Origin of the sequence: Pantoea sp. ANP04 (assembly GCF_041982285.1) — a bacterium.
Taxonomy (GTDB): Bacteria; Pseudomonadota; Gammaproteobacteria; order Enterobacterales; family Enterobacteriaceae; genus Pantoea; species Pantoea eucalypti.
Genome location: NZ_JAUTYS010000003.1, coordinates 57,672 through 114,960 on the forward strand (window position 1 = coordinate 57,672; position 57,289 = coordinate 114,960).

Here is a 57,289-nt window from a genome sequence, read left to right on the forward strand (position 1 = left end):
AACGTCTCAGGATCCGCATGCACTTCTCTCCTCCTCTTAAACCCGCCCGCCTGATTGCCCGTTACAAACGTTTCCTTGCCGATGTTATGACGCCGGACGGTGAGGTTCTGACGATCCACTGTGCCAACACCGGCGCCATGACGGGCTGTGCTACGCCGGGCGATCGGGTCTGGTATTCAACGTCCGACAGCCTGACCCGCAAATACCCTCACAGCTGGGAGCTGACCGAAACGCAGCAGGGCCACTGGATTTGTGTCAATACTCTGCGCGCTAACCAGCTGGTGGCTGAAGCGCTGGATCAAAACAGGCTGCCCGCGCTGGCGGGGTATTCCCAGCGTCAGGCGGAAGTAAAATATGGCAGTGAAAAAAGCAGAATTGATTTCCTGCTCAAGGCAGATGCCCGGCGCAACTGCTATATTGAGGTGAAATCCGTAACCCTTCTCCATGAAGGAAAAGGTTATTTTCCGGATGCGGTGACGATTCGAGGACAGAAGCACCTGCGTGAACTGGCGACAGTTGCAGCAGAGGGTCATCGGGCCGTTTTGTTGTTTGCCGTTTTGCACTCGGGGATTGAGGACGTTTCCCCGGCACGCCACATTGATGCGGTGTATGCAGAACAACTGGCTCAGGCGCAACAGGAAGGCGTAGAGATTTTAGCGTATCAGGCAGACTTATCGGCGGAGGGAATGTTTCTTAAATCGCCGATCAACGTAACCTTGTAATATCTTTTGCAATTTTATGTGTTAAGAATGTTCTGAGCTAAGGGCTGAATACGCTGTTCCTCACAGGCTTGTCAAGGTGTGTTCATGAAGAATTGCCAACCCTGACTGCTTCTGTTATTTATAGCGGCCTGTTTTTTTCCCCAATGGGGGATCGATGTACCCCGCAGACGTTAAATGCAGGCTGGCAGCAACGCCACTGCGAGACGGAAGTCAGAGGGTATAGTGCGTGTTATCCAGGAGAAGCAACATGCAAGAAGGTCAAAACCGTAAAACATCGTCCCTGAGTATTCTCGCTATCGCTGGTGTTGAACCTTATCAGGTGAAGCCAGGCGAAGAGTATATGAACGACGCGCAGCTGACCCATTTTCGCAAGATTCTGGAAGCCTGGCGTAATCAATTGCGGGACGAAGTCGATCGTACTGTATCGCATATGCAGGATGAAGCCGCTAACTTCCCGGACCCGGTTGACCGTGCCGCGCAGGAAGAGGAATTCAGTCTGGAGCTGCGTAACCGCGATCGCGAACGTAAACTGATCAAAAAGATCGAGAAGACGCTGAAGAAAGTCGAAGATGACGACTTCGGTTATTGCGATTCCTGTGGCGTTGAGATTGGTATTCGCCGTCTCGAAGCGCGTCCTACTGCCGATCTCTGCATCGACTGTAAGACGTTAGCAGAAATTCGTGAGAAACAAATGGCCGGCTAATGCCGCGTCCAGCCTGTTACCACGCAGCGGAACAAATGTTTGTTTGTCCGCTGCGTGGTCACTTCTGAATCCTATGCCATCCTCCTGTATCGGTCGCTTCGCCCCTTCTCCCTCTGGTGAACTCCATTTTGGCTCGCTTATTGCTGCCCTGGGCAGTTACCTGAGCGCACGCGCGCAAAACGGCATCTGGCGGGTAAGAATTGAAGATATCGATCCGCCACGGGAAGTATCCGGTGCCGCCAGCCGTATCCTGCATCAGCTGGAACACTACGGCTTAACCTGGGATGGCGATGTGTTGTGGCAGTCCCAGCGTCATGAAGCCTACCGGGAGGCGCTGGCCTGGCTGCAGCAGCATCGCCAGAGCTATTTCTGCACCTGCCCGAGGCGTCGCATCCAGGAGATTGGCGGTTTCTATGATGGTTACTGCCGGGAACGACAACGCGGACCCGCAAACGCCGCGCTACGTTTGCGACAGCATGCGCCGGTCTTTGCGTTTGAGGATCGACTGCGCGGCCATGTGGAGGCGGACCGACGCCTGGCACAGGAAGACTTTATCATTCACCGTCGTGATGGCCTGTTTGCCTATAACCTGGCGGTGGTTGTCGATGATCATTTTCAGGGTATTACCGAAGTGGTTCGCGGCGCAGATCTTATTGAGCCGACGGTACGACAGATTGCGCTCTATCAGCAATTTGGCTGGCCGGAGCCTGCCTGGTTACATCTGCCGCTGGCGCTTAACCATGATGGCAATAAGTTATCAAAGCAGAATCATGCACCTTCGCTGCCGGATGGCGATGCCAGACCGCTGCTGGTGGCAGCATTGCGTTTCCTTGGACAGCCTGTTTCAGACGGCTGGCAGGACTTAACGCAGGACAAACTGCTGTCTGATGCGGTGTCGCAGTGGAATATCGCTTTGATGCCGCAACAGAACGCCCTGAAACCGGATGCATAGACAACAGCATTCTCAAACGGTTCTCAACAGGCTATGATTAGCCGCTGATTTTACCTACACCCTAATTGCCACTGTCGAGGTGTCCCATTTTTACCCGAGTAGCTAATTTTTGCCGGAAAGTCCTGAAGCGTGATGAAGAGGAAGCCCCAGCAGAGGTTGAACCAGAGCGTCTGATGACCATCATCCCTCGTGAAAGCCATACCATCTCACGTAAAGACATCAGCGAAAATGCCCTCAAAGTGCTCTATCGCCTGAACAAAGCCGGTTATGAAGCCTATCTGGTAGGCGGTGGCGTGCGCGATTTGCTACTGGGGCAAAAACCCAAAGATTTCGACGTGACCACCAACGCCACGCCAGAGCAAATGCGTAAGCTGTTCCGCAACTGTCGCCTGGTCGGTCGTCGTTTCCGTCTGGCACACGTCATGTTTGGCCCGGAAGTGATCGAAGTCGCAACGTTCCGTGGCCATCATCAGGTGGAAGAGATTGCAGAAGATCGTAACAGTTCGCAGCGCGCCCAGAGTGGCATGCTGCTGCGCGATAATATCTTTGGTTCTATCGAAGATGATGCCCAGCGTCGCGATCTCACCATCAACAGCCTCTACTACAGCGTGGCTGATTTCAGCGTGCGCGACTATGTCGGCGGCATCAGCGATCTCGAACAGGGCATTATCCGCCTGATTGGCGATCCGGAAACCCGCTACCGTGAAGATCCGGTGCGGATGCTGCGCGTTGCGCGTTTTGCCGCCAAGCTCAATATGCGTATTGCGCCGGAGACCGCCGAGCCGATTCCGCGTCTCGCCTCACTGCTACGTGATATCCCGCCTGCACGCCTGTTTGAAGAGTCACTGAAACTGCTACAGGCCGGATACGGTTACAGCACCTATCTTAAACTGTGTGAATATCAGCTGTTCCAGCCGCTGTTCCCGACGCTGGCACGCAACTTCACGGAAAACAGCGACAGTCACATGGAGCGGATGCTGGCTCAGGTGCTGAAAAATACCGATAACCGCATTCACAACGATATGCGCGTTAATCCGGCATTTCTGTTTGCCGCGATGTTCTGGTATCCGCAGCTTGAAGCGGCCGAACGCATCGCGCAGGAAAGTGGCCTGACCTACTTCGAAGCTTTTGCGATGGCGATGAACGATACGCTGGATGAAGCCTGCCGTGCGCTGGCGATTCCGAAGCGTATTACTTCGCTTATCCGCGATATCTGGCTGTTGCAGTTACGCATGTCACGCCGTCACGGTAAACGTGCCTGGAAACTGATGGAGCATCCGAAATTCCGCGCCGCTTACGATCTGCTGGCGCTGCGGGCAGAAGTGGAAAATAACCCTGAACTGCTGCGCCTGAGCCAGTGGTGGGGTGAATTCCAGGTGGCTGCGCCGCCGCATCAGAAAAACATGCTGAATAACCTGGGTGATGATCCGGTGCCACGCAATAAATCGCGTCGTCCGCGCCGCCGTCCTTCCGCGCCGCGTCGTGACAATCAAAACGCCTCATGACACGGGTTTATCTCGCGTTAGGCAGTAACCTGGCCGATCCGCTGCATCAGGTTGATGCAGCGCTGACCGCACTGGATGCGTTGCCGCAGACGCAACGCATCGCCACCTCTCCGTTCTACCGCACGCCGCCCTATGGCCCACCCGATCAGCCCGATTTTCTCAATGCCGCAGTGGCACTTGAAACCGATCTCAGCGCAGACGCGCTGCTTGACCATACCCAGCGGATTGAGCTGGAGCATGGCCGGGTGCGCAAGGCAGAACGCTGGGGCCCCCGCACGCTCGACATCGATCTGATGCTGTTTGGCGAAGCGGTGATCAACACGGAGCGGTTGATTGTGCCGCATTATGATCTGCAGAACCGCGCATTTATGCTGGTGCCGCTGCTGGCGATTGCCCCGGATGCCCACCTGCCCGACGGCCGCGCACTCAGCACTCTTCTTGCCGCCCTCGACAGCAGCAGCATCGCGCTGTGGCACGGCTGATCAGACAAACGCAACTCTCTGATTCCGCTCTTTCACGCTATCCAGTAAACTGCGCCCATCAGAATTCCTGAGTTGAGAGCGCCATGAAACCCACCACGATTTCACATCTGCGTCAGGCGAAAGCCAGCGGTAAAAAGTTCGCGACGCTGACCGCCTACGATTTCAGTTTTGCCCGTCTGTTTGCCGATGAAGGTATTCAGGTGTTGCTTGTTGGTGATTCACTGGGAATGACGGTGCAGGGGCACGACTCCACGCTGCCGGTCACGGTCAGCGATATCGCTTATCACACCACCGCCGTACGCCGGGGTGCGCCGCAGGCACTGCTGCTCGCCGATCTGCCATTTATGAGTTATGCCACGCCACAGCAGACCTTTGAGAGTGCCGCACAGCTGATGCGTGCCGGCGCCAATATGGTGAAACTGGAAGGCGGCAGCTGGCTGGCTGAGACCGTGCAGATGCTGACCGAACGGGCCGTGCCGGTGTGTGGTCATCTTGGCCTGACGCCACAGTCGGTGAATATCTTTGGCGGCTATAAAGTACAGGGGCGTGATGAAGCAGGCGCAGAGCAGCTGCTGGCCGATGCGCTGGCACTGGAAGCCGCTGGCGCGCAGTTGATGGTACTGGAGTGCGTGCCGGTGTCGGTGGCGCAGCAGATTACCGACGCACTCACGATACCGGTGATTGGCATCGGTGCCGGTAACGTCACCGATGGTCAGATTCTGGTCATGCATGACGCGCTGGGCGTGACTGGCGGTCACATTCCCAAATTTGCTAAAAATTTCCTGGCGGAGACCGGCGATGTTCGCGCGGCGATTCGCCACTATATCGCCGAAGTCGAGGCCGGTACCTACCCGGCGGCAGAGCACAGTTTCCAGTAATCCAGGAGAGTCACCGTGTTGATCATTGAAACGCTGTTGATGCTGCGCCAGGAAGTCCGTCGCTGGCGTCAGCAGGGTAAACGCATTGCGCTGGTGCCGACCATGGGCAACCTGCATGAAGGCCATCTGACACTGGTGGATGAAGCGCGCGCCCGCGGCGACATCGTCATTGTCTCGATCTTTGTCAATCCCATGCAGTTCGATCGCGAAGATGACCTCGCGCGCTATCCGCGCACGCTGCAGGAAGATTGTGAAAAGCTGAACCGTCACCAGGTGGATGTGGTTTTTGCGCCTTCACCGGTTGAAGTCTATCCGCAGGGTACCCAGAATCAGACCTTTGTTGAGGTGCCGGTGCTCTCTTCCCTGCTGGAAGGCGCGATGCGACCAGGCCATTTTCGCGGCGTGGCGACCATCGTCAGCAAACTGTTTAATCTGGTGCAGCCCGATATTGCCTGTTTCGGTGAAAAGGATTTTCAGCAACTGGCTATCATTCGTAAGATGGTGGCCGATATGGGCTTTGACATTGAGATTGTGGGTGTGCCCACCGTGCGGGCTAAAGATGGCCTGGCGCTGAGTTCACGCAACGGCTACCTGACAGCCGATGAGCGTAAGCTGGCACCGTTGCTGAGCCAGGTAATGCGTCAGATGGCGACACGGCTGGAGAATGGCGAGCGTCAGATTGACGAGATCATCGAGGCCGCCAGCGAGGCACTGCTGGCGCAGGGATTGCGTCCTGATGGCCTGGCGATTTGTGATGCGGACACACTGCAGCCGCTGACGGTGGACAGTCAGCGCGCGGTGGTACTGATGGCCGCCTGGCTGGGTAAAGCCCGCCTGATTGATAATCAAACTGTTGACCTGACGCTGTAACTCTTTCTGCGGCAGGTTGTTTTATTTCTCTGACAAGGTTTCTGGCTATGATTCGCACTGTTCTGCAAGGCAAATTGCACCGCGTCAAGGTGACGCAGGCGGACCTCAACTATGAAGGTTCCTGCGCTATCGATCAGGATTTCCTGGATGCTTCCGGCATTCTGCAATATGAAGCGATTGATATTTATAATGTAACCAATGGCCAGCGCTTTTCCACCTACGCTATCGCGGCTGAGCGCGGATCGAAAATCATTTCAGTCAACGGTGCAGCAGCCCGCTGCGCCTGCGAGGGCGATATATTAATTATCTGCTCCTATGTGCAGGTTGAGGATGCCGAAGCGCGTCAGTGGCTGCCTAAAGTCGCCTATTTTGAAGGTGACAACCAGATGAAACGTCTGGCGAAAGCACTGCCAGTACAGATCGCCTGATTAATCGTTTATCTAAAAAAAGGGCCGCCGATAAAACGGTGGCCCTTTTCAATTCTGCTCCAGCAATTAAACCGGTTTGGTTGTCATCGGCTTTGATGACTTTTTCATCGTAAAGAGGAAATTAAACCAGCCGTGTTTTCTCATCAGACATAATGTCCACGGCAATGCCAGCGCTACCAGAAACGCTGAAATAAACTTCAGGTCATTTACCCAGGCTGACGGGCTTTCAAACTTCACAATCTTACTGAAGAACTGAATCGCCAGATAATGCGACAGGTAGAAGACAATAGAGTTGACGCCAATGTAGTAAACCAGGTCAGATTTCAGCTTAAGCGCAATCCAGACAAAAAACGGAACCGACAATAGTGCCAGCGGTGATAATAACGCCTGGGAATGACGTTCCAGTATAAAGATATTCAGGCAGGAAAGAAGTACAAAACTCACTACTGAAATCAGCAGCGTCGGACCATGCTGCACTTTCTCTGCAATATCCACCTGCTTTCTCACTACGTAATCGCCGAGATAGAAGAAGACAAACAGATAAAGCGATTTGTTGATGTGCGTATTGTCGAAGCTGGCAAACACGCCATCCGCTTCAATCGCCGGCAGCGCCCAGCTCAGCGTCATACAGACGGCAAACACCAGCAGGAATGGCAGGTGACGCGCAAAGATAATCACAATAAAGAAAATAAACAGTGAATGCAGGAACCAGGTCATATCACCGCCACCGGTCAGGTGGGAGAGAATAATATTCATCGGTGATTGCGGCGTATTAGCCATTGAGCTGAACAGGATTTTTAATCCGCCGTAGACGGCTACCCAGACCACAAAAGGATAGAGAATACTGCGTACTTTGTTATTAAAAAAAGGCCCCAGGCCTTTTCTCAACCCTGCATCGACAAATAAACCCGAAACAAAGAACATCAGCCCCAGTCTTACCGGTGCCAGCATCTCGTTCAACAGGCTGCTAAAGGCGGTAAAATGTCCGGCGTTATTATGTACGGCGATAGTGCTGTGCAAAAAAATGATTGCGAGAATACTTAATCCCCGCAGATTATCGATCCACGTTATACGATTCATCTTTTCCTGCCTTTTATTAAAAACTGGCCCTGAATTCGATGCCATTTTTCTTATTGAGAACATCCCAAGCCCACCCTTTCATCCCTGAGCAGAGGAATAACCTTATTCCGGCGGTATTTTGATAATTCGTAATAAAATAAACAACAGTCAGAACTTAAGGCTATTCTTAAAAAAAATTTAACAGTTAAGAATCATTAAGATAGAGAAAGGTGTCAGATTATTATCAGATAATACTTAGGGTTATTTTTTGTGAGAAAGGATGTAAGCGAGGCGCCAGGCGGCTTCAGTGGCATAACAGAAACGTCAGGGTGGGTTTCAGGGGGAATTTTAAGGCCAGCCAGAACCGCAGGTATGGATGTTTTTTACTCAGCAAAAAAAAGCCACGCCCTTATCGAAGCGTGGCCCTTATGATTCAGGTTAACGTCAGGTGCGTAATCCGCGCCCGCGCTGTATCAGCGCATAGACCAGCCAGTAGAACACCAGAATAAAGGCCACCAGTACCGTGAGCGTAAACACCAGCGGCACATCGTTAATGCCCAGGAAGCCATAACGGAATCCGCTAATCATATAAACGATTGGATTCAGTTTAGAGACCGCCTGCCAGATTGGCGGGAGCAGACTCAGTGAATAGAATACGCCGCCCAGATAAGTCAGTGGCGTAAGCACAAAGGTCGGGATCAGGCTGATATCGTCAAAGGTGCGGGCAAACACGGCGTTCAGCAGGCCGGCCAGTGAAAACAGAATGGCGGTCAGCAGCAGCGTGATCGCGACCATCGACCAGGAGTGCACCTGAAACGGCACAAAGAACAGCGAGATCGCCGTCACCAGAATGCCCACGCAGACACCACGCGCTACGCCACCGCCAACATAACCGGCAATAATAATGTGGGTCGGCACCGGTGCAACCAACAGCTCTTCAATGTTGCGCTGGAACTTGGCGCTGAAGAACGACGACGCCACGTTGGCATAGGCGTTGGTGATCACCGCCATCATGATTAATCCCGGCACGATGAACTGCATATAGCTGAAGCCATGCATCTCACCAATACGCGAACCAATCAGGTTGCCGAAGATGATGAAATAGAGCGTCATGGTGATGACCGGCGGCACCAGCGTCTGGATCCAGATGCGGGCGAAACGGTTAACCTCTTTGGCCCAGATACTTTTCAGCGCCACCCAGTACAAATGTGTCATGCTTTTGCTCCTGTTTTTCCCTGCGTCGTCAGGCCAACGAACAGCTCTTCCAGACGGTTGGCTTTATTGCGCATACTCAGCACATGCACTCCCTGCGCGCTCAGCTGACTAAAGACGCTGTTGAGGCCCTGCTCACGCAGCACTTCCACTTCAAGCGTTGAGGTGTCAGTCAGCCGGTACTGAAACCCTTCCAGCGAGGGCAGCGGACTGCGCGGTGCCAGATCCAGGATAAAGGTTTCTGATTTGAGCTTGGACAGCAGCCCTTTCATCGAGGTGTTCTCCACCAGCTCACCGCTCTGGATAATGCCGATGTTGCGACACAGCATCTCCGCTTCTTCCAGATAATGGGTGGTGAGAATGATGGTGGTGCCTTTGGCATTAAGATCTTTCAGGAACACCCACATGGAGCGGCGCAGTTCGATATCCACGCCAGCGGTCGGCTCATCCAGAATCAGCAGTTTAGGCTCATGCATCAGCGCGCGGGCGATCATCAGACGACGTTTCATGCCGCCGGAGAGCATGCGCGCACGTTCGGTGCGTTTGCCCCACAGATCAAGCTGCTTCAGATACTTCTCCGCACGCTCATTGGCTTCACGACGCTCAACGCCGTAGTAGCCCGCCTGACTCACGACAATCTGCATCACCGTCTCAAACGGGTTGAAGTTAAACTCCTGCGGCACCAGGCCGAGCTGGCGTTTGGCATTCACCACATCTTTTTCCAGATCGTAGCCAAACACCCGCACGCTGCCTTCGGATTTATTAACCAGCGAGCTGATAATGCCGATGGTGGTGGATTTGCCGGCACCGTTTGGCCCCAGCAGTGCATAAAAGTCACCCGCTTCAACGTTAAGATCGATGCCCTTCAGCGCCTGCACGCCGCCGGGATAGGTCTTGGTCAGCCGGGAAAGTTCCAGTGCATAAGTCATTCTGCATCCATACCCTGTTTTGGTGGCATTGCAATGCCGTTTAAATTTATCAGACCCTGGCATATAGTACGCGCGCGCACTTTGCGCAGTAACCGGTCGCTCAACGCCATGACAGACATTAATACCCTGATCAGAAACAACCGCGAATGGTCAAAATTACTGGTTGAAGAAGATCCCAGCTTTTTTGAGCGTCTCGCCCAGGCACAAAAACCGCGCTTTCTGTGGATTGGCTGCTCTGATAGCCGTGTCCCTGCCGAACGCCTGACCGGACTGGAACCTGGCGAACTTTTTGTTCACCGCAACGTTGCCAATCTGGTGATCCACACTGACCTGAACTGTCTGTCCGTGGTGCAGTACGCTATTGAAGTGCTGGAAGTGGAACACGTTATCGTGTGCGGCCACTACGGCTGCGGCGGTGTGCAGGCGGCAATGGATAACCCGGAGCTGGGATTAATCGACAACTGGCTGCTGCACATCCGCGACCTCTGGTACAAGCATAGCGTGTTGCTGGGGGAACTCCCGCCGGATAAGCGCCTGGACAAACTGTGCGAAATCAACGTTATTGAACAAGTCTATAACCTGGGTCACTCGACCGTGCTGCAATCTGCCTGGAAACGCGGCAAAGATGTCTCCCTGCACGGCTGGGTCTATGGCATTCAGGACGGCTGCCTGCGTAACCTTAATGTCACGGCAAACAGCCGGGAGATCCTCGAACAGCGCTACCGTAATGGCATTGCTAATCTGCGGATGAACGGCGAATCCTGAGCCGATCGCGGCGTAAAGCGCGACATAGCCTACACCAGCTAACCGGTGCAGGCCTTGGAAGAATGTGCGGTCAGAGCGGGATCAGGATTCCAGCGGCACCACTTTGCCGATATAAGGCAGATGGCGATAGTGCTGAGCATAGTCGATACCAAAGCCCACCACGAACTCGTCCGGAATCGCAAAGCCGACATACTCAACGTTTACATCGACTTCACGGCGCTCTGGCTTATCCAGCAGGGTACAGATCGCCAGTGATTTTGGCTGACGCAGCTGCAGAATCTCACGTACTTTGCTCAGGGTGTTACCCGAGTCGATGATATCTTCGACGATCAGCACATCCTTGCCACGAATGTCTTCATCCAGATCTTTCAGGATTTTCACATCACGTGTGCTGGACATGCCGCTGCCGTAACTGGAAGCCGTCATAAAGTCGACTTCATGCGGCACATCAATGGCGCGGCAGAGATCAGCCATGAACATGAATGAGCCGCGCAGCAGCCCTACCAGCACCATATCGCTGCCGCTGTCGCGGTAGTGCTCGTTAATCTCTTTGCCCAGTTCAGCGATGCGCGTGGCGATTGCCTGTTCAGGGATCATCACTTCAACAGTGTGTTTCATTGCGTTCAGCCCGGTTACGTCAGAAAGCCCCGAAGTCTATCACAGACGCAGCCGCGACGGCTGTGCGGCACCCGAAGCAAACGATTACGTCGCGAAATTTATCACTCAGGGTCTGCAGGTCACAGAATTGCGCATTACCTTAGAACATTCTGGCATTTACCAGCATGATTCGCTGCATGGTAGCCTTTATCCAACAGATCGTTACTCTACTCGCGCCGCTGGCCGGAGATCACAATGACTTCATATTCAGGCAAAAAAACGCATATTGGCGACCGGCCACTTCACCCTGAAACTCAGATGCTGAACTATGGCTATGATCCCCGCCTCTCTGAAGGTGCGGTGAAGCCGCCCGTGTTTCTGACGTCGACATTTGTCTTCGACAGCGCCGAAGAGGGGCGGGACTTCTTTGACTACGTTTCTGGCCGACGTGAGCCACCGGAAGGCAAATCTGGTGGTCTGGTCTATTCCCGCTTTAATCACCCTAACAGCGAAATTGTTGAAGATCGGCTGGCGGTTTATGAGCAGGCAGAAAGCTGTTCGCTTTTCTCTTCCGGCATGGCCGCCATCTCCACTGCTCTGCTGACGTTTGCCCGTCCAGGCGAGGTGATCCTGCACTCCCAGCCGCTCTATGGCGGCACCGAAACGCTGCTCAGCAAAACGCTTCACAATCTGGATATTCAGGCCGTGGGTTTCAGCGACGGTAATGATGAAGTCAAAGTGCGGGATGCCGCTCAGCAGGCGATGGCGCAGGGCCGGGTGGCGGTGATCCTGATTGAAACGCCGGCGAATCCCACCAACAGCCTGGTCAATATCCGCCTGATGGCGCGTATTGCCGATGAGATTGACCAGCAGCAGGGTTCACGACCCATTATCGCCTGTGACAACACCCTGCTCGGCCCGCTGTTCCAGCAGCCGCTGACGCTGGGCGCTGACCTGTCGCTTTATTCGTTAACCAAATATGTAGGCGGTCACTCTGACCTTATTGCGGGTGCCGCAATGGGCAGTAAGGCGCTGATGGCGAAAGTGCGCGCCCTGCGCAGCGCCATCGGCACGCAGCTGGATCCGCACTCAAGCTGGATGCTTAGCCGCTCGCTGGAAACCCTGTCGCTGCGGATGGAGAAAGCTTTTCAAAATGCGGAAGCGGTCGCGGCGTTTCTGCGCGATCACCCGAAAGTGGCGAAGCTGCACTGGCTACCTTATCTGGATGCGGAGAGCGCCGAAGGGAAGACTTATCGTGAACAGTGCAGCGGCGCGGGTTCAACCTTCTCATTTGATATCACCGGCGGCCAGGCTGCGGCGTTCCGTTTTCTCAATGCGCTGTCACTGTTTAAGCAGGCGGTGAGCCTGGGCGGTACCGAGTCGCTGGCCAGCCATCCTGGCAGTACCACCCACTCCGGCGTGCCGCAGGCGGTGCGTCAGCGTATTGGTATCACTGACGCCACGGTGCGGCTGTCGATTGGCATCGAGAACGCCGGCGACCTGATTGAAGACATCAAACTGGCGCTCGATCAGGTGTAATCAGCTCACGGTAAAGCCCAGCATCATGCCGGTATCTTCATGCTCCAGCAGATGGCAATGGGCCATGTAAGCGTGTTCGGCGGCGGCGACATAATTGAAGCGTACCAGCACTTCACTGCGCCAGCCGTCGACATTCACCATATCTTTCCAGCCCTGCCGATGCGGAGCGGGCGGTTTGCCATTTTCAGAGAGAATACGGAACTGAGTGCCATGAATGTGGAACGGATGCAGCATGGCATCGCCCTCCCCTGAAATCGTCCATTTTTCATAATCACCCAGTTTCACCGCAAACGACGGTTTTTTCATGTCAAAGGCCTGGCCGTTGATCTTGTTGCCGTTGTGGAAATCGTAACCGGCGGGCGGCGCATTGCCGTGCATGCTGTGATCCATACCTTCCATGTTTTCCATACCTTCCATACCGTCCATCGGCTCTGCCGCCTTTTTCTTCGGCGTCTGCGGCATCGAATGATGACCGCCCTTGCCCATCGCTTTCTCGCCGTAGCGCTGCATCAATGCCTGCATGCCCTGCTGGTCCAGTTGCGGATCCATCATCAGTTGCAGCCAGCGTGTCGTCAGTCCGTCGGTGGCGGGCAGCGCGGGCAGCGTCGCCAGCCGATCCGGCAGCGTGGCGCTGGCCATCACCCGCAGCGGCAGGATCTGCACCAGTGGCAGCGGCTGGTCAAACGGCGGCAGCGTCATGCCCATCTGCTCTGTTGGCAGCGTGACCAGATCAAAGGCCTTGCCATCAGAGGTATCAATCATCACCTCAAAACGTTCGCCCGGCAGGAGCGGTAACGCGTCGAGCTTCACGGGCTCAGCCAGCAGACCGCCATCGCTGGCGATGATATAAAGAGGACGTTTATCACTGGCGGCAATGTTCAGCGAACGGGCGTTACAGCCGTTGAGTAGCCTCAGACGCATCCAGCCCCGCGGCACCGCATGCTGCGGATACTGCACGCCGTTGGTCAGCATCATGTCGCCAAACCAGCCCACCGCGGCGCGCATCACGTCGAGCTGATAATCAATATGGCTGCCATCTTTGGTCAGCTGCTTATCCTGGAAAATCAGCGGCACATCATCCACGCCCCACTGCGAAGGCAAGCGCAGCGTTCCGCTCTCTTTGTCTTCCAGCAGGATCAGGCCCGCCAGCCCCTGTGCCACCTGATGCCCGGTCTTACCGTGCAAATGCGGGTGATACCAGCAGGTGGCGGCGGGTTGATCGGGCGTAAAAGAGACCTGACGCGAACCACCAGGCGCAATCACCGCTTGCGGGCCGCCATCGACGGCGCCGGGGATTTCCAGACCGTGCCAGTGCAGGGTGGTCGCCTCATTGAGGCGGTTATAGATGTTGACCGTAACCGGTTTACCACTCTGCATCTTCAGCACCGGTCCCAGCAGGCTGCCGTTATAGCCCCAGGTCGGCACCGCTTTGCCGTTCCACTGGGTGGTGCCCTGCATCGCGGTGAGGCTGTAGCTTCCCCTGGCATCAGGTTCCAGCAGCGACGGGATCGGCAACAGTGGACGGGTGGCCGCCATCAGCGAACGGCTCCAGAGCGGCAAAGCTCCGGCTGCACTCAGTGTGGCGGTGAGTTTCAGGAAATGGCGACGTTGCATGGTGATCATCCTTGTGGCATCAGTGCAGACAGCCTAAACCCTGACCTTATGGGAAGGTCAAGTCTTACCCGTGAGAATCTGACGAAAAAAGGCGGTACAGCGCCCTGCAGCGCCAAATTAATCGAAAATCTGAGAATAACTGTGCTAACGTCATGAGCAATATCCATTGAAGAGAAAGACTATGAAGCAAAGTATCAGGATCCTGCTGTTGACGGGACTCCTTGGCTTCTCCTCCACCAGTTTTGCCCTGAGTGAATCCGAAGCGGAAGATCTGGCTGATCTCACGGCGGTTTTCGTCTATCTGAAAAATGATTGTGGCTATCAGGATTTACCGGACGCGCAGATTCGCAAAGCGCTGGTCTTTTTTGCTCAGCAGAACCGCTGGGATTTAAGTAATTACAGCAACTACAACATGAAGGCGCTGGGCGAAGATAGCTATCGCGATCTCAGCGGCATCGCCATCACCAACGATAAAAAATGTAAGTCACTGGCCCGCGATTCCCTGAGCCTGCTGGCCTACGTCAGGTAACAGCTCTGCCCTCTGCAGCCGGACATTGACCGTGCAACGGCGGTCAGTGTTAGCTATCATGTGCCGCCCATCTTCATGGCGATGTCATCAGAGGAGAGCACCATGGCCCAAAATGAAACGTGGTATGAAACCCTTCATGCTGGTTTTGGCCAGTATTTCACGGTAGACAAAGAGCTTTACCGTGAAAAGACTGCGCATCAGGATTTAATCATTTTCGAAAATGCCGCAATGGGCCGTGTTATGGCGCTGGACGGCGTTGTGCAGACCACCGAACGCGACGAATTTATCTATCATGAAATGATGACTCACGTTCCACTGCTGGCGCATGGCGCGGCGAAGAGCGTCCTGATTATCGGCGGCGGCGATGGCGCAATGCTGCGTGAAGTATCACGTCATCCGGAAGTCGAAAAGATTACTATGGTGGAGATCGATGCGGGCGTCGTAACCTTCTGTCGCCAGTATCTGCCAAACCACAGTGCAGGCGCCTATGACGACCCACGCTTTACGCTGGTGATTGATGACGGCGTTAATTTCGTCAATCAGACCCAGGAAAAATTCGATGTCATCATCTCTGACTGTACGGATCCAATTGGTCCGGGCGAGAGTCTGTTTACCTCCGAATTTTATGCGGGTTGCAAAGCGTCCCTTAATGAAAATGGCATCTTCGTGGCGCAGAATGGCGTCTGCTTCCTTCAGCAGGATGAAGCCGTCAACAGCCATCGCAAGCTGAGCCACTATTTTGGCGATGTCAGTTTCTATCAGGCGGCGATTCCGACCTACTACGGCGGTATTATGACCTTTGCCTGGGCGAGTGATAATCCGGCGCTGCGCCAGCTTGATACCGCCACTCTGCAGACACGTTTCAAGGCTGCTGGCCTGACCTGCCGTTATTACACACCAGCGATTCATACCGGCAGCTTCGCTCTGCCTCAATATCTGTTAAATGCTTTATCTGCCGCGTGCTGATCGGGCATTTTTAAGGGGTTAACAAAATTGCAAAAGCTAAAACTACATGGCTTCAATAACCTGACGAAAAGCCTGAGTTTTTGTATTTACGATATCTGTTACGCGAATACTGAAGCTGAACGCGATGGTTACATCGCCTACATTGATGAACAATATAACGCTAACCGGTTGACGGAAATCCTGACGGAGACCTGCTCAATTATCGGGGCTAACGTGCTCAACATTGCACGCCAGGATTATGAACCGCAGGGAGCCAGCGTCACGATTCTGGTCAGTGAAGAGCCGATCGATCCCAAAGATATCGATAACTCCGAGCATCCAGGCCCGCTGCCAAACTCGGTAGTGGCGCATCTCGATAAAAGCCATATCTGCGTGCATACCTATCCGGAGAGCCACCCGGAAGGCGGACTTTGCACTTTCCGCGCCGATATCGAAGTCTCAACCTGTGGCGTGATTTCACCGCTTAAGGCGCTGAACTATCTGATCCACCAGCTGGAGTCAGATATTGTCACCGTCGATTACCGGGTGCGCGGTTTTACCCGTGACGTGAAGGGCATGAAGCACTTTATCGATCATGAGATCAATTCGATCCAGAACTTCATGTCAGAAGATATGAAAGCGATGTACGACATGGTGGATGTGAATGTCTATCAGGAAAATATCTTCCATACGAAGATGTTACTGAAAGAGTTCGACCTGAAACACTACCTGTTTAACACCCGTCCGGAAGATCTCAGCCCGCAGGAGCACAAGCGCATTACTGACCTGCTATGGAAAGAGATGCGGGAGATCTACTACGGCAGAAACATTCCCTCAGTGGGCCTGAAAACCCTCTGATGATCCGGCGCGCAGCGTGACACCCCATAACCTGCGCGTCTCTTCCCACTTATCCCTCCGACTTTTCATCACGGCAACCGCCGTAATTCCCTGATCGCCAGCAATAATTTGCCTGCCAGAGCGTGCTACTTTCAGCGCTGAACGCTCATTTCTCAACCACTACAGGCAAAAAAAATGGCAAGAATTAACATTATTGATTTCGCTGCCGTCCCGGACGCCACCTCACTTTCCACTCAGGCGATACAGCGCGCGATTGATAGCGCATCAGCAGGCGACACGGTGCTGATCCCGGCTGGCCGCTTTCTGACCGGTGCGCTGTTTCTGAAAAGTGAGATGACGCTGGAGCTGGCGAAAGATGCCATGCTGCTCGGCAGCCAGCGGCTGGAGGACTACCCGGACATCCCTACGCGCGTGGCGGGAATTGATATGGTCTGGCCCGCGGCGATGCTTAACATTAATCACTGCCGCAACGTCACCGTCTGCGGCAGCGGCACGTTCGACGGACAGGGTGCCGTCTGGTGGCATAAATTCTGGGGCGACGACGAGAACAGCGGGATGCTGGCGGACTATACCCGTCGCGGCCTGCGCTGGGTGGTGGATTACGACTGCAGGCGTCCACGTAACGTAGTGGTTTACGAGAGCGAATGCGTGACGCTGGAGGACTTCACCTCACAGGATTCCGGCTTCTGGAACCTGCACGTCTGCTATTCGAAACAGGTGAATCTGCAGAGGCTACGTGTCATGAACGCCACCGGCCCCAGCACCGACGGCATTGATATTGATTCCAGCCAGTTAGTGCGTGTGGAGAGCTGTACGGTCTCCTGCAATGACGACAATATCTGCGTGAAATCGGGTCGCGGCGCGGAAGCACAGCAGCTCGGCAGAACCGCACGCGATATCATTATTCGCGACTGCACTCTGCTGAAAGGTTCGGGCATTACCCTGGGCAGCGAAACCTCTGGCGGTATCGAAAATGTCATCATCGAACACAACCGTTTTTCCGGCACTGGCGTCGGCTTTCGCATCAAGTCCGCCCGAAATCGCGGCGGCTGGATCAAAAACATCGTGGTTCGCCATCTGAAGATGGAGGATGTCTGTTATCCGTTTATGCTGCAGCTGAACTGGTTCCCGCAGTACAGCTACAGCGAACAGCCCGCCGACACCAAACAGCCGCCACACTGGCGTAAGCTGGCATCAGGCGTCACGGGTGATGCTGGCCTGACGCGGGTTGAGAATATCAGTATCAGTCATATCAGCAGCAGCCTGACTCAGCCAGCGGCGTTTTCCCGCGCCTTTTTTGTTGAAGGCACGCCGGAAAACCCAATCGAACAGCTGAGTTTCAGCGATATTACGCTGCAGGCGCAGGAGTTTGGCAAAATAGCGGGCGTAACGAATCTGAGGTTTGAGCGGGTTACGGTAGACGCGCCGGCAATGACGCGCGAAGAGCATGACGCCTACGCGCGTTAACGGCGACTGCAGAAGATAAACGCGCAGTGCTGCTCTCACTCTGCTTTACGATGAGGTCAGAGAAGCACGGCGCGTTCAGTTCAGGCAGAGGTCAGCGCCAGCGTAATACCGCGCTCGCGCAGCGTGCGGCAGACATCCTCGTCTAACCGGCTGTCGGTCACTACATCGGTCAGATCATCTACCGGTGAGGCGCAGAACAGCGACCAGGAGCCATATTTACTGCTGTCCGCCAGCAGAACCCGACGCGCCGCATTGGCCAGCAGGTCATGTTTCAGCCCCGCTTTCTCTTCAGTCGGCGTGGTAATACCGCGCTCAAGGCTCCAGGAGTTACAGCTGACAAACGCAATATCGGGATTGATGCTGCGCAGCAACCGCCGTCCATGTTCACCCACACAGGACTGACTGGAGTCGTCGATCCGGCCGCCAATAATCGTCACTTCGATCTGCTTAAACTCAGACAGAAACAGTGCAATGTGCAGGTCGGCCGTAATGACCCGCAGCGGCAGATGGGTGAGCTGTCGCGCCAGCTCCAGCATGGTGGTTCCTGCATCCAGCACCACCGCATCGCCCGCCCGGACAAAACTGGCGGCGCATGCGGCGATCGCCTGCTTCTCGGCCAGGTTCCGCTGCATTTTCTCCAGCGTAGTCGGCTGGGCAGGAATAAAACGATTCAGGGTGACGCCGCCATGACTGCGGCTGATCACGCCCTCTTTATCCAGCTTAATTAAATCACGTCGAATCGTGGCGGGTGAGGCGGAAATCGCACTGACCAGTTGCTCAACAGTCACCAGATTATGGCTTTTCAGGTAATCCATAATCTGGTCAAGACGGCTCTGTCCCTTCATATTTCCCTATGCGAGCTGCATCGCGAGTTTAATCGAGATCGCCATGCTGTCAGACTTCGCTTTACCTGTCCAGGCGATATCAAATGCCGTGCCGTGGTCAGCAGAGGTGCGGATAAACGGCAGGCCTGCGGTAATGTTCACGCCATCATAGAAGCCCAGCAGTTTAAGCGGGATGTGCCCCTGATCATGGTACATCGCCACCACCATGTCATAGCGTCCATCCTGGCACTGCAGAAACACCGTGTCCGGCGGGCAAGGCCCGGAGACATCAATCCCCTGCGCTTTCATCGCCTCAATCGCGGGGGCAACGGTGGTGATCTCCTCATCGCCAAACAGCCCGTTCTCGCCAGCGTGCGGATTAACACCTGCCACGGCGATACGCGGGGCGCTGTAGCCGACACGACGCAGGAAGGTGTCCGCCATACCAATTACCGTTTTGATGCGCGTCTGATTGAGCGTGTCGAGGAACTTACGCAGTGCAATGTGGGTTGTGACATGAATGACTTTCAGCTTATCGGTGTAGAGCACCATGGCGTAATCTTTGGTGTCAGTCAGGTGCGCCAGCAGTTCGGTATGACCCGGATAGAGATGGCCCGCCGCATGCATCGCCTCTTTGTTCAGCGGCGCGGTGGCTATGGCATGCACCTCACCGGCCAATGCCAGTTCGGTGGCACGCTTTACGCAGCGCCATGCCAGATCCCCCGCCTCTTTCTGCACCACGCCAGGTTTCAGCGCATTGGGGTCGGCCAGCGGCTCATCGATCACATTGATAATGCCGGGCGCAAACCGTGCATCCTGTACCCGATCCAGCACCCGCAGCTCGGCCTGTGGCGTGATGTTCATCGCCATAATGCGGCGCAGCGTACTGGCACAGCCAATCACCACGGCAGGAATGCCATTCAGCTCACCTTCAGAGAGCGCTTTAATGATGATTTCCGGGCTGATGCCCGCCGGATCGCCCATGGTGATCGCAATAATTTTACTCACTCGACTTCTCCTCAATAAAACCAATGGCTGCTACCAGGGTATTTTCATCACCAAAGCCACCCGCTTTGGTCATCACCGGCAGAGTAAATTCACTGTTAAGCAGAACCCCGTGCGGCACACAGCCCGCCACCAGACCCTGAATTTTAAAGCCGCTGGCCCCCAGCGCCTGAGCAACGGCTATCGCCACGTCGCCGCCCGACAGATAGAGCGCATGCGGCAGCTGTGCCCGGCACAGACTCAGGGTCATTTCGCCCAGCAGCTGACAGATCGCCTCACCCAGCTGCTGGCGCGTCACGCTGTGCTGCTGGCAGAGATCCTCGATCGCGTGTCGCTGGGATTCATGCTGGCAGGTACGGATCACCGTGTGGCGACCGGCACGCAGTGCGGCAGCCGCCTGTTCAATCCAGCTATCCCGGCCACACCAGGCGGGCTGCTGAAACAGCTGACGAATATCAACATCCACGATTTCCACTGCCTGCTGGTTAAGCAGCGTGGCGATCTGCTGCTCTGCCTGACGACTCATCGATCCCACCACCGCCAGCACAGGCCGCGAAGGACAAGAAGGACGAACTGAGAGCGCAGCACCCAGCGCATCGCTTAATCCGGCGGCCCCGACCAGCAGAGGCTTCTCTGCCAGCCGCGCCGCAGCGGTAATGAGTCGCGCCAGGTCGCCTTCCGTTTCAGCATCCACCACCACCACGCCCTGCGACGCCGCTAATACCGCATCAAGCCGATCGCTGCGCAGCGTCGCGAGATCGATCTCCGTGCCGTCGATCTGCATCTGATCGAGGATGCGGGCACTCAGGATCGGGGTTTTGGGATCGCTGGCAAATTCGGTGTCCGTCAGTAAACGCTGATCGACCCACACCTTGCCGTCGCGTGTGGTGCGGCCCAGTCGCGGTACGGCCGGTGCCACCAGCGCCATTTTTTTGCCGCTGGCGCGTAGCGCAGCCACCGTTTCAGCGCCGACGTTGCCACGCAGCGTGGAGTCGATCTTTTTAAACAGCCAGCCCTGCTGAAGCTGTTTCGCATAGTGCTGCACCACCTGATTGACGCGCTCTGCGGCCTGGATGGTGCTGATGGCCCGGCTGTCGGTGCTGATCACCAACACATCTGCCGCCGTATCTGACAGCGATGCTCCGGTGCCAAACAGCACATGTAAACGGGCTCCGGCCTGTGCCAGTCCGCTACCTGCATCGTTGGCACCGGTAAAGTCGTCAGCGATGACGAGCACCGGTGTTTTCCATATTGATGAGCCCATCCTCACTCCTGTCAGGCTATTGCCGCTGCATTTGATTATATTCAATCATGATTGATTATATGTGAGCAAGTTCAAATTAATCGAAATCGATATGCCTTATAAAATTAGCCACAGAGAGTGACTGACTTCGCATTGCGCTGAGCAAAATTAATCATTTACTCAGACATGACAGAGATAAGGGTATGAAATGAATATTAACAGCACGGTGATTAGCGGTTATCAGGCGTTAAACGACATGCGCTATCTGCTGAATGGCGTAACGACAGCGATAGTGGTGACAGACCGGAACATTGAAGCGATTCCGGCGGTTCAGGCGCTGATGGGGCAACTCCGGGATCAGATTCCGCGTATCAGCGTGGTCAACAGCGTGCCGCCCGAGCCGAGCCAGCATGATGTGGCCGCGATTATAGAAACGCTCGCGCAGCGCCAGGCCGACATGGTGATTGGCATCGGCGGTGGCAGCGTGCTGGATGTGGCGAAGCTGCTCTCGGTGCTGTGCATCGACGGAGCACCGTCGCTGGACGCTCTGCTGGCAGGCGAAAAACCGCAGCGCCGCACCCGTTCAATGCTCATCCCGACCACTGCCGGCACCGGTTCTGAAGCGACGCCGAATGCGATTCTGGCGATCCCGGAGAAAGAGACCAAAGTCGGCATTATTTCACCAGTGATGCTGCCCGATGTGGTGGCGCTGGTGCCGGAACTCACCACCAGCATGCCACCGCACATCGCCTCGTCTACCGGCATTGATGCCCTGTGTCACCTGATCGAGTGCTTCACCGCCAACGTGGCCAATCCGGTCAGCGACAACTATGCGCTGATTGGGATGAAGAAGCTGTTCGCGAATCTCGAAACCACGCTGCGCGAGCCGGAGAATCTGCAGGCACGGCTGGAGATGCTCTGGGCCTCTTATTATGGCGGCGCATCGATTGCCCATGCCGGGACGCATCTGGTGCATGCGATGTCCTATCCGCTTGGCGGCAAATATCACCTGCCTCACGGCGTTGCCAACGCCATTCTGCTGGCCCCCTGCATGCGCTTTGTCCGTCCGGCCGCGGTGAGCAAATTCGCTCAGGCCTATGACCTGCTGCCCGACGCCGACGTCCGTTTAAGCGATGAAGAGAAATCACACGCGCTGGTCGACTACTTCACCGCGCTGGTTGCACGGCTGCAGTTGCCTGCCAGCCTGGAAGCACTGGGCATCGGCCCGAATCACCTGCCTTATTTAGTGGAAGCGGCGCTCGACGTGCAGCGCCTGATGAAAAACGTGCCGATGGCGGTCACCGCCGACGATGTGCGCGCCGTCTACCTGACGCTGTTCCCTTCCTGCCAGGCGTAATGAGGATTGTCATGAATAAGAAAATCAACGGCGTACTGACCGCCATCGTCACCACCTTTGACCGTGAAGGTGCCTTTGATCCGATGAAACAGCGTGAGCAGGTCAGACGCCAGATCAACGCCGGAAACGGCATCTTCTGTGGCGGCACCAATGGCGAGTTCTTTGTGCTGAACGAGCAGGAGAAGATCGCCGTCACCACCACCTGCGTCGATGAGATCAACGGCCGCGCGCCTGTCGTGGCGCACATCGGCGAAATTTCGACCCGCGAAACGATCCGGCTCGGCAAACAGATTGCACGCCTGGGCGTGGATGCCGTCTCGGCGATCACCCCATGGTTTGTGCCGCTGAAACAGCAGGAGCTGATCGACCACTATCAGCGCGTAGCGGACGCGCTGATAGTGCCGCTGTTCCTCTACAACATCCCGGCGCGAACCGGCAATACCCTGCAGCCAGAGACCGTTCGCACGCTGGCCGTGCACCCGAACATCATCGGTATTAAAGACTCCGCAGGCAGCTATGAAAGTCTGAGCGGATTTCTGCAGGCCACCGCCGACTGTGAGGGCTTTGATGTGCTGAACGGCCCTGACTCGCTGATTCATCAGGGATTCGTTGATGGCTGCTCCGCCTCCATTTCCGGGCTGGCAAACGTGGCACCGGAGGCGATTAACGCCATCTGGGCGCGCTTCCGTGCCGGCGATATTGCCGGTTCGCATCAGGCACAGGAGAACGTCACCGGCCTGCGCACCGCGCTGTACAGCATCGGTTTCTCACCGGCCGCCGTGAAAAAAGCGGTCAGCCTGCAGGGCTTTGAGGTGGGTGAAAGCCGCTATGCGGTGCAGTTCAGCGCCGACGAGCAGCAGCAGATCCGTCAAATCGTGAACCACTACCTGCAATAACGTCCATCGCCTTTGTACCCTATCGGTCAGATGAGAACGAACCTGATGGTCGTCATCTGCCAGAACAATCGAGGTCATGATGAAAGCATTTTCAACTGAGAGCACCTTACTGATCGTCGGCATGGTGGTCGCCTATATCCTGTTCACCACCTGGCTGACCTGGCGGCTGCGCAGTAAAACCAGCGGCGACTTCATGGAAGGCTCCCGCGCCATGCCCGCCTTTATCGTTGGCATTATGCTGATGTCAGAGTATATCGGGGCAAAATCGACCATTGGCACGGCGCAGGCAGCCTTTGAGGATGGCTTCGCCGCATCGTGGTCAGTGATTGGCGCGGCGATTGGGTTCCCGCTGTTTGGCCTGATTCTGGTCAAACGCATCTACAACACCGGAAAAATCACGATCTCCGGTGCCATCGCCGAGAAATATGGCAGCTCAACCAAGAACATTATCTCGCTGATTATGATCTATGCGCTGCTGCTGGTGAACGTCGGGAACTACATCAGCGGTGCGGCGGCGATCTCCACCGTGCTGAAGATCGACCTGACGCAGGCGGCCTTTATCACCGCGGTGGTCAGTACCTTCTACTTTGCGTTTGGCGGCATGAAAGGCGTCGCCTGGGTTACGCTGCTGCACAGCGCCATCAAGTACATCGGGATTCTGATTATTCTCTATGTGGCGCTGAAAATGACCGGCGGCGTGGCCCCGATGATCGAGAAAATGCCGGCGTTCTACTGGACGTGGGATGGTCACGTCGGTGCCAGTACCATTGTGGCCTGGCTGATCGGGACCGTGGGTTCGATCTTCTGTACGCAGTTTGTGATCCAGGCGATCTCCTCCACCAAAGATGTGAAGTCCGCGAAGCGCGCTACCTGGGTCGCCTTCATCTTCTGCCTGCCGATCGGTCTGGCGATGGCGCTGATTGGCGTGGCGGCGAAGTTTGCGCATCCCGATATCAAGAGCCTCTATGCGCTGCCAGTGTTTCTGCAGGATATGTCACCGTGGCTGGCGGGTATCGTCACCACCTCGCTGGTGGCCTCGATTTTCGTCAGCGTCGGCACCGTTGCGCTGGCCATCGCCTCGCTGGTGGTGAAAGATTTTTACGTGCCTTATCGTAATCCGACGCCGGAGCGCGAATTTAAAGTGACGCGCTGGATCTCGATTGGCATCGGCTTCTTCCCGCTGCTGTTTGTCCTGTTCTTCCCGGAAGTGCTGAAGCTCTCGTTCTTTACCCGCGCGATTCGCCTGTCGATCACCGTGGTGGCGATCATGGCGTTCTATCTGCCGTGGTTTAAGAGCACGCGCGGTGCCAACGCCGGTCTGATTGGTGCCTGCGTGGTCACGTCCGTCTGGTTCCTGATGGGTAATCCGTTCGGTATCGACAATATGTATTTGGCGCTGATTACGCCGGCCATCATTATGGTGATTGACCGCTGTATCCCGTCACGCCAGTCTCAGCCTCAACCGCAACACAATGCACAAAATAGTGGAGCCTAATATGACTCAGGAAACCGTCACCGCAGAACGCACCGGCCTGGTTGCGCCGCACCCGCAGGATAGCGCCCAGCAGATTGCGATGCTGCCCTCCTCCTGCCCGCAAAACCATGCGGCTAACCTGCTGCCGCTGCCCGATGGCGATCTGCTTTGCGTCTGGTTTGGTGGCACGCAGGAAGGGATTGCCGATATCTCAGTCTGGTGTTCCCGGCTGACAAAAGGCAGCGATCGCTGGAGTGACGCGCAGAAGCTTTCTGACGATCCGGGTCGCTCAGAACAGAATCCGGTGCTGTTTCTCGATCCCGACCAGGTACTGTGGCTGCTGTGGACGGCGCAGAAATCAGGTAATCAGGACACCGCGATCGTGCGCTATCGCCAGTCTCACGATATGGGCAAAAGCTGGGGCGAGATCAAAACCCTGCTGGATAAGCCCGGCACCTTTATTCGTCAGCCGATTGTCGTGCTGCCCAACGGCAACTGGCTGCTGCCGGTGTTTTACTGCCTGACGCAGCCCGGCGAAAAGTGGGTCGGCAGCTATGACGTCAGCGCGGTAAAAATCTCAGAAGATAAAGGCCAGAGCTGGCGCGACGTCAGCGTGCCTGACAGCACCGGCTGCGTTCATATGAACGTGACCCTGCTGGATGATGGCTCGCTGCTGGCACTCTACCGCAGTCGCTGGGCCGACCATATCTACCAGAGCCGCTCGTTTGATCAGGGTGAAAGCTGGAGTGCGCCCGAGCCGCTGTCGCTGCCCAACAATAACTCCTCCATTCAGGTCACGACGCTGCGCAACGGTCATCTGGCGCTGGTGTTCAATGCGATGAGCGCCGAAGGGGCCAGCGAGCGCCGGTTGTCGCTGTATGACGAAATTGAAGATGATGAAGAAGACGGTGACGTTGCGGTTGCCGCCGAGCCGGTGGTGCACAGCGGGCGCACCGCCTTCTGGGGCGCGCCACGAGCGCCAATGACGCTGGCGATCTCAACAGATGGCGGCAAAAGCTGGCCGCTGCAGCGCAATCTGGACGAGGGCGACGGCTACTGCATGACCAATAACTCTCAGCAGAAGTTAAACCGTGAGTTCTCTTACCCCAGCATCAAGCAGGGTGTGAACGGCGAACTCCATATCGCCTACACCTGGTATCGCCAGGCAATTAAATATGTGCGGGTCGGGGAGTCCTGGGTGCAGGGAGGTGACGCGTGATTGAAAAGATGGCGCTGGTGACCGGCGCAAGTTCCGGCATCGGTCAGGCGATTGTGGATCGCCTGCTGGATGAGGGCTGGCAGGTGATTGGCCTGAGCCGATCGGCGATAAACCGGTCAGACGCGGGCTGGCAGAGCCATCAGATCGATATCAGCGACAGTGCGGCATTGCAGGCTTTACTGGACAAACTGCCGGTGCCGCAGGCGGTGATCCATGCAGCGGGAATGATGCAGGCCGCGCCGCTCGGGGAGCTGGATCTGAACGCCAGCACACGCCTGTGGCAACTGCATGTTGCCGCCGCAGAACAGCTGGCCAACCATTTTGCGCCCCGGATGAACGCGGGCGGCAGAATCGTGTTGCTGGGTAGTCGCACGTCAGGCGGTGCGGCGTGCCGTAGTCAGTATGTGGCCACTAAATCGGCGATGATCGGCATGGTGCGCAGCTGGGCGGCAGAGCTGGCACCGCGCGGCATTACAGCCAATATCGTGGCGCCAGGTGCCACCGAAACGCCGATGCTACAACAGCCGGGCCGGGCCAGTTCCCCGCCGCGCTTGCCACCGATAGGCCGCTATATTCAGCCGCAGGAAGTCGCCGGACTGGTCGGGTTCCTGCTTTCGCCTGCGGCCGCGACAATCACCGGTCAGCAGCTGGTGATGTGCGGCGGTGCGTCGCTGAGTTAATGAACAGGCCGGGCGAATCGGGTAGCCCGGCCTGTATCAGCGTAAAAATTACCGTACGGGTTTACCGTACTGATTAACAAACTGGCGGTAGGCGGCGATCACCAGCAGAAAATCTTCAATGCCACAGAATGAGAGGCTCTCTTCATCGTAGTAGTTCATGCCCTCCTCCATGCCGTCATCTTCCAGAGCCAGCAGGTTGGCGCGAATCATTACCTCTTCCTCATCCAGCAGGATGGTGTACTCGCTACCGACGCGCTGCCACTGACGCACGCTGCCTTTGACGTCTTCGATTGCGGCTTCAACTTCATCCAGCAATCCCGGATCGTTTTTCACCTCTTCGTTGAACCAGTGGCCGACCGCTTCATGATCCATCGACATACGAACTTTAATCTGTCCGGTCACATCGCGTAAAAATTCATATTCCATCGCCCGTTCCTCTTAACGTCATCGCGTCACTAAATGAGTGTCAGCGCTGCCTGCGCGGCAAAGTGTGACACGTCGCGCATTATTACAGGCTGTCTGGCGAAATCCAGCTTTTGATCGTCTCTCTGGCCAATGCCGGGACGAAAAAAAGGGGCGAATCATCGCCCCTTTCTGTTACTGCCAGGTGAAGAATCAGACCGCAGTCTGGAAAATCACGCCGTCAGCTTTGTCAGTGTACTGCGCCAGCTGGTCAAAGTTGAGATAGCGATAAGTGTCGCTGGCTGTTTTATCAACCTGCTCCATGAATTGCTGATACTCATCCGGCGTTGGCAGTTTGCCAAGCAGAGACGCGACCGCAGCCAGCTCCGCAGATGCCAGGTAGACGTTAGCACCATTACCCAGACGGTTCGGGAAGTTACGGGTCGAGGTGGAAACCACCGTCGCACCGTCTGCAACACGTGCCTGGTTACCCATGCAGAGTGAACAGCCTGGGATCTCGATACGCGCACCGCTTTTGCCGAATACGCTGTAGTAGCCCTCTTCGGTTAGCTGTGCTGCATCCATCTTGGTTGGCGGTGCCACCCACAGACGCGTTGGCAGCTGACCTTTGTGGCTATCCAGCAGTTTACCGGCGGCACGGAAGTGACCAATGTTAGTCATGCATGAGCCGATGAACACTTCGTCGATCTTCTCGCCCTGAACGTCAGAGAGCAGACGTGCATCGTCCGGATCGTTTGGTGCGCAGAGGATCGGCTCTTTGATGTCAGCCAGATCGATTTCGATCACCGCAGCATATTCAGCATCGGCGTCTGCTTCCAGCAACTGAGGATCGGCCAGCCATTTCTGCATGCTTTCAACACGACGCTCCAGTGTACGACGATCGCCGTAGCCTTCTGCGATCATCCACTTCAGCAGTACAATGTTGGAGTTCAGGTATTCAATAATCGGTGCTTTATCCAGCTTGATGGTACAGCCCGCAGCGGAACGCTCTGCTGACGCATCAGACAGCTCAAACGCCTGCTCGACCTTCAGATCCGGCAGACCTTCAATCTCCAGGATACGGCCAGAGAAGATGTTTTTCTTACCTTTCTTCTCAACGGTCAGCAGACCCTGTTTGATCGCATACAGCGGGATGGCGTGAACCAGATCGCGCAGCGTAATGCCTGGCTCCATTTTACCTTTGAAGCGCACCAGCACCGATTCCGGCATGTCGAGCGGCATAACGCCGGTCGCGGCGGCAAACGCCACCAGGCCTGAACCCGCCGGGAAAGAGATGCCGATAGGGAAACGGGTATGGGAGTCACCACCGGTGCCCACGGTATCCGGCAGCAGCATACGGTTCAGCCAGCTGTGGATAATGCCGTCACCCGGACGCAGTGATACACCACCACGGTTCATGATGAAGTCTGGCAGCGTGTGGTGCGTGCTCACATCCACCGGCTTAGGATACGCGGCAGTGTGACAGAAGGACTGCATCACCAGATCGGTCGAGAAGCCCAGGCAAGCCAGATCTTTCAGCTCGTCACGGGTCATGGGACCGGTGGTATCCTGCGAGCCAACCGAGGTCATCTTCGGTTCGCAATAGGCGCCTGGACGAACACCGGCTACGCCACAGGCGCGGCCCACCATTTTCTGCGCCAGTGAGAAGCCACGGGTGCTCTCCGCAACATCTTTCGCCTGACGGAATACGGTGCTGTGCGGCAGACCCAGTGACTCACGCGCTTTGGTGGTCAGTCCACGACCGATGATCAGCGGAATACGGCCACCGGCACGCACTTCGTCAATCACCACTTCGGTTTTGAGTTCGAAGCTGGCCAGCAGTTCGTTGGTTTCGTGATTGCGGACTTCGCCTTTAAACGGATAGATGTCGATGACATCACCCATGTTCAGGTTGTTGACGTCAACTTCAATCGGCAGTGCGCCTGCATCTTCCATGGTGTTGAAGAAGATTGGCGCAATTTTGCTGCCCAGCACCACGCCGCCGCCTTTTTTATTTGGCACGTTCGGGATGTCGTCGCCCATAAACCACAGCACCGAGTTGGTGGCAGATTTACGCGAAGAACCGGTTCCGACCACATCGCCGACATAGGCCAGCGGGAAGCCTTTGGTCTTAAGCGCTTCGATCTGTTTGATCGGACCGATGTTGCCTGCCTCATCCGGCTCAATGCCTTCACGGGCATTTTTCAGCATCGCCAGGGCGTGCAGTGGAATGTCCGGACGTGACCAGGCATCCTGGGCTGGAGAGAGATCGTCGGTGTTGGTTTCGCCAGTGACTTTGAACACCGTAACGGTGATTTTCTCAGCCAGTTCAGGACGTGACAGATACCATTCCGCATCGGCCCACGATTGCATCACCTGCTTCGCGTATTCATTACCCGCTTTCGCTTTCTCTTCAACATCATAGAAGTTGTCGAACATCAACAGGGTGTGTGAAAGGGCTTTCGCCGCGATTGAGGCAAGCTTGCTATCGTCCAGCGCTTCAATCAGCGGGTGAATATTGTAACCACCCTGCATGGTGCCGAGCAGTTCAACCGCTTTTTCAGGAGATATCAGAGGAGAGGTTGCTTCGCCTTTGGCGACAGCCGCCAGGAAACCGGCTTTGACATACGCCGCTTCATCGACGCCAGGTGGGACTCGGCTGACCAATAAATCGGTCAAAAATTCTTCTTCACCCGCAGGTGGATTTTTCAGCAGTTCAACCAGCGCGGCCATCTGGGAAGCCTCTAAAGGCTTAGGTACAATTCCCTGGGCAGCACGCTCGGCAACGTGCTTACGGTATTCTTCTAGCACGACGTTATCCTCGCTCTCATTATGTAGGGCTTTCCGACCACCTTGCTCACTTATGGAGAACACACTTCCCTTTCTCGTCCAGGTTGAGGTGCCCGGTTTCGCGGAGGGCAGAATAGCAGGATTCCGTCTGTTTGTTAATCTGTTTACAAAAATACAACATAATCCACTACGCCCATTCTGCCCGCTTATCTCCCCGCATCAGGCTCCTGAGTGAGCCGATTTGGTCTCACAGCAGCTTACCGTATTCCAGTGAAATGGCGACACGATAAGGTCAGCTTTGCAGCGGTTTAAGCGAAATGATTCAGTGAAATAGATAACCGACAGGAATAGAACGCGGTGTGAATCGGGTTTAAAACAGCGGTGAGTTTGACAAAATCTCAACACCAGAGCGAAGTGTGAGGTTCTTTTGGCGTCAGAGGATTACAGCGTAGTTTTCATTTCCTGCAGTGATAGTGGCTGGTCCCGCCGCCAGAACGCGCCCTCTTCCCTTTCCGTCATGGCAAGAGGGCTCAATTCTCTTTTAATACCTGCACTGCCTGCCTGGGCAATCCATTTTTAACAAATGGACGCCATGACCGCTTTTGTTCTGCGTTAATTTTGCAGGTTAGCTGGCCAATTGGCAGGCAGCTGGTCAGGCGGACAATCAATCACGCTTTCATTATTTTCGCCCACTTCGCGGATAACGGTCAGCGTCGCGAATTCATCGATAATCTCAGTTGGATAAGCCGGACCCGTTTCGCGGAATTTTGCCATCTCTTCCAGATGATCGTTCTGGAAGCAGACGGTTTTTTCCGGGTTGTTCATTACCCAGCGAGGGAAGAAGATGGTGCCATGGAAGATTTTATCGGCCAGATTAACGGCCAGGCTGACATCGGTGCCGGTAGGTTCGGTCCAGGAGACTTTATAGACATCCTGCGCCAGACGAACGACATAGACATGCTGATTTTTAACCCAGCGATTTCCCACCATGCCGCTGTGAATACGGTAGTCTATGGTGCTGGCATTTTTGATGTAGAGCTCGTAGTTCCAGCCATTGTCATAGGTATAAACCAGATGTTTACCGACGATGCCAGACAGGTCATGTTTATCAAAAGTACTCATGATTAACTCCTCATTTGTTTCCGTTGAGAGGATTATTGCGCGTTACAAAAGCGATGAATAACGCTATTTTTAGCGCTAAATAATTCATTTTTTAGATGAGTCAACATGTACAGGACAACGCTGGAACAGTGGTATCTGCTCGATGCAGTAGTCAATGAAGGGAGTTTTGCGCTGGCAGCGGAGAAGAACCATCGCAGCCAGTCTTCATTGAGCTACCAGCTGGGCCTGCTTCAGCAGCGGCTGGGGCTGACGCTGTTACAGCAGGAGGGCCGCCGTGCGATGCTGAGTGCAGAGGGACATCAGTTGCTCGCGCAGGTGCGTCCTTTGCTGGCGGGATTCAGTGCGCTTGAGGCGCAGGCTAATGCACTACAACGCGGCGAGCGGTCACGCATCGATCTGATGGTCGATGCGACGCTGCCCAAACCTTTGCTGTTTGATGTGCTCCAGACATTTCAGCAGCGCTATCCCCATGTGCGTATCTGGTTCAGCGAAATCGTCCGAAGTGAAACGCCTGACAGACTGGCGGAAAATCAGGCCGATCTCTGGCTGGTGGCGCAGCAGGGCGATACGCAATTTGCAGGCGAAAGCCTGATGAGTGTCGATTTCGTCGCCGTTGCCCATCGCGACCACCCATTACACCGCGAACCCGCCCCGCTTAATGCGGCCACGCTGGCTCGCTGGCCCTGCATTACCATACTGGATCGTCAGCAACAGCAGCAGTCAGAGGTGAATGGCGAACAAGCGGAAAACTGGTCATTTACAACACTGTCGGCCGCGATTGAGGCGGTCCAGCACCAGTTAGGTTATGGCTGGCTGCCGGAACAGAATATCGCCGCGCTTTTAGAGAGCGGTGAGCTTCGTCCCCTGCCGCTACTGCAGGGCCGCCGACGCAGCAGTTCACTGGTGATGCATATAAACGAAGAGAGACTGCCGGCCAATAGCGCCATTGCGGCACTGGCGCAGATGTTTATTGAACGGGTGGCGCAGGAGAAGCGCATAGCTGAGCGCTAAAGAGGCTGAGATTGTTTCCGTTGACGCGGGGAACACGCAAAAAAACACGCATTCCAAAGATTAAGCTGCGGTTTATCCCCCTCAAGCGTGGAACACCAGATTGGCGATCATTGGCAGGCCCCTGATTGTGGTTATATAAGGCTGTGGTGAAGGCCGGAACGCTGCTCAAGTAATCGCAATCATTATGTATAGATTATAGTAATCTATATCTTAATATACCAAACGTTCTCATACGATCAGATTGCTGGCCCAAAGCGGTAATCTTTGGTCTATCCGGCACTAAAGCTATCTACACAGTCAATCACCGTCGATACAAAGCGCCTAAAGAACGAGAGCCGATCCCCTTTAACGAAAACCAAATTACTGATGCTGAGATAGCTAATCGAGGTATGACATTCACCTATGAGCTTTTCAACATCTATCACATGATAGAATCAGGGGTTATCAGCAAAGAGGCTGCTCGTGAAGCCTTCAAGCAAGAATGCCTCATGGACTTCAGACACAGCCTTCACCGGCTCGACTTCAATCACTGCTATGATCGAGCGGTGGTTTACTCCCTTATAATCCCTGCCGACAGCAACTTTACTGTCTCAAGGTTTGATAAAATCGCAATACAGGACAGTGAGAATCATTGGCACTTACTCAATATTGAAAGCATTGAGATAGACCGTGTTCCTTACGATGAGGTAAGCAATGGCACAGTCGGCATCAAGGTTGATAGGATAGTGCCGGAAGCAAGGGACTACTATGTAGTCAAAGTAAGCGAGGATAAGGACCTTCAGGATGCGTAGCTACAGTGAGATCGCAAAGCGTATAGCCAAAATCATTATATAGCCTGAGTCAGCGATAGGATTAATGCATGGAGTCCTGTCTGTGCCTACAGACATTGGCTATCTTGCCTATGGATTTCTTGATACAGACAGCCGCTATCAACGTGAAACAGAGAAAATAAGGATGGTTAGTGCCATCAGGCATGGCATTCTTGAAAATCACAACTTCATGAAGACAATCGAGACTGTGCTCAATATCTTCAACAAGAATGTGCCTGAATTCAAGCAGAACGCTATCTATAGCAAAACGATGGCTTCAGTTGCTGGCCGGACGCTTACGAACTCACTAATAGCCGGAAGGTTAGCAACTACCATTGCGCAGCGTAGCTCCTTCCTTGTTGCGGTCAGAGGTGGCCTGATTGGTAATGCTTTACTGATCGGTGGCATGACAGAGAGATGTGTCTACACTTCTGAAAAGCTTCAAAAGAACAACCCAGAAGTCTACAACGCGCTACGCGTGCGGAACTATGATTTACTTTACTTCTGAGTTGAGCCAGCTCTGAACCCCTTCTTAGAAGCTCTGAATGTAAAGCGAACTCAGGGACAACCGGCTTTTGAGAAGATCATTGAGATGGTAGACCAGGAGGTAAACGCTAATGCGAGATAATGGGCCGGCTAAGTTGAGCTTAGGTAAACGCATCATGTATAGCCTTATAGAGGCGTCAGGTGCGATCATAGGCGGGTTCTTGCTCTTACTATGCTGCTACTGGTTCTTTCACTATGAAACGTGGCATGAGAGGCTTATAGCGATTGGCTTATCTATAGGGGTTGTCTATCTGATAGGTAAGGTCTTACCTGAACGGCCAAATCAGTAAGCCCCTCATGGGGCTATACTAAGTTTTATCAGCTCAGGCCTCATCTGAAAGTTACCCGTTATTTATACAGGTATCTGTCAGAGTATATTTGGATTGAATTCTTCTCAGCCCAGAGGCGTTTTCCATCAAGTAATATTTCCATAAGCGTCCGGCCAGGGCACATTTTCCCCTGATGAGTTCGCTAATTATTAAGTGAGCCAGCCAGTCATTAAGATCAGATTTTAATGTGTCGGGTTCACCATACAGCTTTTTGTGGAACGTCACCTGATATAATTCCTGCAATATCGTGATGTGGAACCGCATCGCAGTTGCCGTTCGTCTATGGTGACATCGCTTTGGTCTTCGTATGGTCTATATCATTTATTGCCAGACAAAGTTGATAATCATGCTGCTCCACTTTGCCACAGTACTCTATGCCTCCTTCGGTCAGTATTCTTAGAATTGGCAGGCCCTGAGACGCATAAATTGACAGTACACGTTCATTCAGCAGATCTGCCGCTGCAATAAAACGTGTCACGTGGGATAACCATGATTTACAGGCGGTTTATCCCCTGCTAACGCGTGGAGCACTCTAAATTTATTTGCCTGATTACTAAATACTTATTCGCACTCAAAAATTCCACCAAATTTAACGCTCTGATTTTACCCAACATCACACCTAATCCCACCACCAGAATCCAGGCCAAAAAAAAGCCCCCATTACGGGAGCTTTCTCAATAGTTGCGGCAGAAACTTATTTCTTCTTCGCTTTCGCGTTAGGCAGATCGGTGATGCTACCTTCGAAGATCTCTGCAGCCAGACCCACTGACTCATGCAGGGTCGGGTGAGCATGGATGGTCAGCGCGATATCTTCCGCATCACAACCCATCTCAATCGCCAGACCGATTTCGCCTAACAGCTCACCGCCGTTAGTGCCGACAATCGCGCCACCAATAATACGGTGCGTCTCTTTGTCGAAAATCAGTTTGGTCATACCGTCTGCACAATCAGAAGCGATAGCACGGCCTGAAGCAGCCCACGGGAAGGTGGAGGTCTCGTAGCTGATGCCTTTCTCTTTCGCTTCTTTCTCGGTCAGACCGACCCAGGCAACTTCTGGCTCAGTATAGGCAATTGAAGGGATCACTTTCGGATCGAAGTAGTGCTTCAGACCGGAGATCACTTCGGCGGCAACGTGGCCTTCATGCACACCTTTATGCGCCAGCATTGGCTGACCGACGATGTCGCCGATAGCATAGATGTGTGGCACGTTGGTACGCATCTGCTTGTCGACGCGGATGAAACCGCGATCGTCCACTTCCACGCCCGCTTTACCAGCATCCAGACCTTTACCGTTCGGCACACGACCGATAGCTACCAGCACCGCGTCATAACGCTGCGCTTCACCTGGTGCTTTTTTACCTTCCATGGAAACGTAAATGCCATCGTCTTTCGCTTCAACGGCGGTCACTTTGGTTTCCAGCATCAGGTTAAATTTCTTGCTGATTTTCCTGGTAAAGACTTTCACCACGTCTTTATCCGCAGCCGGGATAACCTGGTCGAACATCTCAACCACATCGATCTCTGAACCCAGCGCATGATAAACCGTCGCCATTTCCAGACCGATGATGCCGCCGCCCATAACCAGCAGACGCTTCGGCACTTCTTTCAGTTCCAGCGCATCGGTAGAGTCCCAGACGCGTGGATCTTCATGTGGAATGAATGGCAGTTCGATTGGGCGTGAACCCGCAGCGATGATGGCATTATCGAAGTTGATGGTGGTCGCGCCGCCTTCTCCTTCAACCACCAGGGTGTTAGCACCGGTGAATTTGCCCAGGCCATTAACCACGGTGACTTTACGACCTTTTGCCATACCTGACAGGCCGCCAGTCAACTGGTTGATAACCTTCTCTTTCCAGCTGCGAATCTTGTTGATATCAGTAGATGGCTGGCCAAACACAATGCCATGCTCTTCAAGGGCTTTCGCCTCTTCAATCACTTTAGCAACGTGCAGCAGCGCTTTAGATGGGATACAACCGACGTTCAGACAAACACCACCGAGGGTGCTGTAACGCTCTACCAGTACGGTTTCCAGACCTAAATCCGCACAACGGAAGGCTGCAGAGTAACCTGCAGGACCTGCCCCAAGTACCACGACCTGGGTTTTCATCTCTGTACTCATCATGACCTCTTAATTGATATCCGGCGGGTCAGACGTTCTTATAATGCCCTTGTTCCACCGGGACTTTCACCGCAAGAGTTTACAGAATTGTTAACAAACTGCCAACAGCGGCGCGACGAATCGTTAAAGGAAGGCCGGCATTCGCCGGCCTTCTTAACATTTACATAACTAAACGACGAATATCAGACAGCATATTGCCGATAATGGTGATGAATCGCGCACCATCAGCACCGTCGATCACGCGGTGGTCGAAGGAGAGAGAAATCGGCATCATCAGACGCGGAGTAAACTCTTTACCGTTCCACACCGGTTCCATCGCCGATTTAGAGACACCCAGGATAGCCACTTCCGGCGCGTTAACGATCGGCGCGAAGTGGGTAGTGCCCAGGCCGCCCAGGCTGGAGATGGTGAAGCATCCGCCCTGCATGTCGCCCGCTGTCAGCTTACCGTCACGCGCTTTCTTCGAAATCGCCATCAGTTCACGGGACAGCTCGGTGATGCCTTTCTTATTCACGTCTTTAAAGACCGGAACAACCAGGCCATTTGGCGTATCAACCGCCACACCGATGTTGATATATTTCTTCAGCGTCAGTTTCTGCGCATCTTCAGAGAGCGAACTGTTGAAGCGTGGCATCTGCTCAAGCGCCGCAGCGACCGCTTTCATGATGAACACCACCGGGGTGTACTTCACATCCAGCTTACGCTTCTCTGCTTCAGCATTCTGCTGCTTACGGAAAGCTTCCAGATCGGTGATATCAGTTTTGTCGAAATGCGTAACGTGCGGGATCATCACCCAGTTACGGCTCAGGTTCGCGCCAGAAATTTTCTGGATACGGCCCAGTTCGACTTCTTCGATTTCGCCAAACTTACTGAAATCAACTTTCGGCCATGGCAGCATGCCAGGCAGACCGCCGCCGCTGGCCGCAGCAGGTGCTGCTTCAGCGCGTTTCACGGCCTCTTTCACGTAAGTCTGCACATCTTCTTTCAGAATGCGACCTTTACGGCCGGTGCCTTTGACTTTCGCCAGGTTAACACCGAACTCGCGCGCCAGGCGACGAATCACCGGGGTAGCGTGAACGTAAGCGTCGTTCTCTGCGAACTCACCTTTGCTTTCTGCTTTAGCGGCGGCAGGTGCTGCTGCGGCTTTCGCTTCAGATTTGGCAGCAGGCGCCGGTGCGGCTTCCTGTTTCGCAGCCGCAGGGGCAGCCGGAGCAGCACCTTCGACTTCGAACACCATGATCAGTGAGCCGGTGCTGACTTTATCGCCCGTCGCGACTTTCAGCTCTTTGACGATACCCGCAAACGGTGCCGGCACTTCCATAGAGGCTTTGTCGCCTTCAACCACGATCAGTGACTGCTCAGCTTCCACCTTGTCGCCAACCTTAACGAGGATCTCGGTGACTTCAACTTCGTCTCCCCCGATATCCGGAACGTTAACGTCTTTTGCGCCCGCAGCCGCGGCAGGTGCCGATGCCGCTTCTTCTTTCACTTCTGGCTTCGCATCAGAGGCCGGTGCTGCACCTTCTGCTTCAAAGACCATGATGGCTGAACCGGTGCTGACTTTGTCGCCGGTCGCAATGGTGATCGCTTTGACCACACCCGCGAACGGAGCCGGAACTTCCATTGACGCTTTGTCACCTTCGACAACAATCAGTGACTGCTCGGCTTCGACTTTGTCGCCAACCTTAACCAGAATCTCAGTGACTTCAACTTCATCACCGCCGATATCCGGCACAGCCACTTCTTTGCTGGCAGTGGCCGCAGCAGCGGCTGGCGCAGGCGCCGCATCCGCTTTCTTCTCTTCGGCGGCGGCAGGGGCTGCTTCCGCAGCGCCTTCAGCATCAAACATCATGATCAGCGAACCGGTCTCAACTTTGTCACCGGTAGAGATTTTAATCTCTTTGACTACGCCAGCCTGTGGCGACGGCACTTCCATTGAGGCTTTGTCGCCTTCCACGGTGATCAGCGACTGCTCGGCTTCCACCTTGTCGCCAACTTTCACCAGAATCTCGGTGACTTCAACTTCGTCAGACCCGATATCCGGTACCTTAATTTCGATAGCCATTACTCTATTACCTCTTAAGCCAGACGCGGGTTAACTTTATCGGCATCGATATTGAATTTGGTGATAGCGTCAGCCACCACTTTCTTCTCGATCTCGCCGCGTTTAGCCAGCTCACCCAGCGCGGCAACCACCACATAAGATGCATCAACTTCAAAGTGATGACGCAGATTCTCACGGCTGTCAGAGCGACCAAAGCCATCGGTACCCAGTACGCGATAATCGCTGGCTGGGACATAGCTACGAACCTGCTCAGCGAACAGTTTCATGTAGTCGGTTGAAGCAACAGCAGGTGCGTCATTCATCACCTGAGCGATGTAAGGTACGCGCGCTTCTTCAGTCGGATGCAGCATGTTCCAGCGCTCACAATCCTGGCCGTCACGTGCCAGTTCGGTGAACGAGGTGACGCTGTAGACATCAGAGCCGATACCGTAATCTTTCGCCAGAATCTGGGCGGCTTCACGAACGTGACGCAGGATAGAACCTGAGCCCAGCAGCTGTACTTTACCTTTGCTGCCCTCTACCGTTTCCAGCTTGTAGATACCCTTACGGATACCCTCTTCCGCGCCCTTCGGCATGGCTGGCATATGGTAGTTTTCGTTCAGCGTGGTGATGTAGTAGTACACGTTCTCCTGCGCTTCGCCATACATACGCACCAGACCGTCATGCATGATGACAGCCACTTCATAAGCGTATGAAGGATCGTAAGAGATACAGTTCGGGATAGTCAGCGACTGAATGTGGCTGTGACCATCTTCATGCTGCAGACCTTCGCCGTTCAGGGTAGTACGACCCGAGGTGCCGCCGACCAGGAAGCCGCGCGCCTGTTGGTCGCCCGCCAGCCACATCAGATCGCCGATACGCTGGAAGCCGAACATCGAGTAATAGATGTAGAACGGGATCATCGGCAGGTTGTTGGTGCTGTAAGAGGTCGCCGCAGCCAGCCAGGAAGAACCTGCGCCCAGCTCGTTGATCCCTTCCTGCAGAATCTGGCCTTTCTCGTCTTCTTTATAGTATGCAACCTGCTCGCGGTCCTGCGGGGTGTACTGCTGACCGTTCGGGCTGTAGATACCGATCTGACGGAACAGACCTTCCATACCAAAGGTACGCGCTTCATCGGCGAGGATTGGAACCAGACGATCTTTGATCGACTTGTTCTTCAGCATCACATTCAGGGCACGCACAAAGGCGATGGTGGTCGAGATCTCTTTGTTCTGCTCTTCCAGCAGCGCACTGAACTCTTCGAGTGCTGGCATTTCCAGCTTTTCAGTGAACTTCGGCTGACGCGTTGGCAGGTAGCCGCCTAACTTCTCGCGCTGACCATGCAGATAAGCATGTTCTTCTGAGCCTTTTTCGAAGGTCACGTACGGCAGTGATTCGATTTTGTCATCAGCAACCGGCACGTTGAAGCGATCACGGATATAGCGCACGCCATCCATGTTCATCTTCTTCACCTGGTGAGCAATATTTTTGCCTTCCGCGGTGTCGCCCATACCATAACCTTTGATGGTATGCGCCAGGATCAATACTGGCTTGCCTTTGGTGTCCTGCGCTTTTTTCAGTGCCGCGTAGATTTTCTTCGGATCGTGGCCGCCACGGTTCAATGCCCAGATTTCATCATCGGACATATCTTTAACCAGCGCGGCGGTTTCCGGATATTTGCCAAAGAAGTGCTCACGCACATAGGCACCATCGCGGGATTTAAAGGTCTGGTAGTCACCGTCGACCGTTTCGTTCATCAGCTGAATCAGCTTGCCGCTGGTATCTTTGCGCAGCAGCTCATCCCAGCGACCGCCCCAGATGACCTTGATCACTTCCCAGCCAGCACCGGCAAAGATGCCTTCCAGCTCGTTGATGATTTTGCCATTACCGGTTACCGGGCCATCCAGACGCTGCAGGTTGCAGTTGATGATGAAGACCAGGTTATCCAGTTTTTCACGGGTGGCGATGGTGATCGCACCTTTAGATTCTGGCTCATCCATCTCGCCGTCACCCAGGAAGGCGTAAACGGTCTGCGCAGAGGTATCTTTCAGGCCACGGTGTTCCAGATATTTCAGGAACTTCGCCTGATAGATCGCTGACAATGGACCCAGGCCCATTGATACGGTCGGGAACTGCCAGAATTCCGGCATCAATTTCGGATGCGGATAAGAAGAGAGGCCTTTACCGTCAACTTCCTGACGGAAGTTGTTCATCTGCTCTTCGGTCAGGCGGCCTTCAAGGAACGCACGCGCATAGATACCCGGAGAGATGTGGCCCTGGAAATAGACCAGATCGCCGCCATCCTTCTCACTGCGCGCGCGGAAGAAGTGGTTAAAGCACACTTCATAAATTGTCGCAGAAGACTGGAAGGAGGACATGTGGCCACCCAGTTCCAGATCTTTCTTCGATGCGCGCAGCACCGACATGATGGCGTTCCAGCGGATTGCGGAACGGATACGACGTTCAAGAGAGGTGTTGCCCGGATAATCGGGTTCATCTTCAACGGCAATAGAGTTGATGTAGTTGCTGATTGCAGAAGATCCTGCAGCCACGTTTACGCCGCCTTTGCGGGCTGCACCCAGTACCTGATCAATCAGATACTGTGCACGTTCAACACCTTCTTCACGGATGACCGATTCGATCGCCTGTAGCCAGTCACGAGTTTCAATCGGATCCACGTCATTGTGTAAACGTTCTGACATGGGTGTGTTCCTTATCTGTGTCTAATACGTTGAATAATCGGGAGCCTGTTAAAGCAGATGCAGGCAGGCTCGTCTGATATCAGTACGATCTTTGTCGCACGTCATTCCTTACGTTGCTGTAAACGACGCAGGGAGCGTTCTCGACGGCTCTGCTCCCGACTTCTGTCCAGCAAGATTTCCTCTATGAACGCCAGGTGACGGTGTGAAGCCTCGCGCGCTTTTTCTGGCTCACGGGCCACAATCGCCTCAAAGATTCTGGCGCGGTGACCGCTCACTTTTGCCAGCATTTCCCGGCGCGAGTAGAGCAATTCGAAATTCTGACGAACGTTTTGTTCCAGCATAGGGCCCATTGAGCGTAGCAAATGTAAAAGCACAACATTATGGGCTGCTTCTGTGACAGCGATCTGATACTGCATCACTGCGTCCGCTTCGGCGTCTAAATCGCCGCTGTCCTGCGCCTGCTGGATATTCAGATGGCAGTCGCGAATGCGCCGCAGGTCTTCCTCTGTGCCGCGCAGTGCCGCGTAATAGGCGGCAATGCCCTCTAAGGCATGGCGCGTTTCCAGCAGATCAAACTGGGATTCCGGATGGCCGGCGAGCAGCTCAACGAGTGGATCGCTTAAGCTTTGCCAGAGATTCTCCTGCACGAACGTTCCGCCACCCTGTCGGCGCAGCAATAATCCTTTCGCTTCTAAGCGCTGGATCGCTTCGCGGAGAGACGGACGTGAGACATCGAATTGTTTGGCGAGTTCGCGCTCAGGCAACAGCTTCTCTCCCGGACGCAACGTGCCTTCCATAATCAGGGATTCGAGCTGTTGCTCGATAGCATCGGAGAGCTTAGGTTGGCGAATCTTACTGTAAGCCATCATCCCTTCTTATTAAGCCAGGCGTCCGGAGTAAATTGGTAATACCAATTGCAATGAGGTGCCGGTAAAGTAACAAAGTATTCACCTTGTGTCTATATGGTGTCTGCGACATTCACCTCGCCTTAAAGCCTGTCCTGGCGCTAACTCGCGGTTAAAAAAATGAAAAAATCCGCTACGGCAAATGTTAAATAATTGCACTTTTACCAAACCTTACACCTGCTTAGCGCCTGATGAGTGCGGCAGCCATAAGTGAAAGCTATTCGTCATTACCCGAATTTCATGGCAGAAGTTTCGACAGGCAGACATGACCAGGACGGCGTTTTTTCAGTCAAGTCTCAGCACGAAAGGCGAAAGCAGGTGCAAAGCGAATCGCTTATCACTATTCTTGTCGCCAGGGTAGCAAATGGCCGCATTCAGCACGCCAGATACCGTAAAATAATCAATACGTTATTGTAACTACTTCATTACAGCGGATTGTGCTGCGAACGAAGAATAAAAACATCACGAGGTTTGTATGGAACAGCAGCAAGGCGAAGCGCTGAAACGTGGTCTTAAGAACCGCCATATTCAGCTCATCGCGCTGGGTGGTGCAGTGGGAACCGGCCTGTTTCTGGGCAGTGCATCGGTCATTGAATCCGCCGGACCGGCCGTTATTCTGGGCTATGCGATTGCCGGGTTTATTGCCTTTTTAATCATGCGCCAGTTAGGTGAGATGGTCGTGGAAGAGCCGGTTGCCGGCAGCTTCAGCCACTTTGCCTATAAATACTGGGGCAACTTTGCGGGTTTTGCTTCGGGCTGGAACTACTGGGTGCTCTATGTGCTGGTTGCCATGGCAGAACTCACTGCCGTCGGCAAATATGTCCAGTTCTGGTGGCCTGACTTTCCGACCTGGGCGTCGGCTGCCCTCTTCTTCGTGATGATCAATGCTATCAACCTGACCAACGTGAAAGTGTTTGGTGAGATGGAGTTCTGGTTCGCCATCATTAAAGTGGTTGCGGTCATTGGCATGATCCTGTTCGGCGGCTGGCTGCTGTTCAGTGGTCATGCCGGTCCGCAGGCGACAGTACGCAACCTGTGGGAACAGGGCGGCTTCTTCCCGCATGGCATTGGCGGCCTGGTCACCGTCATGGCGATTATCATGTTCTCATTCGGGGGTCTGGAGCTGGTGGGTATCACCGCAGCTGAAGCGGATAACCCGGAAGTGAGCATTCCAAAAGCGACCAACCAGGTGCTGTGGCGTATCCTGATTTTCTACATTGGTTCGCTGGCGGTCCTGCTGTCACTGATGCCGTGGACCCGCGTCACCTCAGAAGTCAGCCCGTTCGTCTTTATCTTCCACGAACTGGGCGATGCCATGGTGGCGAATGCGCTTAACGTGGTGATCCTGACGGCTGCCCTGTCGGTCTATAACAGCTGCGTTTACTGTAACAGCCGCATGCTGTTTGGTCTGGCACAGCAGGGCAATGCGCCGAAAGCACTGCTGAAAGTCGATCGTCGCGGTGTACCGGTGTTAACGATTCTGGTCTCTGCTGTGGCTACTGCGCTGTGTGTGCTGATCAACTACCTGATGCCGGGCGAAGCGTTTGGCCTGCTGATGTCGCTGGTGGTCTCTGCACTGGTCATCAACTGGGCGATGATCAGCCTGGCGCACCTCAAGTTCCGTCGTAAGAAAGATCAGCAGGGCGTCACAACCCGCTTTAAAGCGCTGCTCTATCCGGCAGGTAACTGGATTTGCCTGATCTTCCTGGCAGGGATTCTGGTACTGATGGCGACCACGCCGGGCATGGCGATCTCCGTCTGGCTGATCCCGGTCTGGCTGGTCATTCTGGGTATTGGTTACTTTATTAAAAACCAGACGCAGAAAGCCTGATGCTCTACTACGTGCTGCGACCTCTCAGGGAGGTTGCAGCACGTACCTCTGATGCCCGATCCAGCTCACACTTCTCTTCCCGCACCTGTTTTGTCCATCTTCATGACGAATTTCTCCCGTTCATCTCACTGATTTCCTGACAATACTTCCTGTTCACACTGGATGCGCAGGAATAAACCATGAAAGGTACAGCTCTCCCGTTTCGGGAAAAACTGGGATATGGCATGGGTGATGCCGGATGCAACATGATTGGCGGTGCCATCATGCTGTTCCTGAACTACTTCTATACCGATGTTTTCGGCCTTGCTCCGGCGCTGGTGGGAACCCTGCTGCTTTCGGTCAGGGTGCTGGATGCGGTTACCGATCCGATTATGGGCGCCATCGCCGATCGCACCCAGAGTCGCTGGGGCCGTTTTCGTCCCTGGCTGCTGTGGGTTTCCGTTCCCTATGTGGTCTTCAGCGTTCTGATGTTCACCACACCAGACTGGACCTATCACAACAAGGTCATCTGGGCGTTCGTCACCTACTTCCTGATGTCACTGACGTATACCGCGATTAATATTCCTTACTGCTCGCTGGGTGGCGTGATTACCAACGACCCTGGTGAACGCGTCTCCTGCCAGTCCTACCGTTTTGTCATGGTCGGTATCGCCACGCTGATACTTTCTCTGTCGCTGCTGCCGATGGCGGAGTGGTTTGGTGGGGAAGATAAAGCGCGCGGCTACCAGATGGCGATGGCGGTGCTGGCCACGATTGGTCTGGCGATGTTTCTGTTCTGCTTTGCCACAGTTCGTGAACGTATCCGCCCTGCTGTACCGAGCAATGATGACCTGAAAAAAGATCTGCGTGACGTCTGGAAGAATGACCAGTGGGTGCGCATTCTGCTGCTGACCTTCTGTAACGTCTGTCCTGGCTTCATCCGCATGGCAGCCACCATGTATTACGTCACCTGGGTCATGGGTCAGTCCACGCACTTCGCCACGCTGTTTATCAGCCTGGGCGTGATTGGCATGATGTTCGGCAGCACGCTGGCGAAACTGCTCACCGATCGCTGGTGCAAACTCAAAGTCTTCTTCTGGACTAATATCGCATTGGCGCTCTTCTCCTGCGGCTTTTACTGGATCGATCCTCACGCCACGGTGATGGTCGTAGTGGCTTACTTTGTGCTGAATATCCTGCATCAGATCCCTTCTCCGCTGCACTGGTCGCTGATGGCGGATGTGGATGACTACGGCGAGTGGAAAACCGGCAAGCGCATCACCGGCATCAGCTTCTCCGGCAACCTGTTCTTCCTCAAGGTGGGACTGGCAGTGGCCGGTGCAATGGTCGGCTTTCTGCTGTCGATCTATGGCTACAATGCGGGTGCTAAACAGCAGTCCCCTGAAGCGATTAACGGCATCATGCTGCTCTTCACCATCATTCCAGGCGTCGGCTATCTGATTACCGCCGGCGTGGTGCGGCTGATGAAGGTCGACCGCAAAATGATGATTACCATCCAGCAGGATCTCGCGCTGCGCCGCGAAAACTTCCACGAGTTACACGCTGTTCGCCTGCGCGACGGTGCTGCTACGCCAACCGGAGATGTTAAATGACTGCAATCCTGCCGAATCCTTTTATTGAGCAGCGCGCCGACCCCTTTATCCTTCGCCATGAACAGCACTACTACTTTGTGGCATCAGTACCGGAGTATGACCGGCTGGAGATCCGACGCGCCACAACGCTGGCTGGCCTGCGCAGCGCCGAGCCGGTCGTGGTCTGGCGCAAGCCTGATAGCGGCCCCTGTAGCGAGTTAATCTGGGCACCCGAATTGCACTACATTGACGGCCAGTGGGTTATCTATTTCGCAGCAGCGCCGACGCGGGAGATCAAAGAGGGACTGTTTCAGCACCGGATGTATGCGCTGGTGTGTGAGGCGGCAGATCCATTGCAGGGCGAATGGCAGCCCTGCCGCCGGGTTTTCAGCCAGCTCGACAGCTTCTCTCTGGATGCCACGCACTTCGTACATCAGGGCAAAAACTGGTATCTCTGGGCGCAAAAAGATCCCGTGATTCCCGGCAACTCTAATCTCTACCTGGCTGAGCTGCTGAATCCCTGGACGCTGAAAGGTACACCGGTGATGCTGAGTCGGCCAGAATATGAGTGGGAGTGCGCAGGGTTTAGCGTGAACGAAGGTCCGGCGGTGATTCGTCACAGCGATCGGCTGTTCGTGACCTACTCCGCCAGCGCTACCGATGAAAATTACTGTCTGGGGATACTGTCGATTGCCGCTGATGCCGATCCGCTTGATGTCACCGCCTGGCAAAAATCGGCACGCCCGGTCTTTGTATCCAGCTGGGACAACCATCAGTATGGGCCAGGCCACAACAGTTTTACCCAGGATGAGGCGGGACGCGACGTGCTGGTTTATCACGCGCGTAACTACACTGAAATTGAGGGCGATCCGTTGTGGGATCCGAACCGCCACACCCGACTGAAATATTTCAGCTGGCGGGAAGATGGCACGCCCGATTTTGGCGTGCCACCTGCCGATTACACCAGCGTGCCGTAAATCGTCAGCAACGCAACGGCAACCACCAGCACCAGTGAAGTGCGTTTCGCTAACGCCACGGCAACCCGTGGCGTTTCTACTTTATCGGTGTGCGGATCGCGTGACAGGGAGAACTGCGCCAGCGTCGTCAGCACCTGATACTGAGAACGGTGACGATCAGTCAGCGAAGCAAACCACGCAGGCAGCGCTTTTTCGCCGTGGCCGAGCAGCGCGTAAGCCACCCCCGCCAGCCGCACCGGGATCCAGTCGAGAAGATGCAGAATCGCATCCACGCCAGACTGCGAACGCGCCATCGGTGTACCATGTTTTGCCAGCCAGCCTTGCCAGGCTCGCAGAAACGCATAACCCACCAGCAGCACCGGACCCCACGGCCCTCCCACCACCAGCCAGAACATCGGCGCAAGATAGAAGCGGAAGTTTATCCAGATCAGTGCATTCTGCAGTTCACGCAGGAACTCGCGTTCGCTGCATTCTACCGGCACGCCATGAATCAGCGTCAACTCAGCCGCCATCGCCTGATGCGCCGCGTCGTCGTCATGACTGGCTGCTTTCAGATAGCTATGGTAGTGCTGACGCACCGAACCGGCACCGATGCAGAGCAAGCCGGCGACGATCCAGAACAGGAGTTGTAGTACACCAAACAGCAGGCCTTTCAGACTCCATACCACCAGCGCGGTCAGCGCCATCGCCAGCACGGTCATCAGCAGAGTACGCATCATGGAGAAATGTCGGCGATGCCGAAAAATCGGCTCCAGCCGGTGTTCGATCTGCCAGTGCTCGCCCAGTTTAAACAGGCGCTCCCAGCCTAAAACCAACAACAAGGTAAACAACGTCATACTGACTCCGCAAAAATCAGGATTTTTGCTGCGTTAACAGCTGTTTGTAGTAGTCCCAGTCAAAAGCAGGTCCGGGATCGGTCTTTCGTACCGGCGCGATGTCACTGTGCCCCGTGATACGTGAAGGCGTTAACGGGTAATGCTGCAGCAGCAACAGGGTTACCTGCTGCAGGGCCCGATATTGCGCTTCGCTATAGGGCTCACTGTCTGTTCCTTCCAGCTCAATCCCTATAGAGAAGTCGTTGCAGTTTTCACGTCCTTCAAACTGCGAAATGCCTGCATGCCAGGCACGTTTATGAAAAGGGACATACTGCACGATCTCCCCGTCACGACGAATCAGGCAGTGTGCCGCGACTTTCAGCGCGGCGATATCCGCAAAATAGGGATGAGCATCCGGCGGAAGTGTGCCGGTGAACAGCTTGTCGATCCACGGCCCGCCAAATTCGCCGGGTGGCAGGCTGATATTGTGAATCACCAGCAGTGAAGGCGCTTCATTGTCTGGCCGTTCATTGCAATGCGTTGACGGCACGTGACGCGCTCCGGTCAGCCAGCCCTGTTCGATTTTCATACCCATTTTCCTTGTTTCAGCTGGCTGAGAATAGCATGAATAATAAAGGATTCTTGCCTCTTAGTGTGCCGGTTGGGTCACATGACAACGCTGCGTGTTAAGGATACTAAACAAAATACGATTCGTTGCTGGAACCTGATGGCGGTTCAGGCTATTGTGTCACCCTCTGTCATTTCTCGTTCTGGAGTAAAACACCTATGTCATCTCGTGGTTATGATCCTGACAGCCGCCGTCAGGCACTCATCAAACGCATTGAAAGTGACATCCCGGATGCGGTTGCACTGGCGTTAAAAGAGGATCTTGGTGGAGAGATCGACGCTGACCGGGATATTACTGCCCAGTTGTTACCTGCCGATATCCAGGCTCATGCGCAGGTCATTACCCGTGAAGCGGGTGTTTTCTGTGGTAAACGCTGGGTGGAAGAAGTCTTCATTCAACTCGGCTCGCACGCGACACTGAGCTGGCATGTCGAAGATGGTGATCAGATCGAGGCAGACCAGCTGCTGTTTGAAATCGAGGGTCCTGCCCGACTGCTGCTGACCGCAGAGCGTACCGCGCTTAATTTTGTGCAAACACTCTCGGGCGTTGCCACCGAAGTCAGCCGCTATGTCGCACTGCTGGCGGGAAGCCAGACACAGCTGCTGGACACGCGTAAAACCCTGCCCGGATTGCGGACCGCGCTTAAATATGCCGTGCTCTGTGGCGGTGGCAGCAATCATCGCCTGGGCCTCTCAGATGCCTACCTGATTAAAGAGAACCATATTATTGCCAGCGGCTCAATTGCGCAGGCAGTGGAAAGAGCGCAATGGCTGCAACCCGATGTGCCGGTTGAAGTTGAAGTGGAATCACTGGAAGAGTTGCGTCAGGCGCTGGAAGCCGAAGCCGATATTGTGATGCTGGATAACTTCAGCCTGGAAGAAATGCGTACCGCCGTCGAACTCAACCAGGGAAGGACGCTGCTGGAAGTCTCCGGTAACGTTACCGAAACAACCCTGCCGCAGATCGCTCTGACCGGCGTGGACTATGTCTCTGTTGGCGCACTGACCAAGCATGTGCGGGCGCTGGATCTCTCTATGCGTTTCAAACAAAAGTAGCCTGCGCCACCGTAACCCGACCCGACGATTTTGCGACCCCGCTTCCGGCGCAGTTTCGACTGCGCTGCAATCCTGAAATCTGTTCACACCACACTTTCCAGTTTTCCCCTCTCTGACTGTCTTTTACTGCTACTGATTTTTAACCTGTCGCCTTCTTAAACAGGAGACGATGTGATGAATCATCAACGTGGATTTACGCTGGTTGAATTGATGATTGTGGTCGGTATTGTGGCGATCTTAAGTGCCATCGGCTTGCCCGCTTATCAAAATTATCTGCAGCGCGCTGCCCTCACCGACATGTTGCAAACAATGGTGCCGTTTAAAACTGCGGTAGAGCTCTGCGCCATGGAGCGTGGTGGCCCAACCCAGTGTCATGCAGGAGAAGCGGGCATTCCGGCAGCCAGAGGATCGCGCTATGTCTCGGCACTGAGCGTGACCAACGGTGTGATTGCATTGACTGGCCAGGAAAGTCTCAATGGCCTGAGCGTTGAAATGCTGCCGGTCTGGGACAGCACGGATGGCGGCATCAGATGGCAACGCAGTTGCACCAGTAGCAACAATAGCCTGCGCGACAATTGTCAGGATCAGTTCCGCTTTGCGGATAAAGGGGCCAGCGATGAACAAGCCTGATGAAGCGATCGCGGCTTTATGTCAGCGCTATCGCGCCCTGGTGTTACACCATGATGCCAGTCAGCTGCGTGTGGCCGTCGCAGAAAGCGTGCCGCCCGGACTGTCTGAAGCGCTTCATTTTGCCAGCCAGTGTAAGATTGAGATCGAATGCTGGCCGCAGGCCCGGCTCGACCAGCTTCGGCATGCCGACACACCGCTGGTGGCGCGTGAAGAGGCGCCCGCAGAGTCAGCGATTGAGGCAACACAGCTGATCCTGCGTCAGGCGCTCGAACGCCGCGCCTCCGATGTGCATATCGAACCCTGCCGCGAGGGTTTACGCGTGCGACTGCGCATTGATGGCGTACTGCATCCGCTCTCTTCATTACCTGCCACTCAACCTGCATCGCTGCTGGCACGACTGAAGATTCTCGGCGGGCTGGATATCGCCGAACGACGGTTACCACAGGATGGTCAGTTCAGCATGGAGATCGCCGGTAAACCCGCCTCGTTTCGTCTGGCCACGTTGCCCATCTACGGCGGGGAGAAAGCCGTAGTCAGGCTATTGCAGAGTGAAAGCGCGGCGCTGTCACTGGATAAGCTCGGTTTACCCACTGCGCAGCTACGTCTGTTCTGCGCTGCGCTGGCCCAGCCGCAGGGATTGATTCTGGTGACGGGCCCCACCGGCAGCGGCAAGACATTCACGCTCTACAGCGGACTTAGCGCGCTGAATAAACCTGAAAAAAATCTCTGCAGCGTTGAGGATCCGATTGAGATCCCACTGCCGGGCATCAATCAGACGCAGATCCATGCTAAAAACGGGCTCGATTTTAACCGCGTGCTGCGGGCGCTGCTGAGACAGGATCCCGACGTCATCATGGTGGGCGAAATTCGCGATGCCGAAACGGCAGAGATTGCGGTTAAAGCAGCACAAACCGGACATCTGGTCCTTTCCACGCTGCACACTAACTCCACCGCCGAGACGCTGACCCGGCTTCGACAGATGGGAATTCCCGGTTATCTGCTTGGGTCAGCACTGAAATTGATCGTTGCTCAGCGTCTGGTCAGACGCCTTTGCCCTCACTGCCGTCAGCCTGCTCAGGCAGTGGCACACTATCCTCCGGAACTCTGGCCTGGCACCCTGCAAACCTGGCGTGCCCCAGGCTGCGACCACTGCTTTTCCGGCTATTTTGGCCGGCTGGCGCTGTTTGAACTACTGCCCATTAATGCCAGACTGCAAAATGCGATCGCCGCCGAGATGCCGCTGGAGAATCTGCTGAATCTGGCGAAACAGCAGGGATTGCGCACCCTGCTGGTTTCCGGTTTAGAAGCGGTAAGTCGGGGCGATACCTCCCTGGAGGAGATGCAACGGGTGATTGGGCTGGACGATGGCTAATGCCTCTTTATTCAGCTGGCAGGCGGTCGACAGTCAGGGTCAGTTACTCAGCGGTCAGCTACTGGCTATCGACAGTGACAATCTGCTGCTGATGCTGGCGCAGCGTGATCTTTTGCCGGTGAGCTGGAAGCGTGAAAAAGTCTGGCGTCCGAGGGACTGGAAGTGGCAGCACAAAACCGATCTCATTCGCCAGCTGGCCACCTTGCTCAAAGCGGGCCTGCCGCTGGCAGAGAGTCTGGTTTTGCTGGCGGAGGGGCAGCCGCATGCTGGCTGGCGGGCCCTGATGCTAGCTCTGCATCATCGGGTACTCAGCGGTGCGCCTTTTTCACAGGCTTTGCGTGAATGGCCGCAGATCTTTCCGGCACTCTATCCGTCCCTGATGGAGGTAGGTGAGCTCACCGGTCAGCTGGATGTCTGTTGCAGCGAACTGGCTCAGCAGCAGATCCGCCAGCAGCAGTTATGGCATCAGGTGGGTAAAGCGCTGCGCTATCCTCTTTTTATTCTGCTGGTGGCGATGGCTGTCACCTGCGGCATGCTGCTCTTCGTGCTGCCGGAGTTCGTTGCGGTTTATGACGCCTTTGATGCGCCCCTGCCCGCCTTTACCGCAGCGGTAATGCAGTTATCTGCCGCGCTTCAGGAATGGGGAGGTGTGCTGGCCCTGGGTGTCTCGCTGATGCTGACTGGATGGCATCAGCTGCGACGACGATCTGAGGGCTGGCAACGCCGTGAGCAGGCATTTTTCCTGCGCATCCCGCTGATTTCCGGATTGTGGCGCGGCACACAACTGACGCAGATCTATACCATTCTGCATCTCACACAGAGCGCCGGGTTAACGCTGTTACAGGGGCTATCCGCCGTTAAGGTAACACTCTCCTCATTGCTCTGGCGGGACGCGATAGCCGGACTGCAGCAACATATTGCTGAGGGAAGTCCTCTGCATCAGGCGCTGATGCAGCATCCGTTGTTCACGCCATTATGTGGTCAGCTGATTCGCGTCGGTGAGGAGGCGGGCGCCCTGGATTTGATGCTGGCACGTCTGGCTGAATGGCATGAGGCCGAAACGCGAGAGCGCGCTGACACACTGGCGGCTTCGCTGGAACCGATGATGATGATGGTGATTGGCGGCATTGTTGGCACACTGGTGATTGCCATGTATTTGCCGGTCTTCGGGCTGGGTGATGCGATGCATTAGGGGCGCACGCTGCGCCCCGGATGACTATCGGTTGAAAACCCGGTTTTCCTGCTCGTTAACCCGAATAAAGGTCGTGCGTTTGGTCAGCTCTTTCAGGCGCTCGGCCCCTACGTAAGTGCAGGCGGAACGCAGCCCACCCAGGATATCGCGTGCTGTCTCAGCCACCGGACCTCTTAAGGGCAGCTTGACCGTTTTGCCTTCTGCCGCACGGTACTGCGCAACACCACCAACGTGACGCTTCATCGCCGATTCGGAACTCATGCCATAAAAGAGCATGGATTTTTCGCCATTCTCTTCAACAACCTGCCCTTCACACTCATCATGTGCCGCCAGCATGCCACCCAGCATCACGAAGTCAGCACCGCCGCCAAAGGCTTTGGCGATATCCCCCGGCACTGAACAACCGCCATCACTGACAATCTGTCCGCTTAAACCATGCGCCGCATCAGCACACTCGATAACGGCAGAAAGCTGCGGATAACCTACACCGGTTTTTACCCGGGTTGTGCAGACCGAACCCGGGCCAATGCCCACTTTGACAATATCCGCACCGGAAAGAATCAACTCTTCCACCATTTCGCCCGTGACGACATTACCGGCACAGATTGTTTTAGAGGGGAAAGTTTCACGCGCGCGTTGCAGAAAATCGACAAAATGTTGTGAGTAACCGTTGGCCACGTCGATGCAGATAAACTGCAGATCGTCTGACAGCGCCATAATGGCGACCAGTTTACTGAGATCGGACTCTGAAGTGCCGGTGGAGACCATAACATTTTTAAGGCATGTCGCAGGCACGCGCTGAATGAACGCGAGCCAGTCATCAACGCTGTAATGTTTGTGGACTGCAGTAAGGATATTGAAGCTGGCGAGCGCCTCGGCCATCGAAAATGTGCCGACGGTATCCATATTGGCGGCGATGATGGGTACGCCGCTCCAGCTCAGGCCCGAATGTCTGAAGGTAAAGCTGCGTTCCAGCTCAACCTGTGAGCGACTTTGCAGCGTGGAGCGTTTGGGACGGATTAAGACATCTTTAAAGCCCAGTTTCAGATCTTCTTCAATACGCATAAATAGTGTCCTGGTAAGTGGCAACGAATCGTCGTTCGCGAAGTAAGCACAGCTCCAGTAGCGTTATGATACGCGCCTCTCGCTGTGCGACAAGACTGCGAATTTCACTTTATTTACGCTACAATCCGTTAAATTTAGTTGTGATTTATCGGTGTGATCTGACACCCATTTTTGCCTTTTTTAGTCAGATCATTACCCTGAACCCATGTCGTAAAAGAAGTCAGGTGAGAAACATGCCCTATATCGTCGCGCTTACAGGGGGGATCGGCAGTGGAAAGAGTACGATTGCCCAGGCATTCGCCGCGTCTGGCGTGGACATTATTGATGCTGACCTGATTGCCCGTGAAGTTGTTGAACCCGGCACGCCCGCTTTGCAGGCTATAAAGGGGCGCTATGGCGCGTCGATAGTGACGGAGCAGGGCATGCTTGATCGTAAACAGCTTCGCGACATTATTTTCCAGAAGCCGGAAGAGAAAAGCTGGTTAAACGCACTGCTTCATCCGCTGATAAACGCCCGGACGCGACAGCTGATCGCCCAGGCCACCTCACCTTATGTGCTCTGGGTAGTGCCATTACTGGTGGAAAATCAATTACAGCACCAGGCTGATCGGGTACTGGTGGTGGATGTTGATGAGGCAACGCAGTTAGCGCGGACTCAGCAGCGTGACCATCTTTCCGTCGAACAGGCGAAACGTATTCTTGCCGCACAGGCCACGCGCCAGCAACGCCTCGCCTGTGCCGATGACATTATTGATAACAGCGGCGAGCCCGACGACGCCCTGCCACAGGTTGCCGAACTCCATCAGCGCTATCTCAGGCTGGCGGCAACGAAACAGGATTAATACCATGAGTACACCCGTTCTGTTTGAACACCCACTGAATGAAAAAATGCGAACCTGGTTGCGGGTTGAATTTTTGATTAATCAGTTAGATGAAACCACGCCACTGGATAAAACCGTTAATGCGCTGACCTTTTTTCGCCTGATTGGCGAGTTGCTCGACATTTTCGAGCGCGGCGATATGCGGACTGAACTGTTGAAAGAGCTGGAGCGTCAGCAGCAAAAATTACGTGCCTGGGCTGATGTGCCGGGTGTCGACATGACGCTGGTGGATGCTCTGCACGATAAACTAAAAATTCAGTCAACGCAGTTGATGAATGCCCCGCGTATGGGGCAACAGCTCCGTGAAGATCGTCTGATTGCCCTGGTGCGCCAGCGACTCAGCATTCCCGGCGGATGCTGCAGCTTTGATTTGCCAGGCCTGCACATCTGGCTCCATCTGCCGCAGGAAACACGCGATGCGCAGGTCGAAGCCTGGATGCAGACGCTCGCGCCCCTGCATCATGCGCTGGCGATGGTACTGGATCTGATCCGCCAGTCCGGCGCATTCCATATGCAGACCAGTCTGAACGGTTTTTATCAGGATAATGCCGAGGGTGCCGATCTGCTGCGATTGCAGTTATCGCTGGACGATGCCCTCTATCCACAGGTGTCCGGACATAAAAGCCGCTACGCCATTCGTTTTATGCCATTTGATAGTGAGCGCGGTGAAGTTCCGGCCCGCCTTAACTTCCAGTTGGCCTGTTGTTAGAGGTAAACATGCAGCAAGAAGTCATGACCGTTTCCTGTCCGCAGTGCGGCAAAGATGTCATCTGGGATGAGCTCAGCCCGTGGCGCCCTTTTTGCAGTAAGCGCTGTCAGCTTATTGATTTAGGCGAGTGGGCCGCAGAAGAGAAACGCATTCCCAGCAGCGACGATATGAACGACAGTGACAACTGGAGTGAAGAAGAGCGCTGATAACAGGATGGGGCGCGCTGCCCCATCCACTCAGAGTTCGCCGGCGACCAGACGCGCAATCAGCTGATGATTCGCTGGCGGAAACTCCTCCGCGACCAGCGCATGCTGATCAACCCAGCGCTGCGGTTGCCCCTCTTTGCCCCACGGCTCCCCTTTCCACCCTTCAACCAGAAAGAAGTGCAGCGTTACGCGCAGATCGTCATAGCTGTGATCTGCATGACCAATCGGGCGAGCCTCGGTGACATCGATCCCGGTTTCTTCCTGGAGCTCCCTTATGAGTCCCTGTTCGGCGCTTTCGCCCGCTTCAATCTTACCGCCAGGAAACTCCCACTTATTTGCCATATAAGAGGTCGATGCGCGCTGGGCAAGGAAAATCTGTTTATTGGCATTGCGAATGATGCCAACTGCAACCTGCAGGTGCTTCATGAAGACTATCCGGTAGTAATGGTGAATGAAGGCTGATTTTAGAGCATGCCGTAACGGAAGTTAACCGCTTTAGCTCAGCATGGGCATAGTCATCGTAGTGGCAAAGGCCATAAAAAAAGGAGCCAGCGGCTCCTTTTTTATCAGCATTTAGCCTCAGGCGATACGGCCATGACACTGCTTATACTTTTTACCGGAACCACATGGGCAGGGATCGTTGCGGCCCACTTTGCGTTCTCCACTTTGCTCAGCCACAGGCTCAGCTGCCAGCAGATCTTCTTCCACATGGCTCAGCTGCTGTTGCTGTGCCAGACGTTCAGCTTCTTCGCGACGCTGTTGCTCCATCGCTTCAACTTCTTCTGGCATGCGCACCTGAACTTTGCTCAGCGTACTGATCACTTCATACTTCAGTGATTCAAGCATTGCGGCGAACATGGCAAAGGATTCACGCTTGTACTCCTGCTTTGGATCTTTCTGCGCATAGCCGCGCAGATGGATACCCTGGCGCAGATAGTCCATCGCTGCCAGATGCTCTTTCCACAGAGAGTCCAGCGTCTGCAGCATCACGCCTTTTTCGAAGTTGCGCATCATTTCCGCGCCCACGATCTCTTCTTTCTCTGCGTAGCTTTCCATGGCATGGGTCATGATGCGTTCACGCAGCACTTCTTCATGCAGATCGGGCTCTTTGTCCAGCCACTCTGCAATCGGCAGGTTAAGATCGAAGTCAGTGCGCAGACGCTCTTCCAGGCCAGGCACGTCCCACATTTCTTCCAGCGACTGTGGCGGAATGTAGGTATCGATAGTGGCTTTGTAGACATCGTGGCGAATACTGTTGATGGTTTCGCTCACATCAGACACATCCAGCAGCTCATTACGCTGACTGTAGATCGCACGACGCTGGTCGTTAGCCACATCATCATATTCCAGCAGCTGCTTACGGATATCGAAGTTACGGCTTTCGACTTTACGCTGCGCGTTGGCAATCGCTTTAGTCACCCACGGGTGCTCAATCGCTTCGCCTGGCTTCATGCCCAGTTTACGCATCATATTTGACACGCGGTCTGAGGCGAAAATACGCATCAGCGCATCTTCCATCGACAGGTAGAAGCGTGAAGAACCGGCGTCACCCTGACGACCTGCACGACCACGCAGCTGGTTATCGATACGACGCGATTCGTGACGCTCGGTACCCACGATGTGCAAACCACCTGACGCCAGCACCGCGTCATGACGAATCTGCCAGGCCGCTTTAATCTCTTCGATTTGCGCTTCGGTTGGCTCTTCCAGTTCGGCCACTTCAGCGTGCCAGCTACCGCCCAGCATAATGTCCGTACCACGTCCGGCCATGTTGGTCGCGATAGTGACCGCGCCCGGTTGACCGGCCTGTGCCACGATATCCGCTTCGCGGGCGTGGAATTTGGCGTTCAGGACGTTATGTTTGATACCGGCGCGGGTCAGTTCATTAGAGACCACTTCTGATTTTTCAATCGAGATCGTGCCCACCAGTACCGGCTGTCCATTGGCTGTACGCTCACGGATATCTTCGATAATCGCATCGATCTTCTCTTTCTCTGTCATGTAGACCAGGTCAGCCAGATCTTTACGCACCATCGGACGGTTAGTCGGCACGACAATGGTGTCGAGCTTGTAAATAGAGCTGAATTCGAACGCTTCGGTATCAGCAGTACCGGTCATACCGGCCAGCTTTTCGTAAATACGGAAGTAGTTCTGGAAGGTAATAGAGGCCAGCGTCTGGTTCTCGTTCTGGATCTCTACGCCTTCTTTCGCTTCAATCGCCTGATGCAGACCATCTGACCAGCGACGACCCTGCATGGTACGGCCGGTGTGTTCATCAACGATTACCACTTCGCCATCTTTCACGATGTAATCAACATCGCGGGTAAAGAGTGCATGCGCGCGCAGTGCCGCAGTGACGTGGTGCATCAGCATGATGTTGGTCGGCGAGTAAAGTGACTCGCCCGCCTCCATAATGCCCTGGCTGACCAGCAGCTCTTCCACTTTCACCAGACCGCGTTCAGACATATGAGCCTGACGCGCTTTCTCATCGACCCAGAAGTCGCCTTCACCCTGATGGGTTTCGGTATCTTCTTTATCCTGGCGAACCAGGTGAGGGATGATCTTGTTCACTTTGGTGTAGAGATCAGAACTGTCTTCTGCCGGACCGGAGATGATCAGCGGTGTACGCGCTTCATCGATCAGGATGGAGTCGACCTCATCCACCAGCGCATAGTGCAGTTTACGCTGTACGCGCTCTTCCGGGCTGAACGCCATGTTGTCACGCAGGTAGTCGAAGCCATACTCGTTGTTGGTGCCGTAGGTAATGTCTGCTGCATATGCTTCACGCTTCGCCACAGCCGGCAGGCCCGACATGTTGATACCAAT

Annotated in this window: 52 protein-coding genes and 2 pseudogenes (2 of these 54 only partly in view); 33 read left to right on the forward strand and 21 right to left on the reverse strand. The window is 54.8% G+C overall.

All coding sequences use genetic code 11. The features are described 5' to 3' along the window. From thpR to panD, 9 genes are all read left to right on the forward strand, one after another. Positions 1–40: the 3' portion of an RNA 2',3'-cyclic phosphodiesterase gene (gene thpR / locus Q7C21_RS05105; RefSeq protein ID WP_192377820.1), read on the forward strand. The gene continues 518 nt to the left of window position 1, outside the view; only the last 40 of its 558 coding nucleotides appear in the window; the start codon falls outside the window, past its left edge; its stop codon occupies positions 38–40. Further along, a complete protein-coding gene (gene sfsA, locus Q7C21_RS05110; RefSeq protein ID WP_008925616.1) occupies positions 18–722 on the forward strand; it encodes a DNA/RNA nuclease SfsA in 705 nt (234 codons plus the stop codon). The genes thpR and sfsA overlap by 23 nt, the downstream gene beginning before the upstream one ends. A gap of 247 nt (positions 723–969) precedes the next feature. Beyond that, a complete protein-coding gene (gene dksA / locus Q7C21_RS05115) occupies positions 970–1,425 on the forward strand; it encodes an RNA polymerase-binding protein DksA (protein WP_008925615.1) in 456 nt (151 codons plus the stop codon). A 73-nt stretch (positions 1,426–1,498) separates the two neighbouring features. Beyond that, positions 1,499–2,377, forward strand: a complete 879-nt coding sequence (gene gluQRS, locus Q7C21_RS05120) for a tRNA glutamyl-Q(34) synthetase GluQRS (protein ID WP_008925614.1) — start codon at positions 1,499–1,501, stop codon at positions 2,375–2,377. A gap of 86 nt (positions 2,378–2,463) precedes the next feature. Next, a complete protein-coding gene (gene pcnB / locus Q7C21_RS05125; protein WP_219848844.1) occupies positions 2,464–3,882 on the forward strand; it encodes a polynucleotide adenylyltransferase PcnB in 1,419 nt (472 codons plus the stop codon). Then, positions 3,879–4,364 (forward strand): 2-amino-4-hydroxy-6-hydroxymethyldihydropteridine diphosphokinase, encoded by a 486-nt coding sequence (gene folK / locus Q7C21_RS05130; RefSeq protein WP_008925612.1) that lies wholly within the window; start codon positions 3,879–3,881, stop codon positions 4,362–4,364. The genes pcnB and folK overlap by 4 nt, the downstream gene beginning before the upstream one ends. A gap of 83 nt (positions 4,365–4,447) precedes the next feature. Beyond that, positions 4,448–5,242 (forward strand): 3-methyl-2-oxobutanoate hydroxymethyltransferase, encoded by a 795-nt coding sequence (panB, locus tag Q7C21_RS05135; protein ID WP_008925611.1) that lies wholly within the window; start codon positions 4,448–4,450, stop codon positions 5,240–5,242. A gap of 15 nt (positions 5,243–5,257) precedes the next feature. Further along, positions 5,258–6,112 (forward strand): pantoate--beta-alanine ligase, encoded by an 855-nt coding sequence (panC, locus tag Q7C21_RS05140; RefSeq protein ID WP_008925610.1) that lies wholly within the window; start codon positions 5,258–5,260, stop codon positions 6,110–6,112. Positions 6,113–6,159: 47 nt separating this feature from the next. Continuing rightward, positions 6,160–6,540, forward strand: coding sequence for an aspartate 1-decarboxylase (gene panD, locus Q7C21_RS05145; protein WP_008925609.1), 381 nt, complete (start codon positions 6,160–6,162; stop codon positions 6,538–6,540). Between the two features lie 66 nt (positions 6,541–6,606). Here the strand turns inward: panD and Q7C21_RS05150 are convergent, their stop codons facing one another. From Q7C21_RS05150 to Q7C21_RS05160, 3 genes are all read right to left on the reverse strand, one after another. Next, a complete protein-coding gene (locus tag Q7C21_RS05150; protein ID WP_039658743.1) occupies positions 6,607–7,620 on the reverse strand; it encodes an acyltransferase family protein in 1,014 nt (337 codons plus the stop codon). A gap of 423 nt (positions 7,621–8,043) precedes the next feature. Next, positions 8,044–8,814: an ABC transporter permease gene (locus Q7C21_RS05155; RefSeq protein ID WP_003854661.1), complete on the reverse strand. Its 771-nt coding sequence runs from the start codon at positions 8,812–8,814 to the stop codon at positions 8,044–8,046. Further along, positions 8,811–9,740 (reverse strand): ABC transporter ATP-binding protein, encoded by a 930-nt coding sequence (locus Q7C21_RS05160; RefSeq protein WP_003854662.1) that lies wholly within the window; start codon positions 9,738–9,740, stop codon positions 8,811–8,813. The genes Q7C21_RS05155 and Q7C21_RS05160 overlap by 4 nt, the downstream gene beginning before the upstream one ends. Positions 9,741–9,848: 108 nt before the next feature. Between Q7C21_RS05160 and can the strand changes: the two genes are divergently transcribed. Further along, positions 9,849–10,505, forward strand: a complete 657-nt coding sequence (gene can, locus Q7C21_RS05165; RefSeq protein ID WP_003854664.1) for a carbonate dehydratase — start codon at positions 9,849–9,851, stop codon at positions 10,503–10,505. An 81-nt stretch (positions 10,506–10,586) separates the two neighbouring features. Here can and hpt read toward each other — a convergent pair whose 3' ends face one another. Next, positions 10,587–11,123, reverse strand: coding sequence for a hypoxanthine phosphoribosyltransferase (gene hpt / locus Q7C21_RS05170; RefSeq protein ID WP_008925605.1), 537 nt, complete (start codon positions 11,121–11,123; stop codon positions 10,587–10,589). 234 nt (positions 11,124–11,357) lie between these two features. Between hpt and Q7C21_RS05175 the strand changes: the two genes are divergently transcribed. After that, positions 11,358–12,641, forward strand: a complete 1,284-nt coding sequence (locus tag Q7C21_RS05175) for a cystathionine gamma-synthase family protein (RefSeq protein ID WP_003854666.1) — start codon at positions 11,358–11,360, stop codon at positions 12,639–12,641. Here Q7C21_RS05175 and cueO read toward each other — a convergent pair whose 3' ends face one another. Next, the gene (gene cueO / locus Q7C21_RS05180) at positions 12,642–14,255 is read right to left on the reverse strand and encodes a multicopper oxidase CueO (RefSeq protein WP_003854669.1); all 1,614 of its coding nucleotides are present in this window, start codon (positions 14,253–14,255) and stop codon (positions 12,642–12,644) included. It lies immediately after the preceding gene. Between the two features lie 181 nt (positions 14,256–14,436). Here cueO and Q7C21_RS05185 point away from each other — a divergent pair, with 181 nt between their 5' ends. The 4 genes from Q7C21_RS05185 to Q7C21_RS05200 all read left to right on the forward strand — a co-directional run bounded on the left by Q7C21_RS05185 (position 14,437) and on the right by Q7C21_RS05200 (position 18,054). Then, positions 14,437–14,784 (forward strand): YacC family pilotin-like protein, encoded by a 348-nt coding sequence (locus tag Q7C21_RS05185; protein WP_003854673.1) that lies wholly within the window; start codon positions 14,437–14,439, stop codon positions 14,782–14,784. A 102-nt stretch (positions 14,785–14,886) separates the two neighbouring features. Then, positions 14,887–15,750, forward strand: coding sequence for a polyamine aminopropyltransferase (speE, locus tag Q7C21_RS05190; protein ID WP_008925603.1), 864 nt, complete (start codon positions 14,887–14,889; stop codon positions 15,748–15,750). A gap of 27 nt (positions 15,751–15,777) precedes the next feature. Then, positions 15,778–16,587, forward strand: coding sequence for an adenosylmethionine decarboxylase (speD, locus tag Q7C21_RS05195; RefSeq protein WP_039658754.1), 810 nt, complete (start codon positions 15,778–15,780; stop codon positions 16,585–16,587). A 174-nt stretch (positions 16,588–16,761) separates the two neighbouring features. Then, positions 16,762–18,054: a glycoside hydrolase family 28 protein gene (locus Q7C21_RS05200; protein ID WP_008925602.1), complete on the forward strand. Its 1,293-nt coding sequence runs from the start codon at positions 16,762–16,764 to the stop codon at positions 18,052–18,054. An 80-nt stretch (positions 18,055–18,134) separates the two neighbouring features. Here Q7C21_RS05200 and Q7C21_RS05205 read toward each other — a convergent pair whose 3' ends face one another. The 3 genes from Q7C21_RS05205 to Q7C21_RS05215 are packed head-to-tail and all read right to left on the reverse strand — an operon-like array spanning position 18,135 to position 21,147. Then, positions 18,135–18,899 carry a DeoR/GlpR family DNA-binding transcription regulator gene (locus Q7C21_RS05205; RefSeq protein ID WP_003854682.1) on the reverse strand — a complete coding sequence of 255 codons (765 nt, stop codon included), beginning with the start codon at positions 18,897–18,899 and terminating at the stop codon, positions 18,135–18,137. Between the two features lie 6 nt (positions 18,900–18,905). Next, positions 18,906–19,886, reverse strand: a complete 981-nt coding sequence (locus Q7C21_RS05210) for a D-threonate 4-phosphate dehydrogenase (protein ID WP_375150483.1) — start codon at positions 19,884–19,886, stop codon at positions 18,906–18,908. Then, positions 19,879–21,147: a four-carbon acid sugar kinase family protein gene (locus Q7C21_RS05215; protein WP_375150484.1), complete on the reverse strand. Its 1,269-nt coding sequence runs from the start codon at positions 21,145–21,147 to the stop codon at positions 19,879–19,881. Before Q7C21_RS05215 ends, Q7C21_RS05210 begins: the two co-directional genes overlap by 8 nt. A 187-nt stretch (positions 21,148–21,334) precedes the next feature. Here Q7C21_RS05215 and Q7C21_RS05220 point away from each other — a divergent pair, with 187 nt between their 5' ends. The 5 genes from Q7C21_RS05220 (at position 21,335) to Q7C21_RS05240 (ending at position 26,752) form a co-directional block, all read left to right on the forward strand. Further along, positions 21,335–22,483 (forward strand): iron-containing alcohol dehydrogenase, encoded by a 1,149-nt coding sequence (locus Q7C21_RS05220; protein ID WP_140033791.1) that lies wholly within the window; start codon positions 21,335–21,337, stop codon positions 22,481–22,483. An 11-nt stretch (positions 22,484–22,494) separates the two neighbouring features. After that, entirely contained in the window at positions 22,495–23,379 is an 885-nt protein-coding gene (locus Q7C21_RS05225; RefSeq protein WP_140033790.1) for a dihydrodipicolinate synthase family protein, read from the forward strand. A 79-nt stretch (positions 23,380–23,458) separates the two neighbouring features. Further along, on the forward strand, positions 23,459–24,874 hold the full coding sequence (locus Q7C21_RS05230) for a sodium:solute symporter family protein (RefSeq protein ID WP_003854696.1): 1,416 nt from the start codon (positions 23,459–23,461) through the stop codon (positions 24,872–24,874). Position 24,875: 1 nt separating this feature from the next. Next, the gene (locus Q7C21_RS05235) at positions 24,876–26,072 is read left to right on the forward strand and encodes an exo-alpha-sialidase (RefSeq protein WP_008925597.1); all 1,197 of its coding nucleotides are present in this window, start codon (positions 24,876–24,878) and stop codon (positions 26,070–26,072) included. A gap of 8 nt (positions 26,073–26,080) precedes the next feature. Beyond that, positions 26,081–26,752, forward strand: coding sequence for an SDR family NAD(P)-dependent oxidoreductase (locus Q7C21_RS05240; RefSeq protein WP_179291181.1), 672 nt, complete (start codon positions 26,081–26,083; stop codon positions 26,750–26,752). Positions 26,753–26,800: 48 nt separating this feature from the next. Here Q7C21_RS05240 and yacL read toward each other — a convergent pair whose 3' ends face one another. The 3 genes from yacL to Q7C21_RS05255 form a co-directional block, all read right to left on the reverse strand. Then, complete coding sequence (gene yacL, locus Q7C21_RS05245; RefSeq protein ID WP_039658763.1) at positions 26,801–27,178, reverse strand: protein YacL; 378 nt, start codon at positions 27,176–27,178, stop codon at positions 26,801–26,803. Positions 27,179–27,367: 189 nt separating this feature from the next. Next, on the reverse strand, positions 27,368–29,965 hold the full coding sequence (acnB, locus tag Q7C21_RS05250) for a bifunctional aconitate hydratase 2/2-methylisocitrate dehydratase (RefSeq protein WP_375150485.1): 2,598 nt from the start codon (positions 29,963–29,965) through the stop codon (positions 27,368–27,370). Between the two features lie 591 nt (positions 29,966–30,556). After that, positions 30,557–31,066 (reverse strand): phenolic acid decarboxylase, encoded by a 510-nt coding sequence (locus Q7C21_RS05255; protein WP_003854706.1) that lies wholly within the window; start codon positions 31,064–31,066, stop codon positions 30,557–30,559. A gap of 105 nt (positions 31,067–31,171) precedes the next feature. On the opposite strand from Q7C21_RS05255, the gene Q7C21_RS05260 reads away from it, so the two are divergent. From Q7C21_RS05260 to Q7C21_RS05270, 3 genes and pseudogenes are all read left to right on the forward strand, one after another. Beyond that, positions 31,172–32,077, forward strand: coding sequence for a LysR family transcriptional regulator (locus tag Q7C21_RS05260; protein WP_003854707.1), 906 nt, complete (start codon positions 31,172–31,174; stop codon positions 32,075–32,077). Positions 32,078–32,466: 389 nt separating this feature from the next. Next, positions 32,467–32,868 carry a hypothetical protein gene (locus Q7C21_RS05265; RefSeq protein WP_033763234.1) on the forward strand — a complete coding sequence of 134 codons (402 nt, stop codon included), beginning with the start codon at positions 32,467–32,469 and terminating at the stop codon, positions 32,866–32,868. Next, positions 32,861–33,514, forward strand: a pseudogene (locus tag Q7C21_RS05270) (hypothetical protein). The gene Q7C21_RS05265 and the pseudogene Q7C21_RS05270 overlap by 8 nt, the downstream one beginning before the upstream one ends. Before the next feature lie 266 nt (positions 33,515–33,780). Here Q7C21_RS05270 and Q7C21_RS05275 read toward each other — a convergent pair. The 5 genes and pseudogenes from Q7C21_RS05275 to pdhR form a co-directional block, all read right to left on the reverse strand. Continuing rightward, positions 33,781–34,227 (reverse strand): annotated as a pseudogene (locus tag Q7C21_RS05275) (IS481 family transposase); the annotation flags it as partial. A gap of 228 nt (positions 34,228–34,455) precedes the next feature. Beyond that, complete coding sequence (gene lpdA, locus Q7C21_RS05280) at positions 34,456–35,880, reverse strand: dihydrolipoyl dehydrogenase (protein ID WP_033763238.1); 1,425 nt, start codon at positions 35,878–35,880, stop codon at positions 34,456–34,458. A 160-nt stretch (positions 35,881–36,040) separates the two neighbouring features. Next, positions 36,041–37,945, reverse strand: a complete 1,905-nt coding sequence (gene aceF, locus Q7C21_RS05285; protein ID WP_140916380.1) for a pyruvate dehydrogenase complex dihydrolipoyllysine-residue acetyltransferase — start codon at positions 37,943–37,945, stop codon at positions 36,041–36,043. Between the two features lie 14 nt (positions 37,946–37,959). Next, positions 37,960–40,626 (reverse strand): pyruvate dehydrogenase (acetyl-transferring), homodimeric type, encoded by a 2,667-nt coding sequence (gene aceE / locus Q7C21_RS05290; RefSeq protein ID WP_003854711.1) that lies wholly within the window; start codon positions 40,624–40,626, stop codon positions 37,960–37,962. Between the two features lie 101 nt (positions 40,627–40,727). Next, complete coding sequence (pdhR, locus tag Q7C21_RS05295) at positions 40,728–41,492, reverse strand: pyruvate dehydrogenase complex transcriptional repressor PdhR (RefSeq protein WP_008925589.1); 765 nt, start codon at positions 41,490–41,492, stop codon at positions 40,728–40,730. Between the two features lie 514 nt (positions 41,493–42,006). On the opposite strand from pdhR, the gene aroP reads away from it, so the two are divergent. The 3 genes from aroP (at position 42,007) to Q7C21_RS05310 (ending at position 45,910) form a co-directional block, all read left to right on the forward strand. After that, a complete protein-coding gene (gene aroP, locus Q7C21_RS05300) occupies positions 42,007–43,362 on the forward strand; it encodes an aromatic amino acid transporter AroP (RefSeq protein WP_003854713.1) in 1,356 nt (451 codons plus the stop codon). A 179-nt stretch (positions 43,363–43,541) separates the two neighbouring features. After that, the gene (locus Q7C21_RS05305) at positions 43,542–44,954 is read left to right on the forward strand and encodes a glycoside-pentoside-hexuronide (GPH):cation symporter (RefSeq protein ID WP_003854714.1); all 1,413 of its coding nucleotides are present in this window, start codon (positions 43,542–43,544) and stop codon (positions 44,952–44,954) included. Further along, positions 44,951–45,910: a family 43 glycosylhydrolase gene (locus Q7C21_RS05310; RefSeq protein WP_003854715.1), complete on the forward strand. Its 960-nt coding sequence runs from the start codon at positions 44,951–44,953 to the stop codon at positions 45,908–45,910. The genes Q7C21_RS05305 and Q7C21_RS05310 overlap by 4 nt, the downstream gene beginning before the upstream one ends. Here Q7C21_RS05310 and ampE read toward each other — a convergent pair. Then, positions 45,892–46,746: a beta-lactamase regulator AmpE gene (gene ampE / locus Q7C21_RS05315; RefSeq protein ID WP_008925587.1), complete on the reverse strand. Its 855-nt coding sequence runs from the start codon at positions 46,744–46,746 to the stop codon at positions 45,892–45,894. The two genes, Q7C21_RS05310 and ampE, sit on opposite strands and share 19 nt — an antisense overlap. A 16-nt stretch (positions 46,747–46,762) precedes the next feature. Further along, positions 46,763–47,314, reverse strand: coding sequence for a 1,6-anhydro-N-acetylmuramyl-L-alanine amidase AmpD (gene ampD, locus Q7C21_RS05320; protein ID WP_008925586.1), 552 nt, complete (start codon positions 47,312–47,314; stop codon positions 46,763–46,765). 197 nt (positions 47,315–47,511) lie between these two features. Between ampD and nadC the strand changes: the two genes are divergently transcribed. The 4 genes from nadC (at position 47,512) to hofC (ending at position 51,602) form a co-directional block, all read left to right on the forward strand. Further along, the gene (gene nadC, locus Q7C21_RS05325; protein WP_008925585.1) at positions 47,512–48,408 is read left to right on the forward strand and encodes a carboxylating nicotinate-nucleotide diphosphorylase; all 897 of its coding nucleotides are present in this window, start codon (positions 47,512–47,514) and stop codon (positions 48,406–48,408) included. A gap of 174 nt (positions 48,409–48,582) precedes the next feature. After that, on the forward strand, positions 48,583–49,038 hold the full coding sequence (gene ppdD, locus Q7C21_RS05330) for a prepilin peptidase-dependent pilin (protein WP_003854719.1): 456 nt from the start codon (positions 48,583–48,585) through the stop codon (positions 49,036–49,038). After that, on the forward strand, positions 49,025–50,410 hold the full coding sequence (gspE, locus tag Q7C21_RS05335; protein WP_008925584.1) for a type II secretion system protein GspE: 1,386 nt from the start codon (positions 49,025–49,027) through the stop codon (positions 50,408–50,410). The genes ppdD and gspE overlap by 14 nt, the downstream gene beginning before the upstream one ends. Further along, on the forward strand, positions 50,403–51,602 hold the full coding sequence (hofC, locus tag Q7C21_RS05340) for a protein transport protein HofC (protein ID WP_375150486.1): 1,200 nt from the start codon (positions 50,403–50,405) through the stop codon (positions 51,600–51,602). The genes gspE and hofC overlap by 8 nt, the downstream gene beginning before the upstream one ends. 24 nt (positions 51,603–51,626) lie before the next feature. On the opposite strand, the gene Q7C21_RS05345 is transcribed toward hofC, so the two are convergent. Beyond that, positions 51,627–52,667, reverse strand: coding sequence for a GMP reductase (locus Q7C21_RS05345; protein ID WP_182629956.1), 1,041 nt, complete (start codon positions 52,665–52,667; stop codon positions 51,627–51,629). A 233-nt stretch (positions 52,668–52,900) separates the two neighbouring features. Here Q7C21_RS05345 and coaE point away from each other — a divergent pair, with 233 nt between their 5' ends. From coaE to yacG, 3 genes are read left to right on the forward strand one after another with little or no spacing between them, the layout of a single operon-like run. Further along, the gene (coaE, locus tag Q7C21_RS05350) at positions 52,901–53,509 is read left to right on the forward strand and encodes a dephospho-CoA kinase (RefSeq protein WP_110411653.1); all 609 of its coding nucleotides are present in this window, start codon (positions 52,901–52,903) and stop codon (positions 53,507–53,509) included. Between the two features lie 4 nt (positions 53,510–53,513). Next, on the forward strand, positions 53,514–54,257 hold the full coding sequence (zapD, locus tag Q7C21_RS05355) for a cell division protein ZapD (protein WP_078804747.1): 744 nt from the start codon (positions 53,514–53,516) through the stop codon (positions 54,255–54,257). 8 nt (positions 54,258–54,265) lie between these two features. Beyond that, positions 54,266–54,463, forward strand: a complete 198-nt coding sequence (yacG, locus tag Q7C21_RS05360) for a DNA gyrase inhibitor YacG (protein WP_003854728.1) — start codon at positions 54,266–54,268, stop codon at positions 54,461–54,463. Positions 54,464–54,493: 30 nt separating this feature from the next. Here the strand turns inward: yacG and mutT are convergent, their stop codons facing one another. Further along, positions 54,494–54,889 carry an 8-oxo-dGTP diphosphatase MutT gene (gene mutT, locus Q7C21_RS05365; protein ID WP_003854730.1) on the reverse strand — a complete coding sequence of 132 codons (396 nt, stop codon included), beginning with the start codon at positions 54,887–54,889 and terminating at the stop codon, positions 54,494–54,496. A gap of 153 nt (positions 54,890–55,042) precedes the next feature. Beyond that, a protein-coding gene (secA, locus tag Q7C21_RS05370) for a preprotein translocase subunit SecA (RefSeq protein ID WP_003854731.1) crosses the window boundary here: on the reverse strand, positions 55,043–57,289 show its 3' portion. 459 nt of this gene lie beyond the right edge of the window; 2,247 of the gene's 2,706 nt are visible here — the last part of the coding sequence; its start codon lies off the right edge, out of view — the gene reads right to left on this strand; its stop codon occupies positions 55,043–55,045.

What these genes read in the sequence shown, in the direction of transcription:
- sfsA (WP_008925616.1), top strand. Translation starts at nt 18, where the DNA reads ATGCACTTCTCTCCTCCTCTTAAACCCGCCCGCCTGATTGCCCGTTAC.
- dksA (WP_008925615.1), top strand. Translation starts at nt 970, where the DNA reads ATGCAAGAAGGTCAAAACCGTAAAACATCGTCCCTGAGTATTCTCGCT.
- gluQRS (WP_008925614.1), top strand. Translation starts at nt 1,499, where the DNA reads ATGCCATCCTCCTGTATCGGTCGCTTCGCCCCTTCTCCCTCTGGTGAA.
- folK (WP_008925612.1), top strand. Translation starts at nt 3,879, where the DNA reads ATGACACGGGTTTATCTCGCGTTAGGCAGTAACCTGGCCGATCCGCTG.
- panB (WP_008925611.1), top strand. Translation starts at nt 4,448, where the DNA reads ATGAAACCCACCACGATTTCACATCTGCGTCAGGCGAAAGCCAGCGGT.
- panD (WP_008925609.1), top strand. Translation starts at nt 6,160, where the DNA reads ATGATTCGCACTGTTCTGCAAGGCAAATTGCACCGCGTCAAGGTGACG.
- Q7C21_RS05150 (WP_039658743.1), bottom strand. Translation starts at nt 7,620, where the DNA reads ATGAATCGTATAACGTGGATCGATAATCTGCGGGGATTAAGTATTCTC.
- Q7C21_RS05155 (WP_003854661.1), bottom strand. Translation starts at nt 8,814, where the DNA reads ATGACACATTTGTACTGGGTGGCGCTGAAAAGTATCTGGGCCAAAGAG.
- Q7C21_RS05160 (WP_003854662.1), bottom strand. Translation starts at nt 9,740, where the DNA reads ATGACTTATGCACTGGAACTTTCCCGGCTGACCAAGACCTATCCCGGC.
- can (WP_003854664.1), top strand. Translation starts at nt 9,849, where the DNA reads ATGACAGACATTAATACCCTGATCAGAAACAACCGCGAATGGTCAAAA.
- hpt (WP_008925605.1), bottom strand. Translation starts at nt 11,123, where the DNA reads ATGAAACACACTGTTGAAGTGATGATCCCTGAACAGGCAATCGCCACG.
- Q7C21_RS05175 (WP_003854666.1), top strand. Translation starts at nt 11,358, where the DNA reads ATGACTTCATATTCAGGCAAAAAAACGCATATTGGCGACCGGCCACTT.
- cueO (WP_003854669.1), bottom strand. Translation starts at nt 14,255, where the DNA reads ATGCAACGTCGCCATTTCCTGAAACTCACCGCCACACTGAGTGCAGCC.
- Q7C21_RS05185 (WP_003854673.1), top strand. Translation starts at nt 14,437, where the DNA reads ATGAAGCAAAGTATCAGGATCCTGCTGTTGACGGGACTCCTTGGCTTC.
- speE (WP_008925603.1), top strand. Translation starts at nt 14,887, where the DNA reads ATGGCCCAAAATGAAACGTGGTATGAAACCCTTCATGCTGGTTTTGGC.
- Q7C21_RS05200 (WP_008925602.1), top strand. Translation starts at nt 16,762, where the DNA reads ATGGCAAGAATTAACATTATTGATTTCGCTGCCGTCCCGGACGCCACC.
- Q7C21_RS05205 (WP_003854682.1), bottom strand. Translation starts at nt 18,899, where the DNA reads ATGAAGGGACAGAGCCGTCTTGACCAGATTATGGATTACCTGAAAAGC.
- Q7C21_RS05215 (WP_375150484.1), bottom strand. Translation starts at nt 21,147, where the DNA reads ATGGGCTCATCAATATGGAAAACACCGGTGCTCGTCATCGCTGACGAC.
- Q7C21_RS05220 (WP_140033791.1), top strand. Translation starts at nt 21,335, where the DNA reads ATGAATATTAACAGCACGGTGATTAGCGGTTATCAGGCGTTAAACGAC.
- Q7C21_RS05225 (WP_140033790.1), top strand. Translation starts at nt 22,495, where the DNA reads ATGAATAAGAAAATCAACGGCGTACTGACCGCCATCGTCACCACCTTT.
- Q7C21_RS05230 (WP_003854696.1), top strand. Translation starts at nt 23,459, where the DNA reads ATGAAAGCATTTTCAACTGAGAGCACCTTACTGATCGTCGGCATGGTG.
- Q7C21_RS05235 (WP_008925597.1), top strand. Translation starts at nt 24,876, where the DNA reads ATGACTCAGGAAACCGTCACCGCAGAACGCACCGGCCTGGTTGCGCCG.
- Q7C21_RS05240 (WP_179291181.1), top strand. Translation starts at nt 26,081, where the DNA reads ATGGCGCTGGTGACCGGCGCAAGTTCCGGCATCGGTCAGGCGATTGTG.
- yacL (WP_039658763.1), bottom strand. Translation starts at nt 27,178, where the DNA reads ATGGAATATGAATTTTTACGCGATGTGACCGGACAGATTAAAGTTCGT.
- Q7C21_RS05255 (WP_003854706.1), bottom strand. Translation starts at nt 31,066, where the DNA reads ATGAGTACTTTTGATAAACATGACCTGTCTGGCATCGTCGGTAAACAT.
- Q7C21_RS05260 (WP_003854707.1), top strand. Translation starts at nt 31,172, where the DNA reads ATGTACAGGACAACGCTGGAACAGTGGTATCTGCTCGATGCAGTAGTC.
- Q7C21_RS05265 (WP_033763234.1), top strand. Translation starts at nt 32,467, where the DNA reads ATGACATTCACCTATGAGCTTTTCAACATCTATCACATGATAGAATCA.
- lpdA (WP_033763238.1), bottom strand. Translation starts at nt 35,880, where the DNA reads ATGAGTACAGAGATGAAAACCCAGGTCGTGGTACTTGGGGCAGGTCCT.
- aceF (WP_140916380.1), bottom strand. Translation starts at nt 37,945, where the DNA reads ATGGCTATCGAAATTAAGGTACCGGATATCGGGTCTGACGAAGTTGAA.
- aceE (WP_003854711.1), bottom strand. Translation starts at nt 40,626, where the DNA reads ATGTCAGAACGTTTACACAATGACGTGGATCCGATTGAAACTCGTGAC.
- pdhR (WP_008925589.1), bottom strand. Translation starts at nt 41,492, where the DNA reads ATGGCTTACAGTAAGATTCGCCAACCTAAGCTCTCCGATGCTATCGAG.
- aroP (WP_003854713.1), top strand. Translation starts at nt 42,007, where the DNA reads ATGGAACAGCAGCAAGGCGAAGCGCTGAAACGTGGTCTTAAGAACCGC.
- Q7C21_RS05305 (WP_003854714.1), top strand. Translation starts at nt 43,542, where the DNA reads ATGAAAGGTACAGCTCTCCCGTTTCGGGAAAAACTGGGATATGGCATG.
- Q7C21_RS05310 (WP_003854715.1), top strand. Translation starts at nt 44,951, where the DNA reads ATGACTGCAATCCTGCCGAATCCTTTTATTGAGCAGCGCGCCGACCCC.
- ampE (WP_008925587.1), bottom strand. Translation starts at nt 46,746, where the DNA reads ATGACGTTGTTTACCTTGTTGTTGGTTTTAGGCTGGGAGCGCCTGTTT.
- ampD (WP_008925586.1), bottom strand. Translation starts at nt 47,314, where the DNA reads ATGAAAATCGAACAGGGCTGGCTGACCGGAGCGCGTCACGTGCCGTCA.
- nadC (WP_008925585.1), top strand. Translation starts at nt 47,512, where the DNA reads ATGTCATCTCGTGGTTATGATCCTGACAGCCGCCGTCAGGCACTCATC.
- ppdD (WP_003854719.1), top strand. Translation starts at nt 48,583, where the DNA reads ATGAATCATCAACGTGGATTTACGCTGGTTGAATTGATGATTGTGGTC.
- gspE (WP_008925584.1), top strand. Translation starts at nt 49,025, where the DNA reads ATGAACAAGCCTGATGAAGCGATCGCGGCTTTATGTCAGCGCTATCGC.
- hofC (WP_375150486.1), top strand. Translation starts at nt 50,403, where the DNA reads ATGGCTAATGCCTCTTTATTCAGCTGGCAGGCGGTCGACAGTCAGGGT.
- Q7C21_RS05345 (WP_182629956.1), bottom strand. Translation starts at nt 52,667, where the DNA reads ATGCGTATTGAAGAAGATCTGAAACTGGGCTTTAAAGATGTCTTAATC.
- coaE (WP_110411653.1), top strand. Translation starts at nt 52,901, where the DNA reads ATGCCCTATATCGTCGCGCTTACAGGGGGGATCGGCAGTGGAAAGAGT.
- zapD (WP_078804747.1), top strand. Translation starts at nt 53,514, where the DNA reads ATGAGTACACCCGTTCTGTTTGAACACCCACTGAATGAAAAAATGCGA.
- yacG (WP_003854728.1), top strand. Translation starts at nt 54,266, where the DNA reads ATGCAGCAAGAAGTCATGACCGTTTCCTGTCCGCAGTGCGGCAAAGAT.
- mutT (WP_003854730.1), bottom strand. Translation starts at nt 54,889, where the DNA reads ATGAAGCACCTGCAGGTTGCAGTTGGCATCATTCGCAATGCCAATAAA.